This window comes from Campylobacter sp. MIT 97-5078 (assembly GCF_006864455.1).
GTDB lineage: Bacteria > Campylobacterota > Campylobacteria > Campylobacterales > Campylobacteraceae > Campylobacter_D.
The window spans coordinates 115,343-173,013 of the sequence record NZ_QHLK01000001.1 but is presented as its reverse complement, the minus strand read 5'-3'; the positions used below and the strand labels follow the sequence as shown (position 1 = coordinate 173,013).

General features: G+C 33.3%; 57 protein-coding genes, 2 tRNA genes and 1 pseudogene (2 of these 60 running past the window's edge). 28 read left to right on the top strand and 32 right to left on the bottom strand.

The genetic code is table 11. From position 1 onward, the window contains the following. A protein-coding gene (locus DMB91_RS00880; protein WP_034902650.1) for an adenylosuccinate lyase crosses the window boundary here: on the top strand, positions 1-586 show its 3' portion. It extends 221 nt beyond the left edge of the window; the window shows 586 of its 807 coding nt (coding positions 222-807); its start codon lies off the left edge, out of view; it ends in the stop codon at positions 584-586. 349 nt (positions 587-935) lie between these two features. Continuing rightward, complete coding sequence (locus DMB91_RS00875; RefSeq protein WP_034902653.1) at positions 936-2,000, top strand: CapA family protein; 1,065 nt, start codon at positions 936-938, stop codon at positions 1,998-2,000. Here DMB91_RS00875 and DMB91_RS00870 read toward each other — a convergent pair. The 4 genes from DMB91_RS00870 to groES form a co-directional block, all read right to left on the bottom strand. Then, a complete protein-coding gene (locus DMB91_RS00870; protein ID WP_052043132.1) occupies positions 1,997-3,268 on the bottom strand; it encodes an NAD(P)/FAD-dependent oxidoreductase in 1,272 nt (423 codons plus the stop codon). The genes DMB91_RS00875 and DMB91_RS00870 overlap by 4 nt on opposite strands. A gap of 277 nt (positions 3,269-3,545) precedes the next feature. Next, positions 3,546-4,709: a hypothetical protein gene (locus tag DMB91_RS00865; RefSeq protein ID WP_034902656.1), complete on the bottom strand. Its 1,164-nt coding sequence runs from the start codon at positions 4,707-4,709 to the stop codon at positions 3,546-3,548. 230 nt (positions 4,710-4,939) lie between these two features. Continuing rightward, the gene (groL, locus tag DMB91_RS00860; protein WP_034902659.1) at positions 4,940-6,577 is read right to left on the bottom strand and encodes a chaperonin GroEL; all 1,638 of its coding nucleotides are present in this window, start codon (positions 6,575-6,577) and stop codon (positions 4,940-4,942) included. Between the two features lie 22 nt (positions 6,578-6,599). Next, the gene (groES, locus tag DMB91_RS00855) at positions 6,600-6,860 is read right to left on the bottom strand and encodes a co-chaperone GroES (RefSeq protein WP_034902662.1); all 261 of its coding nucleotides are present in this window, start codon (positions 6,858-6,860) and stop codon (positions 6,600-6,602) included. A 175-nt stretch (positions 6,861-7,035) separates the two neighbouring features. Here groES and DMB91_RS00850 point away from each other — a divergent pair, with 175 nt between their 5' ends. The 3 genes from DMB91_RS00850 (at position 7,036) to corA (ending at position 10,623) form a co-directional block, all read left to right on the top strand. After that, entirely contained in the window at positions 7,036-9,354 is a 2,319-nt protein-coding gene (locus tag DMB91_RS00850; RefSeq protein ID WP_034902664.1) for a hypothetical protein, read from the top strand. A gap of 98 nt (positions 9,355-9,452) precedes the next feature. Beyond that, complete coding sequence (locus DMB91_RS00845; RefSeq protein ID WP_034902667.1) at positions 9,453-9,656, top strand: hypothetical protein; 204 nt, start codon at positions 9,453-9,455, stop codon at positions 9,654-9,656. A gap of 1 nt (position 9,657) precedes the next feature. Next, entirely contained in the window at positions 9,658-10,623 is a 966-nt protein-coding gene (corA, locus tag DMB91_RS00840) for a magnesium/cobalt transporter CorA (protein WP_034902670.1), read from the top strand. Between the two features lie 51 nt (positions 10,624-10,674). On the opposite strand, the gene DMB91_RS00835 is transcribed toward corA, so the two are convergent. After that, positions 10,675-11,844 (bottom strand): peptidoglycan DD-metalloendopeptidase family protein, encoded by a 1,170-nt coding sequence (locus DMB91_RS00835; RefSeq protein ID WP_034902673.1) that lies wholly within the window; start codon positions 11,842-11,844, stop codon positions 10,675-10,677. A gap of 124 nt (positions 11,845-11,968) precedes the next feature. Between DMB91_RS00835 and DMB91_RS00830 the strand changes: the two genes are divergently transcribed. The 3 genes from DMB91_RS00830 to DMB91_RS00820 are packed head-to-tail and all read left to right on the top strand — an operon-like array spanning position 11,969 to position 14,918. Next, positions 11,969-12,691 (top strand): plasminogen-binding N-terminal domain-containing protein, encoded by a 723-nt coding sequence (locus tag DMB91_RS00830; protein ID WP_185900246.1) that lies wholly within the window; start codon positions 11,969-11,971, stop codon positions 12,689-12,691. Continuing rightward, complete coding sequence (locus DMB91_RS00825; protein ID WP_052043134.1) at positions 12,651-14,063, top strand: FAD-linked oxidase C-terminal domain-containing protein; 1,413 nt, start codon at positions 12,651-12,653, stop codon at positions 14,061-14,063. The genes DMB91_RS00830 and DMB91_RS00825 overlap by 41 nt, the downstream gene beginning before the upstream one ends. Positions 14,064-14,072: 9 nt before the next feature. After that, the gene (locus DMB91_RS00820; RefSeq protein WP_081946888.1) at positions 14,073-14,918 is read left to right on the top strand and encodes a YihY/virulence factor BrkB family protein; all 846 of its coding nucleotides are present in this window, start codon (positions 14,073-14,075) and stop codon (positions 14,916-14,918) included. Between the two features lie 149 nt (positions 14,919-15,067). Here DMB91_RS00820 and flgG read toward each other — a convergent pair whose 3' ends face one another. Together flgG and DMB91_RS00810 are read right to left on the bottom strand one after the other, a co-directional pair. Further along, entirely contained in the window at positions 15,068-15,859 is a 792-nt protein-coding gene (gene flgG / locus DMB91_RS00815) for a flagellar basal-body rod protein FlgG (RefSeq protein ID WP_034902675.1), read from the bottom strand. A 30-nt stretch (positions 15,860-15,889) separates the two neighbouring features. Beyond that, positions 15,890-16,702, bottom strand: a complete 813-nt coding sequence (locus tag DMB91_RS00810; RefSeq protein WP_034902678.1) for a flagellar hook-basal body protein — start codon at positions 16,700-16,702, stop codon at positions 15,890-15,892. 216 nt (positions 16,703-16,918) lie between these two features. On the opposite strand from DMB91_RS00810, the gene rpoD reads away from it, so the two are divergent. The 5 genes from rpoD (at position 16,919) to DMB91_RS00785 (ending at position 22,332) form a co-directional block, all read left to right on the top strand. Then, positions 16,919-18,811: an RNA polymerase sigma factor RpoD gene (gene rpoD, locus DMB91_RS00805; protein ID WP_034902681.1), complete on the top strand. Its 1,893-nt coding sequence runs from the start codon at positions 16,919-16,921 to the stop codon at positions 18,809-18,811. 132 nt (positions 18,812-18,943) lie between these two features. Further along, on the top strand, positions 18,944-20,131 hold the full coding sequence (locus DMB91_RS00800) for a M48 family metallopeptidase (protein ID WP_034902684.1): 1,188 nt from the start codon (positions 18,944-18,946) through the stop codon (positions 20,129-20,131). Continuing rightward, positions 20,128-20,931: a HemK/PrmC family methyltransferase gene (locus DMB91_RS00795; protein WP_034902686.1), complete on the top strand. Its 804-nt coding sequence runs from the start codon at positions 20,128-20,130 to the stop codon at positions 20,929-20,931. Before DMB91_RS00800 ends, DMB91_RS00795 begins: the two co-directional genes overlap by 4 nt. Positions 20,932-21,057: 126 nt before the next feature. Continuing rightward, complete coding sequence (locus DMB91_RS00790; RefSeq protein WP_034902689.1) at positions 21,058-21,546, top strand: hypothetical protein; 489 nt, start codon at positions 21,058-21,060, stop codon at positions 21,544-21,546. 33 nt (positions 21,547-21,579) lie between these two features. Beyond that, on the top strand, positions 21,580-22,332 hold the full coding sequence (locus DMB91_RS00785; protein ID WP_034902692.1) for a flagellin: 753 nt from the start codon (positions 21,580-21,582) through the stop codon (positions 22,330-22,332). Between the two features lie 57 nt (positions 22,333-22,389). Here DMB91_RS00785 and DMB91_RS00780 read toward each other — a convergent pair whose 3' ends face one another. From DMB91_RS00780 to tgt, 6 genes are all read right to left on the bottom strand, one after another. Continuing rightward, positions 22,390-23,025: a YggS family pyridoxal phosphate-dependent enzyme gene (locus DMB91_RS00780; protein WP_034902695.1), complete on the bottom strand. Its 636-nt coding sequence runs from the start codon at positions 23,023-23,025 to the stop codon at positions 22,390-22,392. 162 nt (positions 23,026-23,187) lie between these two features. Continuing rightward, entirely contained in the window at positions 23,188-23,421 is a 234-nt protein-coding gene (locus tag DMB91_RS00775) for a hypothetical protein (RefSeq protein ID WP_034902701.1), read from the bottom strand. Between the two features lie 16 nt (positions 23,422-23,437). Continuing rightward, positions 23,438-24,091 carry a helix-turn-helix domain-containing protein gene (locus DMB91_RS00770; protein WP_231549651.1) on the bottom strand — a complete coding sequence of 218 codons (654 nt, stop codon included), beginning with the start codon at positions 24,089-24,091 and terminating at the stop codon, positions 23,438-23,440. 45 nt (positions 24,092-24,136) lie between these two features. Further along, the gene (locus DMB91_RS00765) at positions 24,137-24,736 is read right to left on the bottom strand and encodes a hypothetical protein (protein ID WP_034902704.1); all 600 of its coding nucleotides are present in this window, start codon (positions 24,734-24,736) and stop codon (positions 24,137-24,139) included. A gap of 951 nt (positions 24,737-25,687) precedes the next feature. Next, a tRNA-Arg gene (locus tag DMB91_RS00750) sits at positions 25,688-25,764 on the bottom strand. A gap of 222 nt (positions 25,765-25,986) precedes the next feature. Next, the gene (tgt, locus tag DMB91_RS00745; protein WP_143116758.1) at positions 25,987-27,111 is read right to left on the bottom strand and encodes a tRNA guanosine(34) transglycosylase Tgt; all 1,125 of its coding nucleotides are present in this window, start codon (positions 27,109-27,111) and stop codon (positions 25,987-25,989) included. A 35-nt stretch (positions 27,112-27,146) separates the two neighbouring features. On the opposite strand from tgt, the gene DMB91_RS00740 reads away from it, so the two are divergent. From DMB91_RS00740 to mog, 5 genes are read left to right on the top strand one after another with little or no spacing between them, the layout of a single operon-like run. Beyond that, on the top strand, positions 27,147-28,544 hold the full coding sequence (locus DMB91_RS00740; RefSeq protein ID WP_034906692.1) for a COG3400 family protein: 1,398 nt from the start codon (positions 27,147-27,149) through the stop codon (positions 28,542-28,544). A gap of 34 nt (positions 28,545-28,578) precedes the next feature. Then, on the top strand, positions 28,579-29,646 hold the full coding sequence (gene aroB / locus DMB91_RS00735) for a 3-dehydroquinate synthase (RefSeq protein WP_034906694.1): 1,068 nt from the start codon (positions 28,579-28,581) through the stop codon (positions 29,644-29,646). Continuing rightward, positions 29,643-30,896: a tRNA (N(6)-L-threonylcarbamoyladenosine(37)-C(2))-methylthiotransferase MtaB gene (gene mtaB / locus DMB91_RS00730; RefSeq protein WP_034906696.1), complete on the top strand. Its 1,254-nt coding sequence runs from the start codon at positions 29,643-29,645 to the stop codon at positions 30,894-30,896. The genes aroB and mtaB overlap by 4 nt, the downstream gene beginning before the upstream one ends. 2 nt (positions 30,897-30,898) lie before the next feature. Continuing rightward, entirely contained in the window at positions 30,899-32,512 is a 1,614-nt protein-coding gene (locus DMB91_RS00725) for an AAA family ATPase (protein WP_034906698.1), read from the top strand. 11 nt (positions 32,513-32,523) lie between these two features. Beyond that, complete coding sequence (gene mog / locus DMB91_RS00720) at positions 32,524-33,054, top strand: molybdopterin adenylyltransferase (RefSeq protein WP_034906700.1); 531 nt, start codon at positions 32,524-32,526, stop codon at positions 33,052-33,054. A gap of 94 nt (positions 33,055-33,148) precedes the next feature. On the opposite strand, the gene DMB91_RS00715 is transcribed toward mog, so the two are convergent. The 9 genes from DMB91_RS00715 to mobB all read right to left on the bottom strand — a co-directional run bounded on the left by DMB91_RS00715 (position 33,149) and on the right by mobB (position 40,753). After that, positions 33,149-33,571, bottom strand: coding sequence for a PepSY-like domain-containing protein (locus DMB91_RS00715; protein WP_034906701.1), 423 nt, complete (start codon positions 33,569-33,571; stop codon positions 33,149-33,151). Positions 33,572-33,675: 104 nt separating this feature from the next. Then, positions 33,676-33,750, bottom strand: a tRNA-Gly gene (locus tag DMB91_RS00710). A 34-nt stretch (positions 33,751-33,784) separates the two neighbouring features. After that, a complete protein-coding gene (locus DMB91_RS00705; protein ID WP_034903823.1) occupies positions 33,785-34,963 on the bottom strand; it encodes a molybdopterin molybdotransferase MoeA in 1,179 nt (392 codons plus the stop codon). After that, a complete protein-coding gene (gene murA, locus DMB91_RS00700; protein ID WP_034903825.1) occupies positions 34,960-36,216 on the bottom strand; it encodes a UDP-N-acetylglucosamine 1-carboxyvinyltransferase in 1,257 nt (418 codons plus the stop codon). Before murA ends, DMB91_RS00705 begins: the two co-directional genes overlap by 4 nt. 73 nt (positions 36,217-36,289) lie before the next feature. Then, positions 36,290-37,231 carry a hypothetical protein gene (locus DMB91_RS00695; RefSeq protein ID WP_034903828.1) on the bottom strand — a complete coding sequence of 314 codons (942 nt, stop codon included), beginning with the start codon at positions 37,229-37,231 and terminating at the stop codon, positions 36,290-36,292. Then, on the bottom strand, positions 37,231-39,117 hold the full coding sequence (metG, locus tag DMB91_RS00690; protein WP_034903830.1) for a methionine--tRNA ligase: 1,887 nt from the start codon (positions 39,115-39,117) through the stop codon (positions 37,231-37,233). Before metG ends, DMB91_RS00695 begins: the two co-directional genes overlap by 1 nt. 101 nt (positions 39,118-39,218) lie before the next feature. Continuing rightward, on the bottom strand, positions 39,219-39,422 hold the full coding sequence (locus DMB91_RS00685) for a hypothetical protein (protein WP_034903831.1): 204 nt from the start codon (positions 39,420-39,422) through the stop codon (positions 39,219-39,221). Then, positions 39,422-40,264 carry a class 1 fructose-bisphosphatase gene (locus tag DMB91_RS00680; protein ID WP_034903832.1) on the bottom strand — a complete coding sequence of 281 codons (843 nt, stop codon included), beginning with the start codon at positions 40,262-40,264 and terminating at the stop codon, positions 39,422-39,424. The genes DMB91_RS00685 and DMB91_RS00680 overlap by 1 nt, the downstream gene beginning before the upstream one ends. 3 nt (positions 40,265-40,267) lie before the next feature. Next, complete coding sequence (gene mobB / locus DMB91_RS00675; protein ID WP_034903841.1) at positions 40,268-40,753, bottom strand: molybdopterin-guanine dinucleotide biosynthesis protein B; 486 nt, start codon at positions 40,751-40,753, stop codon at positions 40,268-40,270. A 92-nt stretch (positions 40,754-40,845) separates the two neighbouring features. Here mobB and DMB91_RS00670 point away from each other — a divergent pair, with 92 nt between their 5' ends. Beyond that, the gene (locus DMB91_RS00670) at positions 40,846-41,325 is read left to right on the top strand and encodes a hypothetical protein (protein WP_052043171.1); all 480 of its coding nucleotides are present in this window, start codon (positions 40,846-40,848) and stop codon (positions 41,323-41,325) included. On the opposite strand, the gene DMB91_RS00665 is transcribed toward DMB91_RS00670, so the two are convergent. From DMB91_RS00665 to DMB91_RS09220, 4 genes and pseudogenes are all read right to left on the bottom strand, one after another. Continuing rightward, on the bottom strand, positions 41,225-42,844 hold the full coding sequence (locus DMB91_RS00665; protein ID WP_034903843.1) for a lytic transglycosylase domain-containing protein: 1,620 nt from the start codon (positions 42,842-42,844) through the stop codon (positions 41,225-41,227). The two genes, DMB91_RS00670 and DMB91_RS00665, sit on opposite strands and share 101 nt — an antisense overlap. Further along, entirely contained in the window at positions 42,841-43,122 is a 282-nt protein-coding gene (locus DMB91_RS00660) for a YggT family protein (protein WP_034904218.1), read from the bottom strand. Before DMB91_RS00660 ends, DMB91_RS00665 begins: the two co-directional genes overlap by 4 nt. Position 43,123: 1 nt before the next feature. Next, positions 43,124-44,470, bottom strand: coding sequence for a glutamate--tRNA ligase (gene gltX, locus DMB91_RS00655; protein WP_034903845.1), 1,347 nt, complete (start codon positions 44,468-44,470; stop codon positions 43,124-43,126). Positions 44,471-44,636: 166 nt separating this feature from the next. Continuing rightward, positions 44,637-44,803 (bottom strand): annotated as a pseudogene (locus tag DMB91_RS09220) (type I restriction-modification system subunit M N-terminal domain-containing protein); the annotation flags it as partial. Positions 44,804-44,915: 112 nt separating this feature from the next. On the opposite strand from DMB91_RS09220, the gene DMB91_RS00645 reads away from it, so the two are divergent. Together DMB91_RS00645 and DMB91_RS00640 are read left to right on the top strand one after the other, a co-directional pair. Then, positions 44,916-46,106 (top strand): metallophosphoesterase, encoded by a 1,191-nt coding sequence (locus DMB91_RS00645; protein WP_034903848.1) that lies wholly within the window; start codon positions 44,916-44,918, stop codon positions 46,104-46,106. An 11-nt stretch (positions 46,107-46,117) separates the two neighbouring features. Then, positions 46,118-46,915 carry a phosphatidylserine decarboxylase gene (locus DMB91_RS00640; protein ID WP_034903856.1) on the top strand — a complete coding sequence of 266 codons (798 nt, stop codon included), beginning with the start codon at positions 46,118-46,120 and terminating at the stop codon, positions 46,913-46,915. A 178-nt stretch (positions 46,916-47,093) separates the two neighbouring features. Here DMB91_RS00640 and tpx read toward each other — a convergent pair whose 3' ends face one another. Continuing rightward, positions 47,094-47,627: a thiol peroxidase gene (gene tpx, locus DMB91_RS00635; protein WP_034903858.1), complete on the bottom strand. Its 534-nt coding sequence runs from the start codon at positions 47,625-47,627 to the stop codon at positions 47,094-47,096. Between the two features lie 179 nt (positions 47,628-47,806). Between tpx and DMB91_RS00630 the strand changes: the two genes are divergently transcribed. From DMB91_RS00630 to DMB91_RS00620, 3 genes are read left to right on the top strand one after another with little or no spacing between them, the layout of a single operon-like run. Next, positions 47,807-48,487, top strand: a complete 681-nt coding sequence (locus DMB91_RS00630; protein ID WP_034903866.1) for an AzlC family ABC transporter permease — start codon at positions 47,807-47,809, stop codon at positions 48,485-48,487. Then, entirely contained in the window at positions 48,480-48,785 is a 306-nt protein-coding gene (locus DMB91_RS00625; RefSeq protein WP_034903867.1) for an AzlD domain-containing protein, read from the top strand. Before DMB91_RS00630 ends, DMB91_RS00625 begins: the two co-directional genes overlap by 8 nt. After that, positions 48,785-49,396, top strand: coding sequence for a LysE family translocator (locus DMB91_RS00620; RefSeq protein WP_034903868.1), 612 nt, complete (start codon positions 48,785-48,787; stop codon positions 49,394-49,396). Before DMB91_RS00625 ends, DMB91_RS00620 begins: the two co-directional genes overlap by 1 nt. Here DMB91_RS00620 and DMB91_RS00615 read toward each other — a convergent pair. Together DMB91_RS00615 and DMB91_RS00610 are read right to left on the bottom strand one after the other, a co-directional pair. Then, on the bottom strand, positions 49,382-50,398 hold the full coding sequence (locus DMB91_RS00615; protein WP_034903869.1) for a sensor histidine kinase: 1,017 nt from the start codon (positions 50,396-50,398) through the stop codon (positions 49,382-49,384). The genes DMB91_RS00620 and DMB91_RS00615 overlap by 15 nt on opposite strands. Next, complete coding sequence (locus DMB91_RS00610; protein WP_034903871.1) at positions 50,398-51,213, bottom strand: DUF234 domain-containing protein; 816 nt, start codon at positions 51,211-51,213, stop codon at positions 50,398-50,400. Before DMB91_RS00610 ends, DMB91_RS00615 begins: the two co-directional genes overlap by 1 nt. 101 nt (positions 51,214-51,314) lie before the next feature. Here DMB91_RS00610 and DMB91_RS00605 point away from each other — a divergent pair, with 101 nt between their 5' ends. After that, positions 51,315-52,580, top strand: a complete 1,266-nt coding sequence (locus DMB91_RS00605; RefSeq protein ID WP_034903873.1) for an aminotransferase class V-fold PLP-dependent enzyme — start codon at positions 51,315-51,317, stop codon at positions 52,578-52,580. Positions 52,581-52,652: 72 nt separating this feature from the next. On the opposite strand, the gene DMB91_RS00600 is transcribed toward DMB91_RS00605, so the two are convergent. Beyond that, positions 52,653-53,069 (bottom strand): PepSY-like domain-containing protein, encoded by a 417-nt coding sequence (locus DMB91_RS00600; protein ID WP_052043172.1) that lies wholly within the window; start codon positions 53,067-53,069, stop codon positions 52,653-52,655. A 109-nt stretch (positions 53,070-53,178) separates the two neighbouring features. On the opposite strand from DMB91_RS00600, the gene DMB91_RS00595 reads away from it, so the two are divergent. Beyond that, the gene (locus DMB91_RS00595; protein ID WP_034903877.1) at positions 53,179-53,694 is read left to right on the top strand and encodes a rhomboid family intramembrane serine protease; all 516 of its coding nucleotides are present in this window, start codon (positions 53,179-53,181) and stop codon (positions 53,692-53,694) included. Between the two features lie 16 nt (positions 53,695-53,710). After that, entirely contained in the window at positions 53,711-54,199 is a 489-nt protein-coding gene (locus tag DMB91_RS00590; protein WP_034903882.1) for a SixA phosphatase family protein, read from the top strand. A 148-nt stretch (positions 54,200-54,347) separates the two neighbouring features. On the opposite strand, the gene DMB91_RS00585 is transcribed toward DMB91_RS00590, so the two are convergent. Further along, complete coding sequence (locus DMB91_RS00585) at positions 54,348-54,926, bottom strand: outer membrane beta-barrel protein (RefSeq protein WP_052043173.1); 579 nt, start codon at positions 54,924-54,926, stop codon at positions 54,348-54,350. A gap of 702 nt (positions 54,927-55,628) precedes the next feature. On the opposite strand from DMB91_RS00585, the gene DMB91_RS00580 reads away from it, so the two are divergent. Next, positions 55,629-56,690, top strand: coding sequence for a tyrosine-type recombinase/integrase (locus tag DMB91_RS00580; protein ID WP_034903884.1), 1,062 nt, complete (start codon positions 55,629-55,631; stop codon positions 56,688-56,690). Positions 56,691-56,717: 27 nt separating this feature from the next. Here DMB91_RS00580 and DMB91_RS00575 read toward each other — a convergent pair whose 3' ends face one another. Further along, on the bottom strand, positions 56,718-57,671 hold the 3' portion of the coding sequence (locus DMB91_RS00575) for a D-serine ammonia-lyase (protein ID WP_052043174.1). It continues 312 nt past the right edge of the window; the window shows 954 of its 1,266 coding nt (coding positions 313-1,266); its start codon lies off the right edge, out of view; its stop codon occupies positions 56,718-56,720.

Genomic DNA, 57,671 nt, shown 5'->3' with positions numbered 1-57,671 from the left:
TTTAAGCGAGGCATATCATAAAACCTTTAAGCTTAATTTTAAGCAAGAAAATACACTTAAACCGGTGATTTTTGTAAAAATTGAGTTTATGCCCACTGGTTTTGCTTTAAAATTAAGCTCGAATGAAAAGCTTTTTATCTCTTATATAAAGCAGTATTTTAAGGTTCATGAATGCGAATACAAAGAAGAAATTCAACTTATAATCATCTCTTATAAAGATAAAAACACGCTTACTTTGTTTGAAGAGTTTGCAAGCACAAACGAGCATTTAAAATACTGCATTAGCTTTGATGTTAATGAAGAAGAGTATGAAAATTTCAAACGCAGCGTGCAAAAAAAAGAAAACAATAAATGGAAATTTAACGCTCTTGCAAAGCTTTTTAGCTCATATTTTCAGGTGCTTGAATGCTCTCCAGAAAATGATTTAAACCAAATCAGACGAAAGTATCTTGTACTTGCAAAGCTTTATCATCCAGATTTTTATCATGGCAAGGGCATGAGTGAGATTGCACAAGCAAGAGTTCAGTTTGAGAAAATTCAAATTGCTTATGACAATCTTAAAGCCCTTTATAAAAATAATGCCTAAAGGGCTTTAAATTCCTATAAATTCAAAGTTTTGATAGAATTTTAGCTATTTTTTACACATATACACAAAAAAGCTTAAAAAAATATAAATAAATTTCTTAAATTTTTCAAACTTAAAGCTCTATTTTTCAATACTTTAAAGATAAAATCACATTGTGAAATAGCTGTGAATAAAATTAAAAAAATAACAAGCTTAAATTGTGAAATGATTATAAATAAAAATTAAACAAATTAGCTTTAAAGCTAGAAAAATCATATTATAAAGCCTTTTAGCTTTCGTTGTAATATTTTTATTCGTTTATCCGTATATTATGTTACAATGTAGAGAATTTAATTCCTTAGGAAATAAAGTGAAAATTGTTTGCCTTTTGTGTGTCTTTGTTTTGTGTGTAAGTGCTGATAAGAGTTTAAGCATTATTATGGCAGGTGATGCCTTGCTTCATTCACGCGTGTATAAAGATGCTGCTTTTAAGGATAAAAACTCAAGCACGGGCTTAAGTTATGATTTTTCAAAGACTTTGGCTTATCTAAAGCCTATCATAGCGGACTATGATCTTGCTTTTTATAACCAAGAAAGCATACTTGCAGGCAAAGAATTTGGTTTAAGTTCTTATCCAAATTTTAACGCACCACAAGAATTTGGCACACAAATGCTACAGCTAGGATTTAATCTTGTAAGTCTTGCAAACAATCATACCCTAGACAGAGGAGAAGCAGCTGTGCTCGCTTCTTTGAAATTTTGGCAGGCACAAAAAGACGTTTTAAGTGCTGGAAGTTCTTTTTCTTTTGCGGATCAAAAACGTTTAAGGATTAAAGAGATAAATGGCATTAAAGTAGGGCTATTAGCTTATACTTATGGCGTAAATGGGCATTTTTTGTCTCAAGAAAAAGCATATTTGGTTGATATTTTTGATAAAAAACGAGCCAAAGAAGATATTAAACGTTTGAAAAAGGAAGCTGATCTTATCCTTGTTTCAATGCATTGGGGTGTAGAATATGCCTTTGAGCCAAATGAGGAACAAAAAAAGTTGGCTTCATTTTTAGCCAAACAGGGTGTGCATATCATTATAGGGAATCATTCGCATTTTATTTCGCCTATCGAGTTTATAGATGATACTTTAGTGATTTATTCACTTGGCAATTTTATCTCTTCACAAATTGGCTTAAATCGCCGTGTAGGTTCACTTGTAGGTGTAAAGCTTAGCCTTGATGAAAAGGGTAGGGTAAGGTTTGAAGATGTTGGCTTTGAGCTTATTTTCACTTATCATGATGAAAATTTTAAAAATTTCAAGCTGTATCCATTTTCGCTTTTAGATAACTCTGTGCTTGCAAATCATAAGCAAATTAGACTTGAATTTGAAAAGATTATTCAAAGCAAAGATAAGAGCATTAAAGCAGGCTTGCCAAAGTTTTAATTACTGCTTCGGTAGCGGAATTGTCCTTTTTTAAACACCATAGGAAAGCCTCCTAAAGAAAAAAGCCAGCGATTTTCTATGGTATTTTTCATAAAAGCAGCAATTTCTCCAGATACATTCTTGCCATACACTATACCAACGCCATCGGTATGCCCTATAGAACACACTGTGCCCCTGTGCTTGAAAGAAAAACTTTCTGTGAAGCTTTTGCCTTTGAGTTTTTGGCTAAGCATACGAGCTACAAAGTCTCCCATTTGTGCTGAAAGTTGGGCTGTTGGTGCGTGAATAGCGTCTTTTGTTGTAGGATATGCACTATCTCCTACAACAAAAATTTCAGGATAATCAAAACAACGAAGTTGTCTATCAACTTCTATCCTACCTTTTCTATTTGGTATGCTTGATTTTTCTATGATATCACTTCCCTTTACCCCAGCTCCCCAAAGAATGGTATTTGCTTTGATAAATTCATCTTTGCCATTTCTTTCTATGATAACGCCATTTTTGCAAACTTCTTTGACATTGCCTTTTGTGATAAGTTTTACACCCATATTTTCAAGCTTTTTGACAGCTTTTTGGCTCAGCTTTGTATCAAAAACAGGTAAAATTCGATCGCTTCTTCCTATACAAGTGATTTTAGGTATTTTTTTATCAATGCCACAAATAAGGCATAACTCTTCGATCTGCGAAGCAAGTTCAGCTGCAAATTCAATGCTTGTAAAACCAGTTCCGCAAACAATAATGCTAAGATCGTCAGGATTTTTGCTATGTACATAATCTTTGAATTTATTTTCTATGTGTTGAGAAAGCTTTAGGGCTCTATTTAGCGAGGATAGTTTAAAGCTATATTCTTTCACGCCTTTTATACCAAAGCTATCTGGTTTAAAACCAAGTGCAATGACTAAAACATCATAATCGTATCTGCCTCCATTTCCATACACACAGCGTTCATTTGGGCTAAGATTGATGATTTTATCTTTGATAAAACGCACTTTTTTTGGATCTAAAATTTTGCGGTAATAAATTCTTGCCTTTCGTGGCGAAAGCGTGCCTATGGCAACTTTATGTAAGAGTGTAGTTTGGTAATGATAATCGTGCTTGCTGATCAAAGTGATTTCAGGCGTATTATTTGATGAAAAAGAAACGAGTTTTTGAAGCCCAAGTGCAGCTTTTAAGCCTCCGTAGCCTCCTCCTATGATAAGAATTTTTGGGTTTTGAGGGAGTTTGAATTCTTCTAAATCTTTAAGTTGGCAACTTGTGGCTTTTTGCATTCATTTTCCTTTGTGTTGAGTGTAAATTTTGCTTATTTGATTATAGCTTATTTTTAAAAATATTATTCTATTTTAAATACTTTTATACACCTAAATGTTAAGTTTTTAAACACAAATAAGCTTTATTTTGACTTTATCAAAGAGCTATGTTTGAAAAATGTAATTTTTTTAGGGTAAGGTATCAAAACTTATTTTTAAGCTATCCTTGCTCTTGCATAGAGTTTTGCAGAACAAGGATTAAAGCTTTTATGGCTCTAATTTGTAGAGTTAATATTGGCTAAGCTTTTAGTTCGCTTTGATTTGAGCTTGCTAAGCTGTCTTGTTTAAGATCAGCATTTGCTAGGCTTTGATTATACAAGGTTTGAGCCATATCAAATACGACAGAACTTAAAGAAGCAAAGCTTGAGCTTGAAAGTGATGAATTTGTAAAATACTGACTTATTTTCATAAAATTATTTTCGAAAAAATTTGCAAATTTCTTTGTTTTATCTTCGTTTGAGTTTTTATCTTCTACATTTGAGTTTTGCTCGTTTATACTTTCATTTTTGTTTTCAAATAAGCCTTCTAAATTTTCAGAGATAAAATTACGAGCAAAAATATCAAAATTATTAAATCTAGTATTCATATACTCTTGCAAAGATAAAAAATCGTTTTTGTTTAGATCAAAAAGCTTAACGACTAAAGCACTTATCCAAGTAATTTGCTCGACAATCGTTGTTGTCGTCATAAGAGTGAAGCTTGAGTCAAGCTCGCTTTCATCAAGATGAGAACTAAAGTCTTTATCTTTTTGTATAAGCTCATCAAGACTAGTATTTGTTTGGTTCTTTTCATTTGCTTTGTCTAAAGCTTTGCTCCAACCACTTACAAATTTTTCAGCTTCAGCATTTAAGACATATACCCCATCTTTTCTTCTATAGACACTTTCTTCTCCAAATTGTTCTTTAAGGGCATTTAGACTTTCTTTGCTGAGAGCTTTTTGGCTAAATTCCAAACTTGAACTATCTCTAAAAAAGACAGGTTCTAATCCTAAAGCATTGTTTTGTTCTAAAAGTCTTTCATCAGCTTTTAAAGCATTGGCTATGGCTTCAAATTGCTCTTTTTCTATACTATTGAATTCAACCTTATAGGTATTTTGGAACAGATTAGTTTGAGTTTGAGAAAGTAGGGTTGAAGTAGTTATGCTTGTGCGTTCAGTTTCAATACCATTTATTACATTTAAAAACGCTCCTTGTTTGCTACAAACTATTGTAAAATCTCCTAGCCCAAAGTTTATATTTTCATTTATGCTTAAATTTTCGTTAAGCACACTAGAAAGACTTGCGTTTTTTACACAATCACTAAAGCTTGTATTACCAGTCGTTTGTAGGCTTTTTTGCATACGAGCAAGCAGGCTTTCATACCCAAAAAGAGCGTTTGTATCATTTGAAAAAATACTACTCATTTAGAAATCCTTTTTTTTGAATTTCCCTCAATCTATACTTCATTTTGCGAAAAGCAATTTTCATTCCAAAACAAACAAAAATTGACTTTTTTATTTAAAAAAATTGATTTTTTGATGACAAAAGATAAGAAACGATGAAAAAATAAGGTGGTTTTTAGAATTTGAAGAAGCTAGAAATCCACTTTGTCTTGCAAAGAGTGCAAGACAAAGTTTGACAAAAGAAGGGCGACTTACATCATACCACCCATTCCTCCCATACCACCCATACCGCTCATATCAGGCATAGCTGGTTTTTCTTCTTTTATTTCGCTAATTGTTGCTTCTGTGGTTAAAAGCATTGAAGCTACACTTACAGCGTTAAGCAAGGCTATTCTTTCTACTTTTACTGGATCGATGATACCAGCTTTTAGCATATCAACATATTCGCCCTTTGCAGCGTCAAAACCAAGGTGTTCTTCTGTGCTGCTTTCAACTGAATTAACAACCACACCTGCATCAAAGCCAGCATTTTCAGCGATTTGTTTTAAAGGTGCTCTTAAGGCTCTTTCAACTATGGCTGCACCTATGGCTTCATCGCCTTTTAGATTAAGTTTAATCTTAGCTTTTGCTTTGATTAATGCAGCCCCACCACCTATTACTATACCTTCTTCAACAGCAGCTTTAGTAGCACTTAAGGCATCATCAACCCTATCTTTTTTCTCTTTCATTTCAGTTTCAGTTGCAGCACCAACCTTGATAAGAGCAACCCCACCGCTTAATTTAGCAAGTCTTTCTTGGAGTTTTTCTCTATCATAATCGCTTGTAGTTTCTGCAATTTGAGCTTTGATTTGATTTACTCTAGCATCTATATTTTTCTTTTCGCCAGCTCCATTGACTATAGTGGTATTGTCTTTGTCGATGATTACGCTTGAAGCTTGTCCTAAGTCTTGCAAACTAGCGCTTTCCAAGGTTCTACCAAGCTCTTCAGCGATAACTTCGCCTCCTGTTAAGATAGCGATATCTTCAAGCATAGCCTTGCGTCTATCGCCAAAGCCAGGAGCTTTTACAGCTGAAATATTAAGCACGCCTCTAAGTTTATTAACAACCAAAGTTGCTAAAGCTTCTCCTTCTATGTCCTCAGCAATAATTAAAAGAGGTTTGCCTGTTTTTTGAATTTGCTCTAGGATAGGAAGCAAGTCTTTTAAGCTGGTGATTTTTTTATCAAAAAGTAAGATATATGGACTTTGAAGTTCAACAGTCATTTTATCTGCATTAGTGATAAAATAAGGGCTTAAATAACCTCTGTCAAATTGCATACCCTCAACCACATTAAGCTCATCATTGATTGATTTTGCTTCTTCAACGGTGATAACACCGTCTTTGCCTACTTTTTCCATAGCATCAGCGATTAATTCACCGATTTTTTCATCTGAATTTGCTGAAATAGTAGCGACTTGAGCGATTTCTTTTTTATCTTTAACTTCTCTTGAAAGCTTTTTAAGTTCAGCTACTATAGCTTCGCAAGCCTTATCCATACCTCTTTTTACTTCTATAGGATTAGCTCCTGCAGTGATATTTCTTAAGCCTTCTTTAAAGATAGCATGAGCTAAAATTGTAGCTGTTGTGGTGCCATCGCCTGCTTGATCAGCTGTTTTGCTTGCTACTTCTCTAACTAAAGCAGCACCCATATTTTCAAGACTATCTTTAAGCTCAACTTCCTTAGCTACGCTTACACCATCTTTTGTAATACTTGGAGCACCAAAGCTCTTTTGGATCAAAACATTGCGTCCTCTTGGTCCCATAGTTACTTTAACAGCATCGTTGAGTTTTTTTACGCCCTCATAGAGCTTGTTTCTTGCTTCATCTGAAAAAAATATTTCTTTTGCCATTTTTTATCCTTTTTCTAAAAATTTATTTTACTATACCTAAAACATCATCGATGTTAAGCACAAGGTATTCTTCTGTGCCAAGTTTTACTTCTGTGCCCCCATATTTAGCAAAAAGCACTTTATCGCCAGTTTTAACATCGCTAAGCTCTTGACTTACTGCGATAATTTCTCCCATTAAAGGTTTTTCTTTGGCATTATCTGGTATAATTATACCAGAAGCTGTTGTATTGGTTTCTTCCACGCGTTTAACAAGGACGCGTTTGCCTAAAGGTTGAAAATTCATTGTGTAATCCTTTCTCTTTGTAAATTGTTGCTATTTTTTAGCACTCTTTATATTTGAGTGCTGTGATTATACGATAAAAAATGAATTTTGTCAATACCTTATATAAAAAAAATCAATAAGCTTTAGTTTAATTGACTAAAGTTTATTTATAAAAAACTTTTAAGGATGGGATAAAATGAAAAAAGTTCTCTATATTATAGGGGTTGTGTTGGCTGTGATTCTCATAGCTTTGTATGTGATTTTATTTACCTCTTTTGGAAATAAAATCGTTGCCTCTTATGCTGAGGATAAGATTAAAACCTTGAGTGGTTTAGATGCTAATTTATCTACATTTAAACTGCGTTTTTCAAGTCTTGATGTTGCTCTTGATATAGCAAATATGGCTCAATTAAAGGTAGAGGGTAATCTTAGTCTTTTTAGCTTAGGCTTTGATTTAGACTATCTTTTAAGTCTTGATAAAAACTATGCTCAAAAAATGAACTTGAATTTAAAAGATAATCTTAATTTCGGTGGCAAGATAGCAGGCAAGGCAAGTGATTTTAATGTTAGCGGAAATGGGGCTTTATTTGGCTCAAATGTGGCTTTAAATGCACACTTGCTTGACTATTCTCCTTTAGAATTAAAATTGAGTGCAAATGGTATTAAGATAGAAGAGCTTTTAAGCTTGTTTTCAAAACCAAATTATGTCAAAGGGAATATCAATATAAACGCTGATATAGCAGCAAAAGATTTAAAACCTGATGGCAATGCCTTCATAAATCTTGCTACAAACTCTATCAACTATGATTTACTTCAAAGAGATTTTAATCTTTCCTTACCGCAGTCAAATTTAAGCTCAAACATCACTATCTTTATAAAAGATCAAGATATTAACGCAAAAAGCGAGACTTTAACTTCTTATATGAGCTTGAAAACTGATGAAACGCATTTTAACCTCGCAAATAGTGTTTTAGATACGGATTATACTCTTTTAGTGCCTGATTTAAGCAAACTTGAAAAGCTCATAGGCTCAAAAGCAAGCGGGAATTTAAATCTTGGTGGCAATGCAAGCATTGATCTTAATTCACCAAGTTTGCTTCAAGAGCTTCAAGCCAAACTCGTAGGAAAAGGCATCAAGTTTGCAAATTTAAATCTTAGCCTTCTTCATCTTAATGCTAACGCTAAAGGCGAAGGATCAAAGATTAATTACAATGCAACTTTAAAATCAAACCTAGCTAATGTATCAAAATTACAAGGTTTTTATGATATGAAAACGCAAGAATTAAGCCTAGATACTGAAGCAAAAATTGATGATTTAAATGAGTTTAAAAGCATAGCTGGACAAAACTTGCAAGGTAGTGTAAGCTTAAGTGCGAGTGCGAATTTACTCGGCTCTGTCATTAAAAGCTTAAAAGCTGATGCAAATGTAGCTGGAGGCACTATTAACGCAAGCTCAAATGGCAAAAGTCTTGATCTAAGCATAAATAAGCTTGATCTAAGCAAAGTTCTAGCCATAGTAGCTCAGCCAAGTTACGTAAATGCAAACTTAGATGCAAAGGCTCATTTAAGCTCTCTTGATTTTACAAAGTTAGATGGTTCATATGAGGCAAAAAGTAGTGGAACTTTTGGGGCAAAAGCTTTAAGTGCTATGCTTGGTAAAGCTTTTCCTGCAAATACTCAATTTAATCTTGATTTAAAAGGTGATATTAAAGATAGTGTAGCTGGCTTTGATCTCGTTTTTAAGAGTGATTTAGCTAATTTAGAAAGTTTTAAAGGCTCTTTTGATCTTAATAAAATGCTCTTAAACTCAAGTTTTAAACTCAATGCCTATGATTTTTCAAAACTAGGCTTTTTAGCAGAGAGAAAATTGAGTGGAAAGGCTGTATTTACTGGGAATTTAGACTTTGATAAAAGCATAAAAGCAAATATTAACAGCGAAAACCTCTATCAAGGAAAGCTCAATGCTAGCCTTATAAACAATGCTTTTAAAGCGAATATAGCTAGTGTTGATTTTTCTAGCTTGATGAAGGGACTTGATTTGCCTGATTATTATGAAGGAAAAGCAAGTGTTGATGTGGATTATAATCTTGCAAGTTCAAGCGGAAACGCAAATGCAAATTTAAACAATGGTAAATTAAAAAATGTAGGCTTAGTAAAGACTATAGCAACGCTAACTAAAAGCGATTTGACAAAGGATTCGTTCAGTGAAGCAAAGCTAGATGCAAAACTTAGTGCAAACCAAATTGGCTTAAATCTCAATATGAAATCGCCTCGTGTAAGCATAGCCATTAATAATGGCACAATCAATTCCAAAACAAGCACTTTAAACCTCCCCCTTACCCTAAGTGTAGATAAAGCAAGCTTTAAAGGCACGATCAAAGGCACAAGCGATAAACCAAGCATAAATATAGATTTAGGAAGCGTGCTTAAATCAGCAGCTGATAAATTTATCGATGATAAGGTTAAAGAAAAAGGTGCAAAAGAACTTAACAAGCTTTTGGATAAATTATTTTAGCCATAAATCAAGCCTAGCACAAACTAGGCTTGTATAAATTTAAAACTAAAATAAGCCTTAATGAGTTAAAATAAATGATATAAAAAAGGTGAAAGCAAATGAAAACGTATTGTAATAAAAAATTTATATTACTCTTTTGCAAATGCTTTTTTGTTGTGCTTATTATCAATCAATTTTGTATCCACAGAGCCTTTGCGGGCGAGTTAGTAAGAGCTGTCTTAATAAGCTTGCCCCATGTCATTTTGATTGCTTTTTTAGCTGCTCTTTATATCGATAAAGAAAAAAAAGCCAAAGGAGAGTAAGGTGTTAAGTATTTACACAAAAACAAACAATAAACTTGTCCAAAAGCTTCGTTTTGATATGCAAACAAATGTTTTGCCTGAAAATATCTTGTGGCTTGATTTGTTGCATCCGAGTGCTGAGGAAATTAATTTTGTCTCAAAATTATATAATCTTGAAATTCCAACTCAAGAAGAGCGAGAAGAGATCGAACTAAGTGCGAGATATTGGGAAGATAACACCAGCATTACGATTAATACTCACTTTCTTATCCGCACGAGTATGGACGAGCTTTCTTTAACAAATGAAACTCTAACCTTTTTGCTCTCTCAAAATATCTTATTTACTTTAAGATATAAAGAATTTGCGATTTTTGAAGAGATTGAAGCAAGAATTTTAGCAAGTCCAAAGAATTTTGAAGATGGCTTTGATGTTATTGATAAGATGTTTGAAGTGCGTGTAGAAAAGGACGCTGATATTTTAGAATGGATAGACAGAGAAGCAAGAAAGCTAAGGATAGAAGTATTAGAGCGAAAAAATGAGCTTGTGTATGATAGGATTTTAAAATCCATCTCAAATTTGCAAGAGTTGAATATGCGTGTGAGAGATTCGCTTTTTGATAAAAGAAGGGCAATGACTTCTTTGATAAAAAGCGATAAGATTGATAAGGACATTAAGCAAAATTTAACCATAGTGCTTAAAGACTTAAATTCACTTGTAGAATTTGATGTTTCTCAGCTGAATATTCTTGATAATATCCAAACTATCTTTGCTAATCAAATCAATATAGAACAAAACAAAACGATCAAACTTTTCACGGTTGCAACGGTGGCAATGATGCCAGCAACACTTATAGGCACGATTTATGGTATGAATTTTAAATTTATGCCGGAATTAAACTGGACTTTTGGCTATCCTATAGTGGTAACTTTAATGGTAGCTTCTGTGATTTTGCCTGTTGTATTCTTTAAAAAGAAAGGTTGGATTTGATCAGGTAATAAAACGGGCAAGGCAATTTTAGCAAAAAGAGGGTGATTTTTGCTAAAACTCGACATATCGTTCAAATCTTGGTGGTTCTTTTGGTGGATTGGTGCCGTTGCTGTCAATAAAGCTTTGAAGCTCTTTTTCATACTTAAGTATCACATTTTGAAAATCTTGCTTATCCTTGCCCTTGAGTTCTGATTTGGTGATTTTTACAATTGAGAGTGGATTAATGGCTTGGTTATTAAGATATAAACCAAAGTGTAAATGAGGTCCTGTGCTCATTCCTGTTGAGCCTACATAAGCGATAGTTTGTCCTTGAGAGATTTTTTGCCCTTTTTTGATGGCTGCAAAACGGCTTAAATGTGCATAAAGAGTGCTGTATCCTGAGCTGTGCTGAATTTGAACGGTTTTGCCATAGCCTCCTTTTGTTCCTACAAAGCTTACCACTCCAGCTCCAGCACTTCTTACCGGCGTGCCAGTAGGTGCTGCATAATCAACCCCTAAGTGTGCTCTATACCGCTTTAAGATAGGATGATACCTCGCTCTTGTAAAATAAGAACTTATCCTTATTGCATTAACTGGAGAAGTCAATAAAAAAGATTCCATTTCCTTGCCATTGCTATCATAAAAGCTATCTTTATAAAAATATACCTTTCTTGCTTTTTTATTTACTTCAACGCTCGCCATTTTGATGAGTATATCGCCAAAACGCTCGCCCATTCTTTCTTTTCGCTCATAGATTAAAACAACTTCATCGCCTTTTTGCATAGCCTTAAAATCAATGCTGCCGCCAAAAGCATTTCGCATAGCACGAGCAAGTGGCGTTGAGCCTGTAGCTTGCTCGACATCTTGATAGGCTGAATTTTGCACATTAAGTCGTAAAATTCGTGTTTGAGTTTCATAAGAGATAGGCGAATAAGTCAGTGTGTATTCGCCTTGCAAGTTTTTATAGATGTGAAGTTGTAAATCAGAGCCATTGATCGGTATTAAAATTTGCTCGATTGTGTTTGTATTGTTATCCCAAAGGATTTGAAACCTTTCGCCTTCTTTGATCTCTGAAGCAAGCTCTCTATCTTGAGGATCTAAATTCCAATACAAAGAAAGAGGGAGATTATTGTTTTCTAAAAAAGTTAAAAAGAATTCATTTTTTGCCCATTCTCTTTCTTCTATACTTGAAACAGCAAAAACTTGCAAGCAAAAAATACACAGCACAAGTAGTTTTTTCATCAAATCAAACCTTCATTCATACTTTATTTTCAAAATAAGAAAAAGTATTTTACTTTATTTTTCTTACAATTTTGTAAGAAAAAAAGAATATAATAAAACTTTGTTAAAAAATAAGGAGAAAAGTTTGTTTAAAAAAATCCTTTTGTGTTGTTTTTTTATACATATATCTTTATATGCTTTTGATTTTGCTCCTTTGCATTCAAATATCGCTAAGATCGAGGATAATTTCATTTATATTAATGATAATGAAAAAATTATTTTAAATGCAAACGCAGTGATAATCAAGCATTTTAAAAGTGTAAAATCTATCATCGCAAGGGCAAGTGTTGTCGAAAAAAGAGAAGGTTTAGCCAAACTTAAACTTGAAGCCTTTACAAATTTAGAGCAAAAGGCTTTGCCTGTGCTTGATGTCGTGCCTGAGGTTGGCGATGAAGTAATTGTTAATTTTTTATATGATAGAGCTTTGCTTATAGCCCCAGATGAGGAAAATTACACACATATTACACAGAGTTTAAGAAATTTTTATTTTATCCATCCTGATGTTTTTGGTGCGATGATGATTAAGGATTTTAGGCTTAGTCCTAAACAAGAAAATTTTCAAGCTTTTTGTTCAAGTAATGCACTTGGCTTAGTGATTTTTGCTCTTGAAAACGAGCTTGCTTTTGTGGATTGTGCGAGTTTTACTTTGTTGTTTAAGCAAGACTTTGCTACACATTCTTTAGCTCCTCAAAAGCCTTTTTATTCAAGGGTAAGTAATTACAAAAAAAACTTTTTTAATTTCTTTGAAAGAGAAGTAAGGGATTATTATGAATATTACACCACACTCACAAATTCCTCTAGCAAGTGAGCATAAGGCTTTTTTTGAAAAGCTTTTAGGCACTGAAAATGCGTATTTTGACGAGATGCATAAAAGAGCGTATAGCTATGATGCTACAAGAAAGCACTATTTACCTGATGGCGTGCTTTTTCCAAGAAATGAAGCTGATATTAGTGAAATTTTAAAATATTGCAATAAGCATAAAATTATCATTATCCCAAGAGGAGCAGGTTCTGGCTTTACTGGCGGGGCTTTAGCAGCAAGCGGTGGTGTGATCTTAAGCTTTGAAAAACATATGAATAAAATTTTAGAAATTGATCTTGAAAATTTAGTGGCTGTAGTGCAACCGGGTGTGATTAACTCAAATCTTCAAAAAGAACTTGCTAAGCTTAATCTTTTTTATCCACCTGATCCTGCAAGTATGGATTTTTCAAGCATAGGTGGCAATGTCAGTGAAAATGCAGGAGGCATGAGAGCTGCAAAATACGGCATTACAAAAGATTATGTTATGGCTTTAAGAGCTGTTTTGCCAAATGGAGATATTATAAGGGCTGGAAAAAGGACGATTAAAGATGTGGCTGGATACAATGTCGCTGGGATTTTAATCGCAAGCGAGGGTTCTTTGGCTGTGATTAGTGAGATCACTTTAAAACTTTTGGCTTTACCAAAATTCAAACAAACTGCAATGGGTGTTTTTGATAGTGTGAAATCAGCAATGAATGCCGTATATCAAACGCTAGCTCAAGGTGTAAGCCCTGTAAGTATGGAGTTTTTGGATAACTTAAGCATAAGAGCTGTTGAGATGAAATTTAACAAAGGCTTACCAAAAGAAGCTGGAGCTATCTTAATCGCCGATGTTGATGGCAATGTTAAAGAAAGCGTAGAAGCTGATCTAGCCGTGCTTAAGGATATGTTTTTTAAGGCAGGGGCAAGTGAGTTTAAGATCGCAAAAGATGAGGCTGAAGCAGCTGATATTTGGTTCGCAAGGAGGAATTGCTCGCAAAGTATCAATGTTTATGGCACATTAAAGCTTAATGAAGATATTACTGTGCCTCGTTCAAAACTACCAGAACTTTTAGAAGGCATAGCCAAAATTTCTCAAAAATATGAGCTAAAAGTGCCTTGTTTTGGACATACAGGCGATGGTAATGTGCATACTAATGTTATGGTTGAGGATAAAAACGACGCAAAGCAGGTTGAAAGAGGATATGAGGCAATCACAGAAATTTTTAAACTTGCAATAAAACTTGGTGGAACCTTAAGTGGCGAGCATGGCATAGGCTTGTCAAAAGCATCTTTTATGAAGCTTGCTTTTTCTGAAGTTGAAATGAATCTTTTTAAAACTATCAAAAAAGCCTTTGATCCAAACAATATCTTAAATCCTTTTAAAATGGGCTTATAAAGGCTAATTATGCTTAAAAAATTTTGGCGTTTTGTGTTGATTTTTAGGGATAAAGAAATTTTTAATTTTTCTGCAGCTTTAAGCTTTTATACCGTGCTTTCTTTGATCCCACTTTTATTTGTGTGTTTTTCTGTTTTTACCCAAATTCCAAGTTTTAAGGCATATTATGAAAGGATTAAAACCTTGATTTTTACCTTTTTAATCCCAGCTCAGCAAGAGCTTATCGCTACTCATCTTGATACCTTTTTAAAAAATAGCGTCAATTTAGGTATAGTTGGGCTTATCGCAATGGCGATTACTTCGCTTATGTTTTTTTCAAATTATGATTTTGTGGTTAATCGTGTCACAAAAAATGAGCCAAAAACTTTGTGGCAAAGCATTAGCTCGTATTGGACTCTTATCACACTCACGCCTTTGGGCTTGGGATTAAGTTTTTATATTTCAAGTTATATACAAAAGACTTTAGATGATTTTAAGGTGGGCTTAAACTTCTTTGAAATTTTGCCTTTTCTCATCATCTGGGGCTTATTTTTTGTCTCTTTTTCAAGCTCTATTGCTAAAGGCACGCTTAAAATGCTCGCTTTAACTTCTTTTGCAAGTGCAGCCATTTGGTATATTAGCAAAAATCTTTTTGTGTATTATGTGGTGTATAATAAAACTTATACTAATATCTATGGTTCTTTTTCAACCCTACTTTTTTTCTTTGTGTGGATTTATGTTTCGTGGGTTATTTATCTTTTTGGACTTAAGTGTTATCATTGTTTTGGAGAATTAAGACAAGAAAAAGCTTTACCGCCAAAAGTAAGCAAAACCACAGCTAAAAGATCACGCACCAGCACTAAAACAGCTTCTTAAATGCGGAAGAAATCTAGCTTGAAAAAGCAAAGAGCAAAAAATAAAGTAGAAAATAGCTTGCAAGAAGTTTATTTAAATTTAACTTTGCAAGCTTTAATAGTATATCTTAAAGCAAGCAAAGATTTAAATTCTTTTACTTGCTTTTGTTATTATCGTTTGAGTTGATTGACGATAGAAAGCATTTCATCACTTGTTGTGATCGCTTTTGAGCCAGCTTCATAAGCCCTTTGTCCAGTAATGAGATCAGTCATTTCCTCGACAAGTTGGACATTGCTTGATTCAACAAAGCCATGTCTGATTGTGCCAAAGCCATTTTGTCCTGCTATACCAGTAACTGGAGCACCGCTTGAACCTGTTTCAAGAAAGAGATTATCGCCAAGTGCGTGAAGTCCGGCTGGATTGATGAAATTCACAAGTTCGATTTGTCCGATTTGTGTTTCTTCAGTTTCGCCAGCAAGCATTACAGAAACCGTGCCATCTTGTGCCACACTCACATTTGTTGCTCCTTCTGGAACTGTCATTTGAGGCATGAGAAAATACCCATCAGCATTGACGATATTTCCTTCGCTATCTCTTGTGAATTGTCCGTTTCTTGTGTAAGCTGTTGTGCCATCTGGAAGCTGAATTTGAAAAAAGCCGTTGCCTTGAATAGCTACATCAAAATTATCCGTGCTTGTAGATTTGTAGCTTCCTGGTGAGAATATCTTTGTAACAGCACTTGGACGCACTCCAAGCCCCACTTCTATACCAGAAGGCGAAAGTGTGGTAGCTGAAGTTGAAGTGCCGGCGTATTTCATTACTTGATACATAAGATCAGAAAATTCAGCTCTTGATTTTTTAAATCCGACTGTATTAACATTGGCAATATTGTTTGAGGTAACATCAATTTGAGTTTGTTGTGCTATCATTCCTGTAGCCGCGGTGTGAAGTGATCGTAACATTTTGTTTTATCCTTTCTTTAATTTATTTTACTACTGAACGCTTGCAAGTTTATTAATAGCGTCTTGATTAAGATCGTCCATATGAGAAGTCATTACTTTTTGATACATCTCAACCATTCTGTTAGCTTCGATAAGTCCTGTCATTTCAAGCACAGCATTGACATTTGAACCTTGAGTAAAGCCTTGTTTGACTGAATTTGATTGCTCCAAGTCTCTAATACGCGTGAGATCATTTATCTTGTAGGTATTATCTCCATCTTTTTCTAAGGCTCTTACATCATCAACTTGAGCGATAAAAAGTCTTGCTATATTATTTTGATCAGCTTCTATGTTACCATTGGTATCAACGCTAAGATATGTTGAGTTTGGTGGAATTTGTATACTATCAAAATCCGGATTGTTAAAATAATTGCTACTAAGCACTTTATAACCTTGTTTATTGACTAAATTGCCTTCATCATCAAGTTGAAAATTGCCGTCTTTTGTAAGGCGAATTTCTCCGTTATTGGTTTTAACAAGATAAAAGGTATCTTCTCTTGTCATCGCCAAATCCAAAGGATTGGTAGTGCTTTTTAAAGAACCTGTGCTAAAGTCTGTGTAAGTTTGGCTTACTTGTGGGACTCTATCTATAGTCGAGTTTAAAAAACGAGCCGCATCATAGGTGTGATTGTCGATTGGTAGTTCATCTTGCACTTCTCTAAACACTCTTTTAAAATCAGCGATCACAATATCATCTTTTTTATAACCACTGGTATTGATATTTGCAAGATTATTACTAATCACATCAAGTCGGTTAAACTGGGTAACCATACCGCCTGTGGCTTGATAATATCCATTTTGCATAGTTTTGCCTTCATTTCAATCAAATTTTTTAAAGCTTAAAGCAAAGAGTGTTCCAACTTTTGTAAAAGTTGTAAACTTAAAGCTTTTGATAGCTTTTTTGAGAAACAAATCAAAAAAATAGGAAAACAAAAAATAAGATGTTATTTAGTTAAAATTAAACAAACTAAGCTATAATAACAAATTCAAAACTGCTTCTAAAAAAGGGAAAGTCAAAACATGTCAAACGCAGCAAAAACTGAAAAAGAACTCGAAAATTATCTCAAACACACTAGTTACGCAACTTATGAAAAATTAGTTAAATTTATGCCAAAACAACCAGGTATTAATACTGCTAAAAAAATCCTAGCTTTATGTAAAAAATATAAAGTCAGTATTTATTCATCAGCAGAGATTGCTAAGATGAAAAATATAGCCGAAGCAAAACAAAGAGAAGAAGAAAAACAAAAGCTTCAAGGCGTGGGTTTGGAAAATGACTTTGATTTGGCTAATGAAAGTGAGCTTTTAGAATGGAGTCGTTCTGATTCGCCTGTGCGTATGTATTTACGCGAGATGGGGCAGATTGATTTGCTTAACAAAGATGAAGAAGTTGAAATTTCAAAAAAAATAGAGCTTGGAGAAGATATTATTATCGATGCTTTTTGTTCTGTGCCTTATTTGATAGATTTTATACTTGATTATAAAGAACCTTTAATCAACAGAGAAAGACGTGTTAAAGAGCTTTTCAAAAGCTTTGATGATGAAGAAAAAGATGATGAAAAACCCGAAGAATTAGAAGAACTTGAGGAGCTTGAAGAAGAATTTGATGAGGAAAATGAAGAGCAAAATATAGAAAAGCTTAAAAAACTTAAAAAAATCGTTACTAAAAAAGAAGATGAACGCACTTTAAAAGTGATAGAGAAATTCAAAGCTCTTGAAAAAGCCAAAAAAGAGTGGCTTAAAACAGCTCAAAATTTCAAAGAAGTCGAAGGAAATGAGCTTTTAAACAAGCTTAGCATAGCTTTTAAGAAAAATATTTTAAAAGAAAAACTTATGGATTTAGGACCAACTTCTAAGCTTATTAGTGAGATCGTAAAGTCCATAGAAACAGCTCTTAAAAGCGATGAGGAATTTGATAAAGAGCTTAAACGTTTAGAATACCGCTTACCTATGTTTTCAGATGAGCTTAAAAATACGCACGCAAATATCTTGAAAAATATCACCAAACTTGGTAAAGAAGAAATTTCAGAAATGGTGCTTGAAACGACTATGGTAAGCACTTATATGGAAATTAAAAAGCTTTTTCAAACCAAAGAAGCGAGTAAAAAAAGCTTTGATCTTGAAAAAGAACAACTCAAAGAAATTTTAGAGCAGATCAAAAGAGGAAAAACGATCTCAGATGAAGCCAAAGGCAGAATGGCAAAGTCAAATTTACGCCTTGTTGTGAGCATAGCTAAACGTTATACAAATAGAGGTTTGCCTTTTTTAGATCTCATTCAAGAAGGCAATATAGGACTTATGAAAGCTGTGGATAAATTTGAGTATAAAAGAGGCTACAAATTTTCAACTTATGCGACTTGGTGGATTCGCCAAGCTATATCGCGTGCAATTGCAGATCAAGCTCGCACTATTCGGATTCCTATTCATATGATAGAAACCATCAATCAAATCAACAAAATTGTGCGTGAATATCTGCAAAAAGAGGGCAAAGAACCTGATGTAAGCTTTATTGCCAAGGAAGTGAATTTAAGCGTGGATAAGGTAAAACAAGTCATAAAAATTACCAAAGAACCAATCAGCCTTGAAGCGCCTATTGGTAATGAAGATGATGGTAAATTTGGGGATTTTGTAGAAGATAGAGCTTCGCTTTCACCTATGGATCATATACTTAAAAATGACTTAAAAGAGCAAATTGATGAAGTTTTAGATCAGCTCAATGACAGAGAAAGAGCAGTGATTAAAATGCGTTTTGGGCTTATGGATGATGAAAGTGATAGAACGCTTGAAGAGATTGGAAAAGAGCTTAATGTAACACGAGAAAGGGTGCGTCAGATCGAAAGTTCAGCTATTAAAAAGCTTAAACACCCAAAAGTAGGTAGAAAACTTAAAAATTACATAGAAGGCTGGAAATAAAGCAAGCTTAAATTTGAACTTGCTTTAAAGATATAGAAAACAGATTATAAAATATTACGTAGTATTTTTGGATTATTTTACAAATTTGCTATTTGATCGTAGTTCTTGTTTTTTAAATGAAAGGAAATATAAATGATTTTAGCTTTAATTTTATGCATTTATACCTTAGCCTTTGTAGGCATTTCTTATACTCAAATTCGCTTTTTAAAGCAAGAAAAAGATAAACAAGCCATCATTTTAGATGAAAAAACTTACAAAGAGGCTGCACAAATTGGCATTGAAAATGAAAAATTTAAGATTTTTTCTCACATTTATACTTTAATCTTATATCTTTTTTGGCTTTTTTTTGGCTTTTTTTGGCTTAAAAATGTTTTAATTAGTCAAAATTCGGTGCTTGAAAATACTTTGTTTTTGCTGGCATTTTTATTTATAAATACACTTGCAAGCCTCCCTTTAAGCGTATATGAGGATTTTGTAAAAAACAAAAAACAAGGTTTTTCAAATATGAACGCTACACTTTTCATCAAAGATACACTCAAAAACTTTATTTTGCTTGCTGTTTTTGGCTTTTTGCTTTTGTATGCTTTGGTATTTTGTTATGAGTTTTTGGGGCAGTTTTGGTGGGTGTGGGCTTTTGCACTTTCTTTTGTGGTGATTTTATTTATCAACTTGCTTTATCCAACTCTTATCGCTCCTTTGTTTAACAAAATGACTCCGCTTGAGGATAGCTCGCTACTTGCTAAAATAGACACACTTATGCAAAAATGTGGTTTTAGTGCAAAAGGTGTATTTGTGATGGATGCAAGCAAGAGAGATAAGAGGCTTAATGCTTATTTTGGAGGGCTTTTTAAGAGTAAAAGAGTGGTGCTTTTTGATACGCTTTTAAAGGCTTTAAATGAAAACCAGCTTTTAGCTGTTTTAGGACATGAGCTTGGACATTTTGTGCATAAAGACTTGGTTAAAGGCTTGTTTAGCTCGGCTTTAATGTTCTTTGTTTTATTTTTTGTTTTTGCACATTTGCCTGAGTTTTTTTATATTCAAAGTGATTTGCAAGGTGTAAATGCTGGCGTTTTTGCTTTGTTTATCATTTTTAGTGAGGTTTTTTCACTCATTTTTTCGCCTTTGGTGAATTTATTAAGCCGAAAAAATGAATTTAATGCTGATAAACATGGAGCTTTAATGACTTCTAAGGAAGATATGAAAAATGCTTTATTTGCGCTTGCTAAGGAAAACAAAGCCTTTGTAAAGACAAGTAAAATTTATGAATTTTTTCATCTTTCTCACCCAAGTATAGACAAACGCATAAAAGCCCTATCTTGAAGCTTAAAACTGCTCTAAATCTTGCCAAAAAAAACTTAAAGACACACAAAGAAGAAGCCCTTTTTATACTTTGTGAGTATTTGCAAAAAGATAGGGCGTTTGTGGTTTTAAATGCAGACTTTGACTTTGATGAAAAGCCTTATTTTAAGCTTATAGAGCGTTTTTCTAAGGGTGAACCTTTTGAGTATATTTTTGAAAAAGCTCAGTTTTATGGACTTGAGTTTAAGGTGCAAAAAGGCGTTTTGGTCCCTCGTTTTGATACTGAAATTTTACTTGGGCTTGCTTTAAAAGAACTTAGTCAAAAAAAATATACAAATATCTTAGAAATAGGCTTTGGAAGCGGGATTTTAAGTATAATTTTAGCCTTAAAATTAGGACTTAAAATCAAAGCTTGTGATATTAGCAAGCTTGCCTTAAAACTTGCTAAAGAAAATGCCTTAAGACACGAAGTAGAGCATTTGATAGATTTTAAGCTTTGTGATTTTAGAAACTTTGAAGGCGAAGTTGATTTTATCATCTCAAATCCACCTTATATTCAAAATGATTACAAGCTTGATATTTGGGTGCAAAATGAGCCTAAGGAAGCTTTATTTGGTGGAGTGAAAGGCTATGAATTTCTTGAAGAGCTTATTGTTTTTGCCAGAAAAAATAAGGCAAAAGCTTTGGCTTGTGAGTTTGGATACGATCAAAAAGAAATTTTACATAAAATTTTACATAAAAATGGCTTTAAGGCTGAATTTTTCAAGGATTTTGCTGGTTTTGATCGTGCGTTTTTAGCCCATGTAGTTGAGACTATATAGATAAACTCATACCTTTCCTTAAAATTTTAAAATTCAACAAACAAAAAACAAAAATTATTATTAAACTAATATTCTTTCTGCTATAATCCTTTAAAAAATAAAAATTATTTTTTAAAGGACAAAAAAATGAAGGCGATTAATCTTTTGCTACTTGGTTCTATCATCGGTATAGGGCTTTTTCTTGGCATAGCTGTGGCTGTGAGTGTATTTTATCCACCTACAGGCTTAGGAGGCGAAGCGATTACAGATGTATTTGGTAGCGGGCTGATTATGGGACAGATTTTTTTAAAATTTGGTTATGTACTCATTAGCATAGCCCTTATAAACACCATTTATGAGATATTTTTTGCAGAACCTAGTTTAAAAATTATAAAAATTTTGCTTGCCGTTGCGATCTTGGCACTATCTTTGCTTTTTGTGTTTTATTATACTTTGCCAATGCTTGAAACTCAAAGCTTGATTATAGAAGGAAAAGCAGGTTTAGAAGCTTTAGCAAGCGAGGAATTTAAAACCAAACACACGCAAAGTGAATGGCTTGTAAAAATTATCTTGATTTTGCAAGTAGCTTTATTCTTTTTAAGTTACAAGTCAGCAAAAGTAGGGTATAATCGATAAATTTACCTAAAAACAAGGTTGAAGGGGGATAATATGACGATCAATAACAATCCAGCGAGCTTACAGCAAAACAACTATCTTAACAATGCTCAAAAAGCCTCTGAAAAAGCATTGGGTAACATAGCAGCTATTCGTGCGATCAGTGGTATAGATACGGCTGATTTGGCTATAGCTGATTCTTTAAGATCGCAAGCTAGCACTATAGATCAAGGCGTTGCAAATGCTTATGATGCTGTAGGTGTTTTGCAGATTGCTGATGCGAGTTTAAGCCAGATCACAAAAACAACTGATGAACTTAGTCAGCTTGCTGTGCAAAGAAATAGTGCCGTGCTTAATGATCAGCAAAAAAATATGCTCGATGTTAGAGCTACAGAGCTTATTTCTTCGATTAATGATGCTTTTAATAATGCTCAATTTAATGGAAAAAATGTATTTCAAACTATGGATTTTGTGGTGGGAAGCGGGGTTGAAACAACAAATTTAAATCCTCTTAGCACAGGAAATCTTAGCCTCACAGATCAAAGTAGTATAGATTCGTTCAGTCAGCAAGTTGCTTCTTTGCGTGCAGATATCGGTGCTGGCATTAATGCTATCACTTCAAATATCAGTGCAAGTGTAGAAAATAGTATCAATACAAAAGCCGCTGAAGGAAATTTACTCAATGACGATTTGGCGAAAAATATTACTGATTTTAATGCAGAGTTTTTGAAAACTAATTCAGCTTCATTTATGATGGCTCATCAAAATGATATACTTCAAAGCAAAGTAGCTAGTCTTTTGCAATAAACATTTTAGATTTTCTTACTTGTAAAAGCTAAGAGAATCTTTTTTATTTTTAAATTCTTATACAGCTTTTAAAGCTTTAAATAATACACTTCCCAAACGTAGCATATTCGAGCCACATTTAATGGCGAGTTCAAAGTCATTACTCATACCCATAGAGCAAATTTTTGCTCCGTATTTTTGTAGGGCTTCATAGATTTTATAAGTTGCTTCAAAGCTTTTGATGATTTCTTTTTGATTGTCTGTGTTTGCTCCTATGCTCATCACTCCACAAAGCTTTATTTTAGGGCATTCATCTTGAATTTGAAGGTATTCATCAATGGCTTTTTGAAGCTCAAGCCCACTTTTGCTGTTTTCATTAGCACTATTAATTTCAAGTAAGGTTTCAAGCTCATAATCTAGTCTTTGATTTACGGCTTTAGCAAGTTTTAGGCTATTGCAAGATTGCCATAAAATAGGGCATTGTTTAAGCAAAAGATTGATTTTATTGCTTTGTAATGTGCCGATAAAATGCCATTTAATAGCTAAATTTTCTTTTAAAACCTCTTTTTTGCTGGCTAGGGCTTGAACTTGATTTTCTCCAAATTCACAAAAACTAAGTTTAAAAAGTTCATTTATAAGTTCAGCGGAGCCGTATTTGCTCGCTACGATTATGCGTGTGTTTTGTGCTTTTTTAAGGATTTGTTCTAAATTCATAAGTGTTCTTTATTTTTAAGATAGCTTTAAAAGTGGCGCGCCCAAGAGGATTGTGATTTATGATTAAAATATCCAAAAAACATACTTTAATACATACTTTTAAAAAAGCAATATTCGTTAAATTTTTAAGCAGAAATCCCAACTGCTTTAGTAGGTGGTAATTCATTTTATTGGCTTAACTCCTGAGAGAATTTTAGCTATTTCTTCAATAGAGAATGATACAAGATGAGTTATATTCATTGATTCTATTTTTTTATTTTTTGTCAATCTATCTAAAGTTTGCAAAGATACACCAAGAATTTCGGCACATTCTTTTCTACTGAAAGTCATTTTTTTATATTCATTAAACAAAAAACCTCTCATTTCAACATGACTGTCTTTTATTATGCTACTCATTTTTTCCCTCCTTAATTTATGTCAAACCATCAGTTTTTTGAAAATCAAGAATAGCTTCCCTTGACATATAGAATCCTTTGCCTAATTTCACACCTTTTAGAATTCCTCTTACAATCCATAAGCAAACTATTATGTGAGTTACAGAGTGCATTTTTGCAACTTCATCAACAGAATAATAAGCAGCTTGTTCTTTAAAACTTCCATCTTCTTTAGAAGGATCTTTTGAAATTTCTGCTAAAAAGCTTTTGAATTCAAGATTGGTATTACAAAAATATCGAATAGTTTTTAAAATAGCAGTTGCATAAAAACTTCTAATATCTTCTTTTAAATCTTCCACAAAAGAAAATAAATCTATAGCTCTTAAGCTTTCTAATCGCTCTTTATATTTTTTTTGAACCTCTAACTCCACATAAGCAAGAGAGCGCATGGTTTTGACTTCTACATTTTTTAAATGTTTGAATTTTACTTCAGCTTCTTTTCTCATAGAAGAGTTATAAGATAGATATAAAATTTTAAAATCTTTTCTCGCTCCGTGAAATTGCACTAGAGTTGAAGTTTTTCTTGTGCCTGGATAAGCATTCACTATTAATATATCATCAATATTAAAATCAACCACAGCTTGTTGCTCTTGAGTGAGAAAACTTTTAGTTTGCAAACAAGAAATTGACACTATCATTTCCTTTATATTCATTTGAAACACTTAACAATATTTGTTTTAATCTATTAAAATTCCTTTATTACTTAATTCCCCATGAAAATCTTTTCTTTTATCAAGATCATTTGTGGTTACAATGGTAAATCCCGCTCGTTGAATTTTCATAAGTTTTTCTTTTGAGATGTTCATGCTATAAAATAATTTTTTAAAATGTTCAGATGTCATTTTCACCGCTCTAACATGATGAAAAAATGGATTACCATTTTTTTTATTTTTATTATATTGCATAGTGTTATTAAACACTATGTCTTTGCTATAGCTAGTGTCTTGAAAATCATCTTCTTTGATACGCTTTCTCATCTCATTGTAAAATGAAGTTAGTTTGTTATCCTCATCTTTAATAAGATTAAGTATAGGATCTGGAATTTTGTCCAAATATTGGTTTTTTTCATCAAAATTATCCACATTAAAAGAAGTAATATAGTAGGATTTATTCGCTACTAATATTATAAAAGCTGAAGGATAATTTTTATCATAGCCATCAAAATATAAATTCACTTTTACACCATTATATGGATAGTAAAGCTTAATACAATTTCCAACTTTTTTATAATTATTATATTTTTCTAATAAAATACCTAAAATAATAGTATCACTCATTTACACTCCTCTTTTATCTGTAATAAATTTAAACTAAGTATAGTTATTCTATAATAATTTCGATTATTTAGATGAGATAATCAACGAGTTTGATTATCCCGTTAATTAATCCTAAAATAAGAACTAAAAACTTAATGATCTTACTCATGATGCCCCTTCCTATAACCGAAAGAGTAGCCATACTTAATACATTTTAATTATAGCATTTTTAAATGAATAATTTATTTTAGCCTCTTATTAAGTATTTGTATGATAGAATGATTGCAGAATATATTCTATACTTGGGATAGTTTTAGCTACTTGATTAATTGTTTATATGATAAAATAGACTTATCTCAAAAGCCTATTTTATCAATGTTTTTCTTATTTTTTTGAGTAAAAATATAATATAGTTCAAGCATATCATTTTCTCATCTTTTGTTTTTTTAAGTCTTTCAAAAAAGATTTGCACCTCATTAAAACTAGAAAAAACATTATTTTTCCTGTCTGTGTAAGATTTAAATCTTATGTTTGCATAAACTCTCTCAACTATATACTCCTCAAAAAGAGCAACAACAATCTCTATGCTATAATAACGAACATTTCCTTTTTCAGTTATTCTGTGCAATAACACATTGTTCATAAAAAACCTAATTAAAAATTATTTATTTTATTCAAAAAGTCATTTTTGAACATTTTTTTCTATGGCAAGTTTAATCATTTGATTAATTTTCTCATTTTCTTTATTTGCATTAGAAATTTCATCTTTATAGCTAGGAATCATCATTTCTATCATTTTTAATGTTTTTTCATCAAATAAAACTCTTTTTGGGATTAAATTCTCATTTTTTAATCTTTCCACGCTAAAAAGTATATGTTATTTTTAAATTTTAAAATTTAATATATACTATAACATTATACTTTTAAAATTGTCAAAATTGATTATTTAAGATTACTTGATATAAGAAGTAATGGTGCGCCCAAGAGGATTCGAACCTCTGACCTTTTGAACCGCAATCAAATGCTCTATCCAGCTGAGCTATGGGCGCAGAATAAAAGATTAAGATTATAGCACAAAAAGCTTAAATTCAGCCTAATTTTTATGAAAAACAAGCCTTATGTCTCGTGAAAATTATATTTTTAGAAAGCTTAAAATGGGTTCGTTGAAAAAATGATGAAGTTTTCATATTTCATTTTATGTTAGAAAAAGATTGTTAAAATTATTTTGCAAAAAGTTTTTAAACTCTTAATCATAAACATTGATTTTCCACCTATATGCTAGTTCTTTGAGCGTAAAATTCTCTTTTGAATTCGCTAAATTTATCCTTAAGTATAGCCTCTCTTGCATTTTTTACAAGTTCTAGGTAAAAATGCAGATTATGCAAACTTGCCAGTCTAAAAAAAGTCAGTTCTTTTGTTCTAAAAAGATGATTTAAATAGGCTCTGCTAAAATGCACGCAAGTATAACAAGAACATTGTTTGTCTATAGGCTCATAATCACTTATGAACTCGGCTTTTTTGATATTAAGCTTACCAAAGCTTGTAAAAATCGTGCCGTTTCTTGCATTTCGTGTTGGCATTACACAATCAAACATATCCACACCTCGTTCTATATTTTCTATTAAATCCTCAGGCGTGCCAACTCCCATTAAATATCTTGGGCAATGCTCGTTCATAAAGCTCATCATAGCTTCAACCGTATCATACATAGCTTGATTTTCTTCTCCCACACTAAGCCCACCTATAGCCAAACCATCAAATTCAAGTTCGCAAAGTGCCTCAGTGCAAATTTTTCTTGCTTCAAAATCAGTGCCTCCTTGGATAATGCCAAAGATATTATTTGTTTGTGCCTTGCCTTTTGCTTTTTGAGCTAGATGATATTCAATGGCTTCTTTAGCCCATTTTATCGTTCTTTGCACGGATAAGTCTATACGTTCTTTACTTGCAGGTAAAGCCACTAAATCATCTAAGATCATCATAATATCAGAATTTAAATCATACTGCGTATCAAGCACACTTTGAGGGCTGAAAAAATGCAAACTTCCATCTATATGGCTTTTAAATCTAATCCCCATTTCATCAGGCTTTGAATTCTTGCTCAAAGAAAAGGCTTGAAAACCGCCACTATCGGTTAAAAAAGAGCGATCAAAGCCAGTAAAACCATGCAAGCCGCCAAATTCTTTTATTAGCTTTGAACCCGGACGCAAATAAAGATGATAAGTGTTTGCAAGTATGATTTTAGCATCAAGTGTATTTTTAAGATCAAGAGCGTCAAGACTTTTAACTACTGCTTGTGTGCCTACAGGCATAAAAATGGGTGTTTCAAAACTTGAATGAGCGGTTTTGATCTCGCATACTCTTGCGTTTTGAGATTTATGCTTTATTTTAAATTCCATTTGCTATAATATCCTTTTTTTGTTTTGGAGTATGTATGGACAAAATTTTATTTATCGTTGATGGAAGTTTAGCAAAATATTTCTTAGAAAGGCTTTGTTTGCAAAAAGCTTTGAATTTTTTTTATACGATTTTATACTATAATGACGAAACGATCAGTGTTATCACAAGGGGCGAAAATATAGACTTTGTAAAATTTGATCCTACAAGTTCAAGCAAGCTTAATAAGCTTTTGCTGAATAATTTCTCTCAAATTTTTGTTTTTTTACAAGATGAATTTGACACAAAAAACACTTACGAAAATATCAGAGCCTTTAGCAAAGAACAAAATATTGTTTTAATGGACTTTTGGGGGTTGAGCGTAAGTGATGAGCATTGCGATTTGATTGATTTAAGAGCGATTTTAAGCAATTACTTGTTAGGATTTTTGCCCGATGTTGCCCTAATCGCCCAAAATATAGGGCTTAGCACAGGTGAGATTATGGAGGTAAAAATTCCAGCCGATAGTATTTTTGCATATAGACATGTAGGTTCTATAGGGCAGAAAAGGTGGAGGATTGCCTTGTTATATAGGAATTCAAAATTTATTTTTGTCAATTCTTCAACCATGCTTATGCCAAATGATTCTATACTCATCGTTGGCGATCCTAGTGTTTTGCAAGGCGTATATCACAATATCAAGCGGGGAAGAGGGCAGTTTCCAAGCCCTTTTGGTAGCAATATCCTTGCCTTAATGGATATGAGAGATAAAAGTGAAGCCGAGCTTGAAAATTTCTTAAAAATAGCCTTGTTTTTTCATTCAAAAACAAATTCAAAAAAGCTTATTATCCGCGTGATCAACCCTCGTTTAAATGAAATTTATGAACGGCTCAAGCACAATGACAAGAACAATGTTAGTATAGAACTTGATTACAAAAATACTGATTTTAAGTCTATTTCAGCACTTTTAGAGGGTAATGATATAGGCGTGATTATTACTGATTTGCTTCATTTTGAAAGAAAGAAAAAGCAGTTTTTTGAGCTTAAAATTCCTATCCTTAAAATAGGAGAAAGAAACTTTGAAGAGCTAAGAGAGGCTGTGATTTTGAACTCAAATGAAGCCGAACTTGAAACTCAAGCAAACGTGATGATTGATCTAAGTAAGCAACTTGGGCTTTCAGTAAAGCTGTATCACTACAAACCAAATGATGATTCAAAACAAGTTGTAGAACACTTTCAAAGTCTTTCAAAGCTTTATAACAAGGAGATTAAGATCATCAATGATACCAGCAAAAATCCTCTTTTAGAGCTTAGTTTAAACAATGATATTTTGCAGTTTGTGAGCTTTAAAAAAGAGCTAACAAGCTCTCGTTTAAGCACACTTTTAAGCACGGACTTTAATGTTTTATACGCAAAAATGAACAAAAATTATCAACTTTTTATACCAATTAGTTAAATTTGGTTAAAATTTATTCAAAAAAGGCAAAATGGTGAATATAAAAGTAAATTTAGAAAAAAACTCTTATGAAGTCAGTGTAAATGAGCTTAAAAAGCTTGAATTTAAGGGCAAAGTTGCTGTGGTGAGTAATGCAAAAATAGCCGGGCTTCATTTACAGAGCTTGCTTTCAAGGCTTAAGGCTGATGAAGTCTTTATCATTACGCTAAAAGATGGGGAGCAGTATAAGAATTTACAAAGTATAGAAGAGCTTTTAAATCAACTTTTCATTTCCAAACTTGATCGAAAAAGCACGCTCATCGCATTTGGCGGAGGTGTGATTAGCGATATAGTGGGCTTTGGGGCAAGCATTTATCAAAGAGGCATAGACTTTATTAATATTCCTACCACGCTTTTAGCTATGGTTGATGCAGCTGTTGGAGGAAAAACAGGGGTAAATAATGCCTTTGGGAAAAATCTCATTGGTTCATTTTATCAGCCTCGTGCTGTGTATTGTGAGAGTGAGTTTTTAAAAACACTGCCTCAAAGAGAACTTAGTGCTGGAATGGCTGAGTTTATTAAAATGGCGATTACTTTTGATGAGAAAAAACTTGAATTTATAGAAAAGCTTGATGAAAATGCCTTTTTTGATAAAAGCTTAGATGATGTAATTTATGCTCAAATCATCTTTGAAAGTGTAAAATTAAAAGCTGATATAGTCTCAAAAGATGAAAAAGAAAACGATCTAAGAATGCTCTTAAACTATGGACATACCTTTGCTCATGTTATAGAAAATCAAACACAATATAAGACTTTTTTACACGGCGAAGCTGTAGCTATAGGCATAAATATGGCAAATCAGCTTGCTTTAAAGCTTGGTTTTTTAAGTGAAGTAGAATGCAAAAAGGTAGAAAAACTTTTGCATAAATTTAAGCTTCCAACATATTATAAGATAAAAGATAGTAATGAGTTTTATGAGGCTTTTTTTCTTGATAAAAAAAGCTTAAATGCAAAGCTTCATTTTATCCTGCCACAAGGTTTGGGTAGGGCTGTGATTAAAAATGATATCAAAAAAGAGCTGATTTTAGAAGTTTTAACTGATTTTACAAAGGGTAGGGCTTGAGAGAAAAGGTATTTTTCAAAACCTTTGGTTGTAGAACAAATATCTATGATACCGAGCTTTTAAAAAGCTATGTCAAAGACTATGAAATCACTCAAGATGAAAAGGAAGCTCAAATCATAGTGATAAACTCTTGCACTGTTACAAATGGGGCAGATAGTGGCACAAGAGCTTATATAAATAGCCTCAAACAAAGAGGTGTCAAGGTAGTGCTAACAGGTTGTGGAGCAGTAAGCAAGGGCAAAGAGCTTTTAGAAAACAAAAAAATCTTTGGTGTGCTTGGAGCTTCAAATAAAGCAAAGATTAATGAGTTTTTAGGTTTTAAACAAAGCTTTTTTGAACTTGGGGATTTAAATTTCATTGACAAAGATATCGTAACTCAATATGAAAATCACACTAAGGCTTTTGTAAAAATTCAAGAAGGTTGCGATTTTGCCTGTTCATATTGCATTATCCCTAGCGTACGTGGCAAATCAAGAAGTATTAGCGAAGAAGAAATTCTCAAACAAATTAAAATTCTAGCAAATAATGGCTATAACGAAGTCGTGCTAACTGGCACAAATATAGGCTCTTACGGCTTAAAACAAGGTTCAAGTTTAGGAAGATTGCTTCAAAAAATAGGGCAGGTTTCAGGCATAAAAAGGGTGCGTTTAGGCAGTTTAGAACCAGCTCAAATCGATGCAAGTTTTAAAGAAATTTTAGATGAAGCTTGGCTTGAGCGACATTTGCATATAGCCTTACAGCACACAAGCGAAAAAATGTTGCGTATCATGCGGCGTCGTTCGCATACTCAAAATGACTTAGAACTTTTTGAAATGCTTATAAATAAAGGTTTTGCCTTAGGAACGGATTTTATCGTGGCACACCCTGGCGAAGATGAGCTTGTATGGGAAGAGGCTTTGACAAATTTCAAAGCTTTTAAACTCACACATATTCACGCCTTTATCTTTAGTCCAAGAGCAAATACACATTCAGCAAGTCTTAACGAAAAGCCAGTAAATGGTAGCATAGCCAAAGATAGGCTTAATGTGCTTAAAGATATAGTAAAGCATAATAATCTTGAGTTTAGAAAAAACAATAAAAAAAGGCTTGAAGTGCTTGTAGAAAGTCAGAAAGAAGGTGTTTTTGAAGGCTATGATCAATTTTATAATAAAGTTAAAATTCACAGCCCAAAAGACTTGAGTAAAACTTGGCTCATACTTGATGAATATGAGTGCAAAACCGAGCATAATGAAGCCAGTTTAGGAGGCTAGATTTGAATAAAAATAAAAAAATCATTATTTTTTCCTTTGCGTTGTTGTGTGTGCTTGTTGGCATTATTTATTTTAAAAATGAGCCAAAATATATTGATAAAAGACTTTATGAAAGCTTTTTACAAGAAAATCTTATCACAAAAGCTGTTATCAGTGATAAAGAGATTATTATCAAGGCAAATAATGATAATTACGCCATTATTAAAGATGGCATTGATCTTGATGAGCTTTTGCAAAAAGTGCCTGTTGAAGTAAGACAAGAAAATACAGCATTTTTTTTAAGTTTCATAATAATCACTCTTATAGTTATGTTTGTTTCAGCCTTTTATTTTTCACGCAAAAAGCAAATACAAAGATTTCCCATCTCGCCTCCAAGTGAATCGCAGAGCAATCCTATCTTAGAAAGTGCAAACTCTGGTATAAAACCGGTAATCTCTCATATTAAATTTGATGATGTGGCTGGGGTTGATGAGGAAAAAAGCGAGCTTAGCGAAATCGTGGATTTTCTTAAAAATCCGCAAAAATACAAAGAATTTGGCATAAAAATGCCAAAAGGTGTTTTGATGATAGGACCTCCAGGAGTTGGTAAAACTTTGATCGCAAAAGCTGTAGCTGGGGAAGCTGGAGTGCCATTTTTTTATCAAAGCGGTTCAAGCTTTGTTGAAATTTATGTAGGTATGGGAGCAAAGCGAGTTAGAGAGCTTTTTAACAAAGCTAAAATGATGGCTCCAAGTATTATTTTCATAGATGAAATAGACGCTGTTGGCAAAGCAAGAGGCGAGGTAAGCAATGTTGAGCGAGATAGCACCTTAAATCAGCTCTTAACCCAAATGGACGGCTTTGAGGATAATAGCGGCGTTATCGTTATTGCAGCGACAAATAAAATCGAGCTTATGGATCCAGCCTTGCTTCGCTCAGGTCGTTTTGATAGACGAATTTTTCTTTCTTTACCGGACTTTAAAGATAGGCTTAAAATCCTTGAAATTTATATGAAAGACAAAAAAAATAATGTCGAGCTAAAAAATATCGCCAAAGCAAGCGTAGGCTTTAGCGGGGCAGGGCTTGAAACCCTTGTGAATGAAGCAGCGATTAATGCCTTAAGAAGAGGCTCGAATTTGGTTGAGGAAAGTGATTTTTTTGCTGTTTTAAACAAGGTCTTAGTGGGAAAAAAGAAAATCTTAAGCTTTGATGAAAACGAGAAAAAGATACAAGCAACTTATCAAGCTGCAAAGGCTTTAAGTGCGTATTATTTTGACGTAGGTTTTGAAAAAATCACACTCATTGAAGATCGTTTTAAAGAATATGAAAAGCAAATCAGATCAAAATCAGAGCTTTTAAATAAGATTAAAGTGCATTTAGCAGGATCGTGTGCCATGAAGCTTATTTATAATGAAAGTTACACTAACTCACAGCATGATTTTCTTAAGGTAAAAGAGCTTGTTGGCTTTATGCTTAGTTTTGATATGGCTGATGAAAAAACCTTAAGCGATCAAAAGCAAGAGGTGCAAAACTACCTTGAGCCTATGAAAGATAAGATTTTAGAGCTTGCAAATGTGCTTTTGGAATTTGAAAAGCTTGAAAGCGAAGATGTTGCAAATGTGATGAGAGTGCATTAAGGAGCTTGATAATGGATAATATAAAGATAGGAATTTTAAGCTTAAGCGATAGGGCAAGTGCTGGAATTTATGAAGATAAAGCTACCCCAAAGGTAAAAGAAGTGCTTCAAAGCTATATCAAAAATGAATGTGAGTTTATATGCGAGCTTATCGCTGATGAGTTTGAACTTATCAAAGAAAAATTGCTTTTTTTAAGCAAAGAAGCAAAATGCGATCTTATCATTACTTGCGGGGGAACTGGACCTGCTTTAAGAGATGTAACCCCAGAAGCTACTGAAGCAGTGTGTGAAAAAATGTTACCAGGTTTTGGTGAGCTTATGCGTCAAGCAAGTTTAAAATTTGTGCCAACAGCGATTTTGTCGCGTCAAAGTGCAGGTATAATCCAAAACTCACTCATCATTAATCTACCGGGCAATCCAAAGGCTATTACTGAATGCTTAGAGCCTATTTTTCCAGCTGTGCCTTATTGTTTAGACTTAATAGGAGCTCAATTTATACACACAAATGAAGCCATTATCAAGGCTTTTCGTCCTAAAAAATAAGCCCTTGCATTAAATTTTACTATTTAATATATGCGGATATAAGTGAATTTAAAGTTTAAAGCACCAAAGGTTTAAATCCTTTGGTGTGAGTTTTTTAGTCGTCAAATTTCTGTCCAAGCACATTACCATTCATATCAGTATAAACTTCCATCATATTGTTAAATTTGAACTTAAAGCCTCCTATCTTGCGATCTACATCGATAATCGCCGCATTTGGTTGAGCTGCTTTTACTTTAGAAACTATAGCTTGTCCTAAAAAGCCTGTTGGAATGGCTTTGTATTTGCCATCAACGCTTGTCCATTGTCCGTTGATATTAAAGTCAATCTCAGTGCCGTCATTTAAGGTTACATCAAAAGAGTCAAGATCTCTTTTTACGAGCATGATTTGAGCAGTTGGAAAATTCTGCTTGATAAAGCCTTGAGCGTTTGCTGGAAGCGTATTTGGAGCAACCACCATATCAGCTAGCAAAAAACTAGCACCACAAGTTAAACTTGCTAAGATTAGTTTAAGTTTCATTTTTTCTCCTTTAAAAAGTTATGCTGTAATTCTAGCCTTATTTTGTGAATTCAAAGTGAAAGCTTTGTGAAGTATGTGTGAAATGAAGCAAAAAAATAAAAAAATGGAGCGGGAAACGAGATTCGAACTCGCGACCCCAACCTTGGCAAGGTTGTGCTCTACCCCTGAGCTATTCCCGCATTTTTAAGAACTAAGATTATATAAAATTCAAGTTTAAAAGTCAAGAATTTTAAAAATTTTTACCTTTTGATTTTGTGTTAGGCTCGAGCTTTCAAGCTCACTGATAAGCAAATATTCACTCTCAAGCAAAACCTTAAGCATATTTGAGCCAAAGTTTTTAGCATAAGGTGTAAAAACGCCGTTTTTAAGCTTGCCAAAGATGAAGTTATTGCGTCCGCTTTTTAGCTCTATATCTTTACTTAAAAGGACTTCATAGCTTTTATCCTGTAAAATTGTGCCAAAAAGTAAAGCAAAAAGTTTTGGCACGATCAAACGCGTAGCTAAAAAGCATGAAAGAGGATTGCCCGGTAAGACAAGAACTAGTTTATCATCTTTTTGAAAAAGCTTGCTTGGTTTAATAAATTTAGCCTTTATACCCTCAAAAATAGGCATAAAGCCAAGCTCTTTTAAAGCTTTTTGCATAAAATCAGCTTCACCAACACTAGCTGCACCACTTGTTATAAGCAAATCATAATTGCAATTTGCTAAAGCCTTTTTTACCTCATTTAGTTCATCTTTGATGATACCAAGATAAGAAATTTCAATACTTGGCTGTGTAAGCTGGGCAGTAATACTTGTAGCATTTGCGTCATAAACGCTGTTTTCATCAGCTTCTTGACAAGGCTCTTTTAGCTCATTTCCACTTGAAAATACGCCCACTTGAAGCTTTTTATACACTTTAAGTTCGCTTATGCCTTGACTTGCAAGCACAGCTAAATGAGCGTTTGTTAAAAGTGTGCCTTTTTGAAACAAAGGTTCGTTTTGTTGGTATTCCTCGCCTTTAAAACGCACTGCATTAAGACGTTTTGGTGGGTTTTTGATGATGAGCCTGCCTTTTTGTATGCACTCATTTTCTATCATCAAAATCGTATCAGCATTTTTAGGTAATTTTGCTCCTGTCATGATTTTATAACACTCACAAGGCTTAAGCTCATATTCAGCCTTATCTCCGGCAAAAATCGTGCCTTTTATGTGTAGGGGTTTGTCTTTATCATCATAATTAAAAGCATAACCATCAAGGGCTGAATTTGTAAAACGTGGAGTATCAATCTTGGCTTTTATATCTTCAAAAAGCACTCTTTCTTTTGCCTTGAAAAGCTCTACACACTCAAAGTTAGAAAGCTCTTTTATATGATTTTCTAAAAGCTTTAAAGTAGCAAAAAGATCATTCATTCTTCTAGCCTTTTGATATTTGCTCCAAGGGCTTTGAATTTTTCCTCAAGCCTCTCATAACCACGATCTAAATGATAAATTCTATGCACGCGACTCACGCCTTTTGCTGCAAGGGCTGCTAAAATCAGAGCCGAGCTTGCCCTTAAATCAGTTGCCATCAAATCAGCTCCATTAAGCTCCTTACCTCCATTAATCGTAGCAATATGCCCGTTTAACCTTATATCAGCTCCCATTCTTAAAAGCTCACTTGCGTGCATAAAGCGGTTTTCAAATAGCCTTTCATCGATAATGCTTGTGCCATTTGCCTTAAGTGCTAAAGCCATAAATTGTGCTTGCATATCAGTTGGAAAGCCCGGATATTCGCTTGTGATGATCTCAACAGGCTTAATTTCTTTAGCTGGAAGTATGGTGATTGTATCATTTTGCACTTCTATATCAAAGCCCATTTGTTTGAGTTTATCTAAAACCGCACTTAAATGACTCGCATTTGCTTTACAAATTGTAATTTTTGAATTTGTTATCGCCGCAGCACATAGGTAAGTTCCTGCTTCTATCCTATCTGGTATAACATTAAATTCTTGAAATTCTAAAAGCTCGCCATCACTTCCTACTATCTCAAGCTCATCACTTCCTATGCCTTTTATATTAAGTCCAGCATTTGTTAAAACCTCACAAAGTTGCACCACTTCAGGCTCTTTAGCGACATTAATAAGTCTTGTTTTACCCTTTGCTAAAGCTGCTGCCATAATGATGTTTTCACTGCCTGTAACTGTGATCTTATCAAAGATAATTTCAGCTCCTTTAAGCTCGCCACTTGCCATAACATAACCTTGCTTTATGCTGATATTTGCACCCATTTTTTCAAGGGCTTGCAAATGCAAATCAATAGGACGTTGTCCTATGGCACAACCTCCGGGCAAACTTACTTCGCACTGATTAAAGCGAGCAAGTAAGGGTCCAAGTGTGAGTATAGAAGCACGCATTTTTCGCACTATATCATATAAAGCTTTAGTTTTATGGAGTTTGTTTGTATTAATCCTTGCACTGTGATTTTTAAGCTCATATTCAGCCCCTAAATTCTCAAGCAGAACAAAAAGTGTTTTGATATCAGCAACTTCTGGGATATTATGAATAAGCACTTCATTTTTGGCTAAAATGCTTGAGACGATAAGGGGCAGGGCGGCATTTTTTGCACCGCTGATTTCTACACTTCCACTTAGATAATCACAGGCTTGAATTTGAAGATATTGCATTGTTTTCCTTTTGTAATAATAAAAATTTTAGCATATTTTTAAGACAAATTGCTTAAATTTAAACTTTCTTTACTTAAAATAAGCTTGGTTGAATGTCTGAACTTTGGCTAAAAAAGCTTATAAATTCTTCTTGGTTTTCAAAAATCAAGCAGTATCTAAAATCTTTGTATGCTTTTAAATCCTCTAAGCTTGAGTAAGAAAAATCACAAAAAAGAGTATTTTTAGCTGCTGTCTTAAAGCCTTTAATTTTGCTTAAATTTCTTGCCAAAAAATCAAAATGCAGCTCGTTTTTAGCAAGCAAAAAAGCTCTTGAGCTTGAGCCAAATTCGCACATTTCATTGTTTTTATTGATAAAATAAACTTGCAAAAAATCAAGCTTTTTTTCCTTTATACGAAGTGTGAGCTTACGCTCTAAGATAAAATTTACAAAACTTGCAAAAAAAGGCACATACACAAAAGGCAAAGCAAGGTTTTTAAAATACATTTGCCTACAAATAAGACTTGTAGAAAACAAGCTTGAATGCTCCAAAAGTGCAAATTCACATGCCTCAAGCTTATTAAAATGCGTACAAATTCGAAGTAAATACAACTCCTTGTCGCAAAAAAAGAGTGTTTTTTTCTTTGCATTTATAAGTTTTGAAAAGTCCAAAAATATCTCGCCACTTAAATACTCAAGATAAAAAGCCTCGCAAAAATCAAGTGCTAAAGCTTCGCAAAACACGAACTCAAGCTCTTTTTCCTCACACATAAAACGTATAAGTTTTAAGATGGCTTGGCTTAAGTCCTTACAGTAAAGATAAAAAACCTCCTTATCTTTAGGCAAAAGCTTTTTTTCGCTAATGATGACAAAAGCACCTTTTTGCACGGCTTCATTGATAGCCTCTTCATCATTTGAGAAAAACGCAAAGCCGTGTTTGAGTTCATTTAAGCTTATAGCAAAGCCACCTACACTTGAAGTAGAGCCTTCATTAAGCATTTGAGTCTGTAAAAGCTCGTTTAAATTTGAAATATTCATTAGCTAACTATAGAACCATTTTCTACAAGTTGTTCTGGGCTTATAAGCACGAGTTTATCTCCGCTTTTTGCTGAAAGTATCATACCATCGCTTTCATGCCCAAAAATTTTGGCTTTTTTAAGATTGCTCAAGAGGCATACTTGCTTGCCAATGAGGCTTTGAGGCTCATAATACTTAGCTATGCCAGATAGAACTTGCCTTAACTCTCCATTTTCAAGCTCAAGTATAAATTTTAAAAGCTTTTCACTACCTTCTATATTTTGGCAGTCTTTAACAAGGGCTATTTTGATCTCAATTTTTGCAAAATCATCGATTTTTATTTTTTGAATTTTTTGCTCTTGAGTTGGCTCTTGCACAACAGGCTTTAAGCGAACTTCTTCTATTTTAGTAAATAAAGGCTCACAAGACTTGCTTTGAAAAGAAAGCAATTGATCATCTAAGATAAGTTTTTGATAATTTTCACTTGTTATTTTAAAACCTAAGGTAAGGGCTATTTTTTCGCAGCTTTGTGGTAAAGCGGGGCTTAAAAGCACGCTTACCCTTGCAAGTATGTTCGCACATAAAGCAACTAGAGCATTTGCTTTTTTTGTATCGCCACTTTTGATTAAATTCCAAGGTTCGTATTTGCTTATACTTGAGTTTGCAAGGCTTAAAGCCTTAAAAAGCTCTTCTAAATACCTGCTTGTTTGCACGTTTTCTAAGAAAGCTATGGCATTGAAGAGGTATTCTTTAACTTGTGTAAGCTCACTTGTGAAAAATTCTTTTATATCCTTGCTTTGAATGCTTGAATTTGAGTATTTTGCACTCATGCCTACTATACGACTTAAAAGATTGCCAAGTTCGTTACAAAGTTCTGAATTGACGCGGTTTATAAAGGCTACTTCGTTAAAATCCCCATCATTTCCAAAAGGTATTTCTCTCAATAAAAAATACCGCATAGGCTCTATGCCATAAGCATCTTTTAGCTCTTTTGGTTTGATGACATTGCCTTTGCTTTTGCTCATCTTTTCCCCATCCCTTGTCCACCAACCATGAGCACCTATATAGCGAGGTAAAGGCAGATCAGCACTCATTAAAAAAGCAATCCAATACACAGCATGAAAACGCAATATATCCTTGCCCACAAGATGGATATGAGCTGGAAAAAACTTTGCGTTTTTGCCGTTTTCAAGATAATCAAGACTAGAAAGATAGATAAAAAGCGCATCAAGCCATACATAAATGATATGTTTTTCATCATTCATCTCTTTTGGCAAGGTTATGCCCCAATCAAAGCTTGTCCTTGTGATAGAAAGATCCTTTAACCCACCTTGCACGAAATTGGCAAGTTCATTTTTTTTGTTTTTAGGTAAGATGGGATCAGCTTCCTCATACCATTTTAAGATGGTTGTTTCATACTTTGAGAGGCGAAAAAAATAGCTTTCTTCTTTCACAAGTTGAGTGTTTTTACCACAATCTGGGCAAGTATTGTTGACAAGAAGTTGGCTTTGAGTAAAAAAACTCTCACAAGAAACACAATAATGCCCCTCATAAGTGCCCTTATAAATATCACCCTTTTCAAACATCTTCATAAACATAGTTTGCACGCATTTTATATGTCTTTCATCTGTGGTGCGTGCGTATATATCATAAGTGATATTAAACTCATCCCAAAGCTCTTTAAATTCAGCACTAATTTTATCAGCATAAGTCTTTGGGTTTGAATTTCTTTGTTTAGCGGCTTGTTCTATCTTTTGTCCGTGCTCATCAGTACCTGTTAAAAAAAGCGTTTGCTCGCCTTGCAAGCGGTAAAATCTTGCCAAGGTATCAGCGATGATGGTAGTATAAGTATGCCCTAAATGAGGCACATCATTAACATAATAAATAGGAGTAGTGATATAACGCATTTATTTTCCTTTAGTGTTTCATAAGCTTTTTTTATCAAGCGGACTTGTTTTGAATGTAAAATTATAGTAAATTTAAGCTTTGATAAAGCATAAAGCAAGGTTTAAAAATCAAAGCCACCTTCATTTTTGCCCTTTGACATAGAATTATATACAGCTAAAACATAGTTTTTTCGTATCTGACATTCAAAAAGCTCTTGACAATCAAAGCAAGATCGCATATTTTTTTCTTGCTGACAGCTTTGCAAAATCTGTTTTTTTTCCTCAAGTTCAAGTTCAAAAAAATCCTTTTCTATCACTTCGCTCATTATTCCACCTTAAAGTTTAAAAGTTTATCAATCTCATAGCTTGAGCCAAAAAAGCAAGGTGTAGTAGAGTGAGGCTCGCTAAATTCAAGCTCAAGCAGGCTTTTGTTTGTGCCATTGCTTGTTTTACCACCTGCTTTTTCGCATATATAAGCAAAAGGAAAAACCTCAAAAAAGGCTCTAAGCTTTCCATTTGGCGCATCACTTGTTGCTGGATAGCTAAAAAGCCCTCCACCCTTGCATAAAATTTGGTGTATATCACTAACCATAGCCCCACTATATCTTAAGCGGTATCCCTCATCAAAAAGACTTTTAATAAAACTTGTATGAGTTTTGCTCCAATTTTTTTGTGTGCCACCTGTGGCATTAATCTTGCCTTTTTCACTCAATTTTAAGTCTTTGATATACTCAAATTCATTGAGGTGATTAAGGCGATAAAGTTTAGGTATATCAGTGCAAATGATGAGCTCAAGTCTAGCTGAATATATACTATAAATAGCCATTTTAAGATGTTTTGCACTCATTTTTTGCTCATAAATTCCAAAGATAGATCCAACCGCAAAATTCACATCAAGCAAAGATGAGCCATCAAGTGGATCATACGCTACTATATACTTAGCTTTTGAGTTTAGCTCAAGAGCTTCTGGTTTTTCTTCACTTACAAGGGCTTTGATACTTTTGCATTGACTTAAAATTTCAGTGATGATCATATCACTTTTAACATCAAGTTTGAGCTGGGTATCTCCTGTTGCATTATGTGTGCTTTGATAGCCTGTATCTGGGAATTTAAGCTCATTTGCTATATTTAAAATAGCTTTTTGTATATGAGAAACAATCTCTTGCATTTTCTATCCTTTAAATTCATAAGCATTTTGCAAGATAAAGCTTGCAATGCCTTTTATATCATCAAGTTCAAGCCAAGGTAGTTTGCTATTTTTGGGTTTTTCATAGCTTGCTATAGCACTGCAAACACCAAAATAACCCTCATCAAGCTCATTTTTAAAAACACCTATCCTAGGGTAGGGCAGGGTTTTTAGCCCCTCAATCAAAAATAGATCAAAATTCCCAGCCAGCCTCAAACATTCTTCAACACTTCTTGGCTCATGTGAAAAAAAAGTCGTTCTTGTAGGACTTAGCACGAAAACTTCAGCTTTGTTTTCAAAAAAACTAAAACTATCTTTGCCCTTTGTATCAAAGCAAGCCTTATCACTTGGATCATGTTTTAGCACAAAAACCTTTAAATTTTGAGCGATAAAATGCTTTACAAGTTTGTTAATTAAAGTTGTTTTGCCCGAATTTGAAGGACCGCTAAAAGCCATAACTTGTTTTTTCACAATTTTCCTTAAAAAATTTAAAAATTATAACTTTTTAAAGCAAAAAATAGAGTTAAAAAAGTTAAAATATCATTAAAAATTTGGGAATTTTTATGATGAAAATATTGCTTTTTTGTGCTGTGCTTCTTTTCTTAAGCTGTTCTAAACCTTTAAGTATCACTGATGAATTAAGGGCTCAAGGATTGATTCACACTCAAAAACAAAGAGTAGTTCAAAATGAGCATAATTTTATTTTTTTGCTAACTTATCTTAATCCTATTTTAGATGAGCCAAGTAAAGATGAGCTTTTTTTGCTTAGTATTACGCCTAAAACAGATGAAATTTCAGATATTACAATTAGCCTTGATCAAGAACAAGGCGAGCTTAGCCTTCTTAAAGAAGATGATGAGCTTTTAAAATATGTATTTACAAATGAATACTCAAGTTATTACAAACTCAGCTTTAAAGAAAAAAATACTTCTGTGCTTAAGCTTAATTTGTGTGTGAAAGATCAGTGTTTTGAACTAAACTTTCAAAAATACTCGAAATCTTTATATTATCGTTCAGTAGATGTAGATACGCAATATAATTAGCCAACACCTTTTTCGCATAAATTCTGCTTTCTTGATACGGCACAAGTTCCATTGATAAAAAAGGCTCAAATTTACCTTTTTTAAACATATCATCTCGTGCAAGCATTTTATTTGTAAAGCCTATACCGCCATTATACGCATAAGCGATAAAAACAGGTGATTTAAGCCTTTCTTCAAGATAATTTAAATGATGATTGGCAAAAAAATACGCCGTTTTTGGATCAAACATATCATCTTGATCAAAATCTTTAAGTTTGAGTTCTTTTTGTGCGATATGATTTGCCACAAAAGGCATAAATTGCATCATTCCAAGTGCATAAGAAGTTGAAACAGCAGTAGGGATAAAACGACTTTCTTGTCTAGCAATAGCTAAAATAAGGGCTTGACGCTTAGTATCATAATCCTTAATAAACTCATAATAAGGCATGATGAAATAATTATTTTTAAACTTGAACTGCCTTTCAAGTATATACGCATAGATAGGCAGGGTATGCTTTGAGTTAAACTCATTCGCAAGAACTTCAAGTTCTTTTGGGCTTGCTTTTTGAATTTTTTTTGCTGTGCTTTGCCATAAAAAAGGATCTTTCATATTAAAATTTGATTTTTTGTCTTTTGCTTCAAGAAAGGTGATAGGAAGCAAAGGTTCACGCATCAGCTCTTTGGCATAAAGACTATAGATATTTAGACTTTGACTTTTTGCTAGACTTTGTAAATGTTCTTTTTTTGCACCAATTTTCCATATCCAAAATAAAGCATTGTCTTTATCAGCGACTTTATCAAAGCTTTCATAGGCTTTTTGAAAAAAAGCAAGAGCTTTTTTCTCATCATTAAAAAGTAAGGCATTTACACCTAGATAAAAAGCCACGTCTTCACTCACTATATTCGGATCGATTTTCACAAAAAAAGAGCGAAGTTTTGGGGCTTGTTTTTTGATGATTAAATCTTGGGCGAATTTTGCAAAACCTTTTTGCTTAGCAAGCTCGTTTAAAAAGCTCACATTAACATTGTCTAAATCGCTTGCTTTTAAAAAAATAAAGGTGCGTATAAAATCTTTGCTGTTTTGATTGTTTGCAAGAAAAGTTAAGATATTTGTATCATTAAAGGCTAAAAGCAGGGTGCTTAAATTGCTACCTTTGTAATTATATGCAAGGTTTTGACGCGTATTTGTATCAAGATTTGAGATAAAAGCAAGCGAACTAAGCCTAAATTTTTGACAAGTTGCGTTTGCTTCTGTGATCGTTTTTGTGGTGTAATTATAACATTTTACATATTTTGGATCAACATAATCTTTAGGCGGTGGCACAAGCTTTTCTAAGTCTTTTTTAATCTTTCCAGCATAGCGAAAAATTTGATTATGCAAGCTATTTGCTTCTTTTTTTGAAATTTTGTTTTCCTCAAGCAAGCGGTGCAGGTAATAATCTTTAGCTAAAGAATTCTCCTTTGTTTTTAAAGTTTGCAGATCATAAACCGCCCCAAATGCTACAACACAAGCAAAAACTAAAGCTAAAACTATCCTCATAAAGCCAGCCTTGAGATATTGCCTATCAAGATATTGATAAATTGAAGAATGATAATGATGATTAAAGGAGCAAGATCGATAGCTCCTATTCGCGTAGGGATAATTCGCACAAGGCGGTAAGCTGGGGCTGAAAGTTTGTAAAGAATTTGCACGATTGGATTATAAGGATCAGGATTTACCCAAGAGATAAGGGCTGTGATGATAATCACCCACATATAAGCATTAATGAGTATTTGAATCACGCCAATTACTGAGAGCAAAAAAGAATTTCCCAACATATCAATCATATTTTTCTCCTAAAATTTCTTTCATCAAAGGCTTTAAAAGAGGATAAAGCTCGCTTAAATCAGGACCATGCAAAGAGCTAGTTAGCAAAAGCCTCAAAGGTGCAAAAAAAGCCTTGCCCTTTAGCTTACTTTTAGTCAAAAGCTCGTTTTTAAAGCCCTCATAATCTAAATTTGAAAATTCAAGCTGGGTTAAAATTTCTTTTAAAAGCACGATTTGTTTTTCATATTCTTTATACTCAACTGAATGTTTATCTAGCTTAAAAATGCCTTGTAGCTTTTCTTTAAGCTCATTTATAGTGCTTGCTTCTTGAGTATAAAACTTAGCTAATTTTGCAAAATCAGCCTTTAAATTTAAGCTTAAACCTAGCTCATCAAAACTTAAAAACTCTGCTAAAGTCTCATCATCAAGTTTTTTGATATGTTCTCTATTGATTTGTAAAAGCTTTTTAAGGTCAAAGCGAGCAGGGGCTTTGCTGATTTTTTTAAGATCAAAAAATTCTAAGGCTTCTTTGAGGGTAAAAATTTCTTGTGGGGTTTTATTGCCAAGCAAAAGCAAATAATTTGCAATGCTAACAGGTAAAATTCCAAGCTCTAAAAGCCATTTTACACTAGAATGTGCCTCTCTTTTACTCATCTTTTGCCCTTCTTCATTTAAAATGATAGGCAAATGTGCATAAAGCATAGGCTTATCATAGCCTAAACTAGCTCTAATATGCTCTTGTTTAGGCGTGTTTGAAGTGTGATCTTCCCCTCTTATAATACAAGTAACACCCTCCATCATATCATCAACCGCACAAGCAAAATTATAAGTTGGGGTTTTATCAGCTCTCATAATCACAAAGCTGTCTATATTTTCAGGTTCAAAATGAAGTTTTCCCTTAATCAAGTCCGCAAATTCCATAGCTTTGATAGGTTTTTTAAGGCGGATAACAAAGGGCTTTTCATTATCCAAAACCTCGCTATCACTAAGTTTTTCACAAGTGCCATCATAGCGGTAGGGTTTGCCCTCAGCCTTAGCCTTTTCTTTTTTTGCCTCAAGCTCTTCAGCCGTGCAAAAGCAGGCAAAGGCTTTTTTTTCACTCACTAGCTTTAAAGCCATTTGGCGGTGGAATTTCAAGTTTTCACTTTGCATATAAAAATGCTGCCAACTCACACCAAAAAGCTTCAAAAGCTCCTTAATCTCTTCATCTTTGCCAGCGATATTTCTAGCTGTATCAGTATCTTCTATACGCAAAATAAAGCCACTTTTATCCTGCAAAGAACAAAGATAATTAATGAGTGCTGCTCTTAAATTACCTATGTGCATATCCCCGGTAGGCGAGGGTGCAAATCTATACATTGAAATTTTCTCATTTTCTTTATAAATTTAAAGCCTAAATTATAACTTGAAAAGATTAATAAAAGCTAAGTCAAAGCTTGTGCGATAAGTTCTGCTTGCTTTATCGCATTTTCTGCAGTGATTTTGATAATATCTGATGGATAGCCAAAATTTATCTTTCCTTTTCCTCCTCACCCTCGCTTACTAGCTCATCATAAAGCTTTAAAAAGCTATCGCTGATAAACTTTAAAAATACTAAGCCTAAAACAATGTGCTTATATTCAGCTGCGTCTATGTTCTTGCAAGCTTATCAGCTGCGGTAAAAAGTGTAGTTTCTAGCGATTTTTGAGGCTTTGAGTTGCCATAATATGCCTTTGAGTGAAAATTTTATACGATTATACAACTTTTATCAAAATTTAAAAGCATTTTTTGTAAGTATTTAACAAAAAAAGCTAGAATTACGCCTATGTTTTTTATAATTTCTTGTATTTTCGTGTTAATTTTTGGCTTAGCTAATGTTTTTATTTATAAACGTTTGTTTATGAAAATTCCTTTTTTGCAAGCTCATAGGCTTTGGATTTTAGGCTTTGTGCTTGTGATTTTTGTGATGGAATTTGTTTTTTTAATGTTTAGGGCAGATGATCGCTTCAATAGCATTATATACAACGTTTTAGCTCATTCTTTTGCTTTTACTTATTTTTTCTTTTTTGTTACGCTTTTTGCTGAAATTGTAGCTTTTTTTATATGCTTTTGGGTAAAAAGAACAAGCAAACTTCCCTTAAACCCACAAAGACGTTCTTTTATCAAGCTCATTTTTAATTTTTCCTTGCTTATCTTTGGCGTAGGGCTTATGCTTAGAGGCTGGGGCAATGCTATGAATGTGCCTGCAGTAAAGCAAGTTAATCTAAGCTTAAAGGGCTTGAAAAATGACTTAAGACTTGTAATGATTAGCGATGTGCATTTGGGTAAAAACCTGCACGATGTCTTTTTAGGGGAACTTGTGGCAAAGATTAATAGCTTAAAGCCTGATATTGTAGTGATAGTTGGCGATCTAATCGATACAAAGCCTAAGGAGTTAGAGCATTACATACACAAGCTTAATGATTTACAAAGCAAACTAGGGACTTTTTATGTGCTTGGCAATCACGAGTATTACAGAGGGCTTGATGAAGTTTTAAATGTGCTAAGAACGAGGACGAATTTAAAGATTTTAATCAATGAAAATGTGGATTTAGGCGAGTTTAATCTCGCTGGGCTTGCTGATCTTGCCGGATTTTACTTTGCAAATGATGAAAAAGGCGTGGGATTAAGTGGCTTAGGGCTTAGATCGGCTACGAATTTTGCTCCTGATATAAAAGCTACAACGCGAAATTTAAGCCCAAACAAGCCAAGTATTTTACTTTCTCATCAGCCAAAAAGTGTCAATGTGCTTGATGTGAGTGGTTTTGATCTTGTTTTAAGCGGACATACGCACGCTGGGCAGGTTTTTCCTTTTGGGGCTTTAGTGCTTGCACAACAAGGCTTTTTATATGGGCTTTATGAATTAAACCAAAAGACTAGGCTTTATGTAAGTAGCGGGGCTGGGTTTTGGGGACCTGCAATTCGCTTTTTAGCTCCAAGTGAGATTGTTTTAATGCAAATAAAGGCCGAAGCTTAGAGGAGGGGATTTTGGATAAATTTATATCGCGAGTTTTTGGGACAATTGCTGGCTTTGAGTTTTTTAGCTTTTTGCAAAATTTTATTAATCAAGCTTATGTGAATTATTTTAAAATAGACTTAAGTGAATTTCAAGATATAAAAGAATACAAAAGTCTCACCGCCCTTTTTACAAGAGCCTTACAAAAGCCAAGAGTCTTAGAAGATGACTTTATCTCTCCTTGTGATGGTAAAGTTTTAGAATGTGGCAAAAGTTTTGTAGGCGAGGGAACAAATCTAGCCTTTAGCGTGAAAGGTTTTACTTATGATATTGATGAGCTTTTACAAAATGCCTATGAAAAAAAAGAGCTCGAAAAAGGCGTAAGTTATGCAAATATCTACCTTTCTCCACGTGATTATCACCGCTATCACGCCCCTTGTGATCTGCAAATTCTAAGTGCAACTTATACCAGTGGCAAACTTTTAAGTGTGAGTGAAAAAAATGTTAAAAAATATGCAAATTTATATGCAAAAAATGAAAGAGTAGTTTTAAAATGTCTTACAGCTGAAAAAAACTTGCTTTGGCTTGTTTTTATTGGGGCTTTAAATGTAGGTAAAATGTGCTTTGAATTTGATAAAAGCATACAAACAAACGCTACAAACGCTCATAATTTTACACACACTTATGAGAATTTAGAATTTAAAAAAGGCGAGGAGCTAGGACATTTTGAACTTGGTTCAACCATACTTATCTTAGCTTCAAAGCTTGAATTTCAAGAAAATTTAAGCCAAAAAAGTGTGAAATTTGGACAAAATATAGCTAAAGCTTAATAATATCATCATTACAAAGCAAAACATCAAAGACGAATTATCTCGCTAAGATTAAAAAGAAAATTAAAAACTAATGAAAAAGTGTGCTTTGTGTATTAAGAGGAACTAAATGTCAAGAATTATCTAAAAGCGTAGAAATCGCCTTGAAAGCTTTTGAGGCTTTTAAGGCGAGAAAAGCTTAGTGTGAGCAAGAGCAGCTACAACTACAACCGCCATTTTCGCTGAAGAATTTTTCAAGATCTTCTATATTTGGTAGTTCTGTAACCTCAGGAACAATTTGTTTATACACGATCTTGCCGTCTTTAATCACGAAAATCGCACGAGCAAGCAAGCCTTCTAAAGCTCCATCGCTAAGTAAAACGCCGTATTTTTCGCCAAATTCTTTAGACACAAAATCGCTTGCAACGATTATATTGTCTATGTTTTCTGTGCTACAAAACCTTCCCATAGCAAAAGGTAAATCTTGGCTTACTACGATCACTTCGGCATTTGGATTTTGAGCAACTCTTTTGTTAAATTCTCTTGCTTCAGTTGCACACACTGGTGTATCAAGGCTTGGCACACTTAAAACAATTTGGATTTTAGCAGATTTTCCCACTTCAACTATGCCTAAATCTTTGCTTTTAAGCTTAACAACAGGTGCGTTATCGCCAACGCTTACCCCACTTCCTTTAAGGTGCATTTGGTTTCCCTTAAAAGTTACTGAATTCATTGTTTTTCCTTTTTAGATTTTATATTTGCTTATTTTTAAGCTAGTCTCATTATAACATTAAAGTCTTAATTTAAAATATTAATCACTTAAAATAAGTCTTTTTTAATATATTATGAGTGTAAAAGTGCATCTTAAAATATATAAAAATTTGTTATAATCTATTTTTTAAAAGGATAAGCTTGAATGTAAAAATTTGCTTAAAGCTGTGCTTGCCAGTAATTTTTAGTTATATACCGCTTGGAATGAGTTTTGGAATACTTGCTTCTAGCAATGATTTTTCTATGCTTGAAGTGATTTGTATCTCTTTTTTTGTATATTCTGGTTCGGCTGAGTTTTTACTCATTACTTTTATTACGGCTAAGCAAGGTTTGCTTAGTATTTTTGTTACGCTTTTCTTGCTTGGATTTCGGCATTTTTTTTATACCTTAAGCTTGCTTGAGCGACTGAAAGGCTTAAATTTCTTAAGACATTATGTGATCTTTACTCTTTCTGATGAAAGTTTTGCCCTTTTAAGCACTAATGAAAAGGGCTTTGAAAGCGTGCAAGATAAAAACAAAAAAAGCTTATATTATGCTTTACTTTGCTTTATCAATCAAGCCTCTTGGGTGCTTGGCGGAATTTTAGGCGTGCTCGTGCAAAAGATGATGAAATTTGATTACAAAGGCATTGAGTTTTGCTTAATCGCTCTGTTTATCGTGCTTAGTTACGATGCGTTTAAACTCAATCCAAACAAAAAAGTTTTCATTTTAGCTGCTATGATAGGAATTTGTGGCTTTTTGTTTATCGCAAAAGCTTATATGCTCTTTATTTGCCTTACTTTTGCTTTGATTTTGCTTGTTTTAGGAAAAAGATATGTTTGATAGTTTTTATTTAGAAGCTGTTTTTGTAGGTTTTTTAGCGACTTATCTTGGGCGAGTTTTACCCTTTTTGCTCTTTAAATACAAGCAAAACTCAAACACTTTAGGTTTTATCCAAAAAAATATGCCACTTGTGATTATGGTTATTTTAGTGTTTTATTGTCTTTTTTCTTTTGAGCTTGATTTTGTGTTGTTTTTTTCTTGTGTTTTAGTTTTAATGCTTGAAATTTGCTTTAAAAATGCCCTTTTAAGTATAATCTTAGGGACTATTTTTTATATGATCGCTTCAAGGCTTATGTGATGGATTATACCCTTTTTGTGCTTTCTTTTGTTTCAGTTTCTTTTCTTCCCGGGCTTTGTATGAATTTAGCTCTTTCTTTAGGACTTAGCATTGGCTTTAAAAAGACTTTGTGGATGATGGCTGGGGAGCTTTTTGGGCTTTTGCTTGTAGTAGTGCTTTGCGGACTTGGGGCGAGTTTTGTTTTGCAATTTAAGCTTGTTTTTATGGTGCTTAAACTTTTTGGAAGTTTGTTTTTGCTTTATACAGCTTACACACTTTTTCATCAAAAACTCGAGTTTAAAAAAGGTGAATTTAAATTTAAAGATAAAAGCACGCTTGCACTTCAAGGCTTTTTAGCAACTATTTCCAACCCAAAAGCGTGGATTTTTATGCTTGCCCTTTTACCACCTTTTTTGCAAAAGTCAAATTTGTTTGTGCTAAGTTCTATCATCATTTTTATAGAATTTATAGCACTTTGCACCTATGCCTTAGGTGGAGTGGCTTTTGGCTTGTTTTTAGGTAAGCATTTAAATAAACTAAGTAAATTTTCAGCCCTTTGTGTAGCATTTTTAGGCTGCTTTATGCTCTATGAGCTCTTTTTTGAACTTTACATTCATTTATCTCATACTTAAGCTAAAATAAAAGCATTTTGGATCTTTTTCAAAGCCTATTTTTCCATTATGAGCGTTAATGATTTGCTTGCAAAGGCTTAATCCTAAGCCATTTCCTTTAAGCTTTGTTGTTTTAAAGGCTTCAAATACAGCCTTTTCATCTTTTATACTTGCTCCATTATCAAAGACTTTGATGATGAGTTCGTCTTCTTTAAGTAAGCTTTTTATGCTTATTTTTCCATTTTGCGTTTCGCTTTCTTCTATGGCATCTATGGCGTTGTAGATTAAGTTTTGAAGCACAAGGTTGATTAAAGCTTTATCAGCATTGATTTTTAAATCCAAAAACTCAAAGCTAAAGTCAATCTCGGCATTAAAATTATAAGAATGAGCAATTTGTTCGCATTCGTCTTTAAGCTCCAAAAGATTAAAATCCCTTGAATTTATATGCACGCCCTTAGTAAAAAGTAGGGTAGAATTAACTATCCTTTCTACCCTTGAAGTGGCTTTTTGAATTTCAAGCACTATGTGTTTGTTTTTAAGCTCGGTTCTTGAAAAAAGCGTGCTTGCGAGTAAAGAAATAGAACCTATGGGATTTCTGATCTCATGAGCTAAATGTGCTGCCACACTCCCCATGCTTGCTAGCCTTTCATTTCGCTTTTCATCGCTTATATCAGTAGCTTGGATAATGAGCTTTCCTTCGTGGTTGATGTTTTTGATGATAAAAAAACGTCCTTCATACTCAAGCTCATAATTAGCCTTTAAGGTATCAATATGAGCTAACAAAGCTTCATTTTTTAAAGCTTGCTCGTTTTGCAAGATAATAGTTTTACCCTCAAGCACCCAAAGTGCAGTTGGCAAAACTTCGATAATCTCACTCATCATCTTTCTTAGACTCTCATAACTTGCTTGCAAGGCTTTGTATTCATTTTCTATAACATAGGTTTGCTCGATTAAAGACTTAAGCCCTTCTTGGAAATTTTCTTTCTCAGCAGAATCAAGGCTTTTTAAGATATTTTCATTCATCATTCTTCCTTTAAAAGTTCTTTAAAATCATTCAAATCAAATAAAAGCAAATCGCTTTCTTTGAGTTTTAAAAGCTCACTTGAAAAGCCAGATTTTGAAAAAAGCACATAAAAATTTGGCTTTATATCAAGGTTTAAAGCTTTGATTTTAAGCAGATTAAGCACATTTTTACAAACTTTTTTATTTTTGTATTTAACCTCGCCTACAAAGCACAAATTTACATCTTCATAATACAAATCAAGCTCCAAATCCCTATGCCAAAAGCTCGAAATTTCAGCCAAATCAAGCTTTTTTTGTAAAAATTCTTTACTTAAAAGCTCAAAACACAGACTTTGATAATGTTCAAAATCCTTTTTTATAAGCTCTAATACAAGCTCAAATTCAGCATTTAAGATAAGCTCCTCATAGGGCTTTAAAAAATAATAAAAAAATCTCACAAAATGACTACTAAACAAAATCTTATCTTGGATAGCATACCCTCTTAAGTGCTTTTTAAGCTTTTGCCCTTTTGGACTAAAAAAGCGTTCTTCTTTGCTTTTCTCAAAACTTATAAAACCAAGCTCTAAAAGCTCCTTTAAGGCAGCTGTAGCTTTAAAATGTCCGAGTTTTTTGTTGATAGAGTATTTTTTACGGCTGTTTTTTGCAAGTATTTTTAGGGCAAGCTCGCTTTTTTGACTGAGTTTAAAATTTAAAGCAACAGAAGCGTAATTTTGTAGATAGTTGAACTTAATATTTTCATACAAATCGCCCTTGTTTTCAAAATTATCAAAGCCATCAAACACGCTATATAAGTCAAAAAGTTCTTTCATACTCAAGCCCCTAAAAGACTTTGAAAATTGGTTAAATTCTATTTGCTACCCTTATTAAAATGATAAATTTATTGTATAATTCTAGCAAATTTTTGCTAAGGTTTGCTTTGGAAATACAGAATTTAAGAAAAGATATTATTTTAAAAAAGGGTGTGTATTATTTTGATTTTGCAGCTTCAGCTTTAGCTTTAAAAAGCGTGGAAGCTAGTCTTAAAAATATACTTTTAACTTACGCAAACACACATTCTGATAGTGCTTTGCATTCCTTTAAGACTCAAGATTTATACCAAAATGCAAGAAAAGAGATCAAAACTTGTTTGGGTTTAGATGATAGTTTTGCATTAATTGCTTGTGGATATGGATCAAGTGCTGCTATAAAGAAATTTCAAGAGCTTTTGGGCATTTATGCACCACCTCTTGTAAAAGACAAATATCTTTTCAATTTAGATCAAAAAACCCTGCCCCTTGTTATCATAGGACCTTATGAGCATCATTCAAATGAGCTAAGTTTTAGAGAAGGCTTGTGCGAATGTGTGCGTGTGCCTTTGAACGAAAAGGGCGAGTTTGATCTTGATTTTTTTAGTTCCGTTCTAGAAAAAAACAAAGAAAGAAAGATCATCATTAGTATTTCTTTAGCTTCTAATGTAACAGGAATTTTAAGTGATTATAAGGCTATAAGCAAGCTTGGACGCAAATATAAAGCCATTATCGCTTATGATGCTTCAGCCTTTGCGCCTTATCATCATATAGCGGCTAGCTTTTATGATGCTTTATTTATCAGCTCGCATAAATTTTTAGGTGGAGTTGGAGGATGCGGACTTTTAGTGATTAAAAAAAGCCTATGCGCTTCTAAACCTAGTTTTGCCGCTGGTGGAACTGTGGGTTATGTCTCAAGGAGCTCAGCTTCTTATCTTTGTGATATTGAGAGCTTAGAAGAGGGTGGTACACCGCCTATTTTAGGGCTTATTAAAGCAAGTCTCGCTTTTAAAGTAAAAGCAAATATAGGACTTGAAAAGATCATTTTAAAAGAGCAAAAACTTGTAAAAATGTTCTTCAAAGAACTTGAAAGCATAGAAAAAGCCATAATTTATGCAAAAGAGCTCAAAAATCGTTTAGCAATCTTTTCTTTTAATATCAAAGGCATTTCTCCTTTTGATCTAGCTTATCATCTAAGTAAAAAATACAGGATAGAAACAAGGGCAGGTTGTGCTTGTGCTGGACCTTATGGGCATGATTTGCTTGGCTTGAAAGATGATGCAAAATTTAGCACTAAACCGGGCTGGCTTAGAGTAAGCCTTCATTATACGCACGAACAAGAGGATTTGTGCTATTTTTTTAAGGCTTTAAAGGCGAGTATGAAGGAGCTAAATTAGATTTTTTACCTCTTAAGCTTTTAGATGAGAGTTTTTTATCAAGGCAAAGCGATCCACATTTTTGGTTCGCGCTCAATCATCAAATTCTTGACTTAAGATAGTTCCATTTGCGTCTATTTTAAGTTCAAGTCTATTAGAAAGTTTGATTTTGTAATAATTTATCTTTCTTTCAGCCTCGAGTAAAAATGTGTTTGGAAATTGATTTTGTATGATTGCGACGATATTTGCTGGCAGTATAGAAAAACTAATCGGTGTGAATTTGCTATCAATTTCTTTCCAATTTCCCATTATATCAAACTCAAGTTCAGTGCCATCAGTGAGATAAACTTCAAAAGAATTATCATCTCTTTGCACCATACCAACTTGTGCTTTAAAATTTGTGCTTAAAAATTGTTTGGTATTTTCAGGCAAAGAGTCTGGAGATATGATAAGATCAGCCTTTGCAAGCAAACAAATAAAGAAAAAAGCCAAAACAAACTTTTTAAACACTATAATATCCTTAATTTTTCTGTATTTTAGCTCAATTTTAATGAAGCCAGCGTGAATTTTGAATTATCTTAACATAGAAATGTTATAATTTGTTAAAAAGGCTTAAAAATTGTTTTGTGTTGTGCTTATCGCTTTAAATATCATAATTTATTTCCTTTTGCCAGATAATGAACTAAAAGCTGTTTTTGGCTTGAATTTAGCTTTTAAAGAAGGTTTTTATTGGCAGCTTTTAAGCTCTATGTTTTTGCACGCTAATCTTACACATTTAGCGTTGAATATGGTTACGCTTTATCAATTTGGCTTTGTTTTAGAACGCTATCTTGGAAGTCTTAGGTTTGCTCTTTTATACATACTTGGAGGACTTGCTTGCTCGTTTTTAAGCTTTTTGTATATTGACATATTTGAAACACATTTTGTAAATATTGTCGGTGCGAGTGGAGCAATTTGCGTTTTGATAGGGTATTACGCGTGCATTGATAGATCAAGTGCAAAAGGGCTTGTAGTAGCTATCTTACTCATTAGTTTTGCACCTTTACTTGTGGGCGTAAATATCGCTTGGTATGCTCATATATTTGGCTTTTTATGCGGATTTATCATCGCTAAAATGCGAGTTTTAAGGAAATAGTTAAGGAAGCGATCATATGAAAAAGATTTATTTTTTACGCCATGCTAAAGCTGAAGAAAGTGCAAAAGAGGGTGATTTTTACAGAAAACTAAGCAAAAAAGGTAAGAAAGATATACAGCTCATGCTTGAAAGACTTAAAAACTTTGAATTAAAATTAAATTGCATTATCTCAAGCCCAGCTACGAGGACAAGTCAGACGGCTAGAGAATTTGCACAAACTTTGGGCTGTGAGCTTGTTTTTGAGGAGCGTTTATACGAGGCTGAAGCTAAAGATATGATTAATCTTATCAAAACAATCGATGAAAACTACCAAGAAATAATGCTTGTGGGACACAACCCAGCCCTAAAAGAAAGCATTGAGCTTTTAAGCGAAATTCATCTCCCTTCTTTTGCGACTTGCTCTGTATTGTGCTTGGAATTGCCAAGTTTTAAGGAGTTAAAGCTACACCAATCAAGGCTTATATTCTTTGAAAACTCAAAGAATATAAAAGAAAGGCATTTGTAAATTTGCGTTTTTGTGATAATGAACTTATGAGTAGAGTATGATGATAGGGCAGGGGGCGATTAAACTTTGTTTTTAAAAGCTAATCTTTATTTAATAAAAAGGCTAGAAAGAATAACTAGCCTTTTTATTTTAGCAAATAGTGTTTAAACTAAAACGAAAAAGTGTAGCGAAGCCCTACTTGATAAGGTTGTTTTACCTTAGAGGTGATGCCATTAGCTGTAGCTTCTTGATTTAAAAGCCCAAAACGAGTGAAAAGCTCAAAGCCATGTACGTAATTATAAGTGGTTCTTAAACCAAGATTTAAAGCAACATCAAAGCCATCTGGTTTATCATTTCCCCTTCTTTTGTTTTTTACTTCATGGCTAACATAGCCCAAGCCTACACCGCCAAAAACGCCATATTCAAGATCGCCTTCTTGAGCAAAGTTGTAAAGCGCATCAGCATTAACATAAAGGTTCATTGTTTCAATTTGTGGATTGTTACTGCCTTTGGTATACTTAGTTCCCAAATCAAAGGTTCCATAATATCTCACACCAAAATCTGCATTAAAAAAATCTTTATAACCAGCGATAATACCATATCTAAAGCCAGTATGCGAGCCGCCTGAATTTGGTTTAGCTGCACCATAAGCAACATTTGCACCGACAAAAGCACCAGAATCTTCTGCAACAGCTGCACTTGCAAGCAAAGCTGAAGCCACCGCAACGCTTGTGAAAATCTTTTTCATTGTGTTTCCTTCAAAGTGTATTTCATTAAATTTAAGATTTAACGATTTTTAAAACATAATTTTAGCCAAAAAATATAAATATGCACTTAATAAAATTAAAAATCTTCATAAAATAATTTCACAAATGTCAAAAATACAAACACCAAAACAACACAAAAACATTATTTAAAGAAAAGATATGATTTTAAAGCTAATAAAATAGTAAAATAATATTATTTAAATATTAAAAATAATATATAACTATATATAAATAAACTTATAAATTATTAATTTAAAATAAACTTAATTAATATGTATAATTATATGTTATAAGGTAAAATTAGCTTTGTATTTTAATTTTGTATTGAAAACTATAATTTTCAAACTTTTTTATATTTTTTACATACCATACTCTATTTTTACTTTTAAACTACTATTATATAGTATATTAAACCATTTTACCTTTTGAAATTTATCTTTTTATCCATAGAATTTTAAGCATATGTTTGTGTTTATATATACCTACTTTTTTTAGAATAGAAAAAATAAAATTGCAAGGATAAGTATAACTCAATAAAAATTTATAATTTATTTTTATCATTTAATATAAATAATGATAAAAAAAGAGTTTAAAAATATTATTTTTATTTTTTAATTTTGCTTAAAGCTCTTTTTCATTAAAAATATCTTACAATACCCTTTTATTTTAAGGAAAACCAAACGATGAAATACCCACTTGACTGCGAAGAAGATTTTGAGCACTCCCTGCTCTTTTGGCTTGCAAGATATGTTAAATTTAAACTTAGTTCGCTTTCAAATAAAGAACTTAAAAACGCTCAAGCCTTGGCTATGGTAAATTTTGAACTTACAAAAAACGTGCATCATATAGAAGAACTTGATGCCTTGGTAAAAAAAGCTAGAAATGCTGGATTAACCGGTGTAAATACTTATTTTAATCCCCTTAAAAAGCTTTATGAACAGCTTTGTTTTTATAAGCTTTATTCGATGAAGCAAATTGATGAGGAACTAGTGATCGAAGTGCTTGCAAGTATTACAGGAGCTTTATCTGATGCGAGCAAGAAAAACTATCGCATTGCGATGATGAATTTTTTTGATTTTTTAGATAAACAAAACGAAGAAGAAGGCAAGGCTCATATTTATGATATAAGTCTTAAAAACTGGGCTGGTATAAGTAGCTTTAAGGGCAAATTACCCGAATACATGAGCGAAGAAGAGATTAAAAAATTTCTTGACGCGGTTGAAAATGCAGACTTTAAAGCCAATACCACGCGAAATAAACTCATCATTAAAACCATCATCTTTACAGGCATAAGAGTAAGTGAAGCTATCAATCTCAAACGCAAGGATATTAGTGAAGAAAATGATTTGTATATCATTCGAATTCGAGCTAAAGGCAACAAATACCGCGTTGTAATGATTAAAAAAGAGTTGATTGAAAAGCTTTTGCAAGACTTAGAGATTAATTATCTTAGTCAAGACGCCCTGCTCTTTAGCAACAAAAAAGGCACAGCCCTAACTCAAGCTTATGTAAGCCGTATAGTTGAGCAAATTCTTTTTAAAGCTGGTATTCGCAAACAAAAAAACGGGGCTCATATGTTGCGTCATACCTTTGCTACCTTGCTTTACAAAAAGCAAAAAGACTTAGTTTTAGTTCAAGAAGCCTTGGGACATGCCAGCCTTGATACTTCGAGAATTTACACACACTTTGATAGTGATAAGCTCAAACTTGCCGCACAGGTTGCAAAAGAACTTAGTCAAAAATAACAAGCTATTTTATAAAATGATTTTTGTTTATAAGTATTTTTTACCCTCTTCTATAAAAGCTTTCATTTCGTTTTCAGGAACCATATTTCCACCCGTTGCCCATATTAGATGAATGCCGTTAGGGTGGGTATTTTTAAGCTCGTTTGCAAAAACCAAAGCTTTAGCCCCAGCTAAGGCAGATGGTTCTAAATTTATATTTTCACTCTTATGCATTAGACTTAAAAATTTATACATATTTTCATCACTTACGCTTACACAACCATCAATGATTCTTTCAAGCACTTTTCCCACAAGTTTAGATGCCCTACCTACTGCTAAGCCATCGGCTGCAGTTTTATTATCTAAGCCTATATCACTTACACTAATATCAGCGTGTTTTTTCGTTAAAAGTCCTAAAAACATACAAGGACTATGAGTAGGTTCAGCAAAAAAGCATTTTACATCTTTACCAAATTCACTTTTTAAGCCATAAGCCACACCCCCAGGTCCTCCACCAACTCCACAAGGTAAATATACATATAAAGGGCATTCTTTGCTTATTGAAATATCCAAAGCTTGAAATTGTCCTTTTAATCTTTTTGCAGCTACACTATAACCTAAAAATAAATTTTTGGAATTTTCATCATCAATAAAATAGCAAAATTTATCATTAAGCGAACTTTTCCTACCCTCTTCTACTGCTTTGCCATAGTCACTTTCATAAGTAACCACTTCACATCCGTGAGCTTTGAGCATTTGCTTCTTCCATTCTTTAGCATCATTACTCATATGAACGCTTGCTTTAAAGCCTAACTTAGCACTCATTATCCCTATAGAAAGTCCTAAATTTCCAGTAGAACCTACAGCGATTTTATATTTGCTTAAAAAATCTTTAAAATTAACAATTTTAGAATAATCATCATCAATTTTCAAAAGTTTGTTTTCTAAAAGCAAATCTTCAGTATGTTTTAAAACCTCATAAATTCCACCTCTTGCTTTAAT

Excerpts from the sequence above, each read along its gene's own strand:
- DMB91_RS00845 (WP_034902667.1), top strand. The coding sequence starts at position 9,453 with ATGAAAACGTATTGTAATAAAAAATTTATATTACTCTTTTGCAAATGC.
- DMB91_RS00810 (WP_034902678.1), bottom strand. The coding sequence starts at position 16,702 with ATGCAAAATGGATATTATCAAGCCACAGGCGGTATGGTTACCCAGTTT.
- DMB91_RS00740 (WP_034906692.1), top strand. The coding sequence starts at position 27,147 with ATGGACAAAATTTTATTTATCGTTGATGGAAGTTTAGCAAAATATTTC.
- flgG (WP_034902675.1), bottom strand. The coding sequence starts at position 15,859 with ATGTTACGATCACTTCACACCGCGGCTACAGGAATGATAGCACAACAA.
- DMB91_RS00825 (WP_052043134.1), top strand. The coding sequence starts at position 12,651 with ATGAATATTACACCACACTCACAAATTCCTCTAGCAAGTGAGCATAAG.
- DMB91_RS00645 (WP_034903848.1), top strand. The coding sequence starts at position 44,916 with ATGTTTTTTATAATTTCTTGTATTTTCGTGTTAATTTTTGGCTTAGCT.
- tgt (WP_143116758.1), bottom strand. The coding sequence starts at position 27,111 with ATGGAATTTAAAATAAAGCATAAATCTCAAAACGCAAGAGTATGCGAG.
- gltX (WP_034903845.1), bottom strand. The coding sequence starts at position 44,470 with ATGTATAGATTTGCACCCTCGCCTACCGGGGATATGCACATAGGTAAT.
- groL (WP_034902659.1), bottom strand. The coding sequence starts at position 6,577 with ATGGCAAAAGAAATATTTTTTTCAGATGAAGCAAGAAACAAGCTCTAT.
- murA (WP_034903825.1), bottom strand. The coding sequence starts at position 36,216 with ATGCAATATCTTCAAATTCAAGCCTGTGATTATCTAAGTGGAAGTGTA.
- DMB91_RS00870 (WP_052043132.1), bottom strand. The coding sequence starts at position 3,268 with ATGCAAAAAGCCACAAGTTGCCAACTTAAAGATTTAGAAGAATTCAAA.
- DMB91_RS00695 (WP_034903828.1), bottom strand. The coding sequence starts at position 37,231 with ATGAATATTTCAAATTTAAACGAGCTTTTACAGACTCAAATGCTTAAT.
- DMB91_RS00865 (WP_034902656.1), bottom strand. The coding sequence starts at position 4,709 with ATGAGTAGTATTTTTTCAAATGATACAAACGCTCTTTTTGGGTATGAA.
- DMB91_RS00665 (WP_034903843.1), bottom strand. The coding sequence starts at position 42,844 with ATGAGGATAGTTTTAGCTTTAGTTTTTGCTTGTGTTGTAGCATTTGGG.
- DMB91_RS00775 (WP_034902701.1), bottom strand. The coding sequence starts at position 23,421 with ATGAGTAGCATAATAAAAGACAGTCATGTTGAAATGAGAGGTTTTTTG.
- DMB91_RS00580 (WP_034903884.1), top strand. The coding sequence starts at position 55,629 with ATGAAATACCCACTTGACTGCGAAGAAGATTTTGAGCACTCCCTGCTC.
- DMB91_RS00820 (WP_081946888.1), top strand. The coding sequence starts at position 14,073 with ATGCTTAAAAAATTTTGGCGTTTTGTGTTGATTTTTAGGGATAAAGAA.
- DMB91_RS00685 (WP_034903831.1), bottom strand. The coding sequence starts at position 39,422 with ATGAGCGAAGTGATAGAAAAGGATTTTTTTGAACTTGAACTTGAGGAA.
- DMB91_RS00670 (WP_052043171.1), top strand. The coding sequence starts at position 40,846 with ATGATGAAAATATTGCTTTTTTGTGCTGTGCTTCTTTTCTTAAGCTGT.
- rpoD (WP_034902681.1), top strand. The coding sequence starts at position 16,919 with ATGTCAAACGCAGCAAAAACTGAAAAAGAACTCGAAAATTATCTCAAA.
- DMB91_RS00780 (WP_034902695.1), bottom strand. The coding sequence starts at position 23,025 with ATGAATTTAGAACAAATCCTTAAAAAAGCACAAAACACACGCATAATC.
- DMB91_RS00620 (WP_034903868.1), top strand. The coding sequence starts at position 48,785 with ATGGATTATACCCTTTTTGTGCTTTCTTTTGTTTCAGTTTCTTTTCTT.
- metG (WP_034903830.1), bottom strand. The coding sequence starts at position 39,117 with ATGCGTTATATCACTACTCCTATTTATTATGTTAATGATGTGCCTCAT.
- DMB91_RS00765 (WP_034902704.1), bottom strand. The coding sequence starts at position 24,736 with ATGAGTGATACTATTATTTTAGGTATTTTATTAGAAAAATATAATAAT.
- DMB91_RS00625 (WP_034903867.1), top strand. The coding sequence starts at position 48,480 with ATGTTTGATAGTTTTTATTTAGAAGCTGTTTTTGTAGGTTTTTTAGCG.
- DMB91_RS00660 (WP_034904218.1), bottom strand. The coding sequence starts at position 43,122 with ATGTTGGGAAATTCTTTTTTGCTCTCAGTAATTGGCGTGATTCAAATA.
- DMB91_RS00680 (WP_034903832.1), bottom strand. The coding sequence starts at position 40,264 with ATGCAAGAGATTGTTTCTCATATACAAAAAGCTATTTTAAATATAGCA.
- DMB91_RS00850 (WP_034902664.1), top strand. The coding sequence starts at position 7,036 with ATGAAAAAAGTTCTCTATATTATAGGGGTTGTGTTGGCTGTGATTCTC.
- DMB91_RS00585 (WP_052043173.1), bottom strand. The coding sequence starts at position 54,926 with ATGAAAAAGATTTTCACAAGCGTTGCGGTGGCTTCAGCTTTGCTTGCA.
- DMB91_RS00800 (WP_034902684.1), top strand. The coding sequence starts at position 18,944 with ATGATTTTAGCTTTAATTTTATGCATTTATACCTTAGCCTTTGTAGGC.
- DMB91_RS00615 (WP_034903869.1), bottom strand. The coding sequence starts at position 50,398 with ATGAATGAAAATATCTTAAAAAGCCTTGATTCTGCTGAGAAAGAAAAT.
- groES (WP_034902662.1), bottom strand. The coding sequence starts at position 6,860 with ATGAATTTTCAACCTTTAGGCAAACGCGTCCTTGTTAAACGCGTGGAA.
- DMB91_RS00835 (WP_034902673.1), bottom strand. The coding sequence starts at position 11,844 with ATGAAAAAACTACTTGTGCTGTGTATTTTTTGCTTGCAAGTTTTTGCT.
- mog (WP_034906700.1), top strand. The coding sequence starts at position 32,524 with ATGGATAATATAAAGATAGGAATTTTAAGCTTAAGCGATAGGGCAAGT.
- DMB91_RS00790 (WP_034902689.1), top strand. The coding sequence starts at position 21,058 with ATGAAGGCGATTAATCTTTTGCTACTTGGTTCTATCATCGGTATAGGG.
- tpx (WP_034903858.1), bottom strand. The coding sequence starts at position 47,627 with ATGAATTCAGTAACTTTTAAGGGAAACCAAATGCACCTTAAAGGAAGT.
- DMB91_RS00785 (WP_034902692.1), top strand. The coding sequence starts at position 21,580 with ATGACGATCAATAACAATCCAGCGAGCTTACAGCAAAACAACTATCTT.
- DMB91_RS00590 (WP_034903882.1), top strand. The coding sequence starts at position 53,711 with ATGAAAAAGATTTATTTTTTACGCCATGCTAAAGCTGAAGAAAGTGCA.
- DMB91_RS00705 (WP_034903823.1), bottom strand. The coding sequence starts at position 34,963 with ATGAATGATCTTTTTGCTACTTTAAAGCTTTTAGAAAATCATATAAAA.
- DMB91_RS00715 (WP_034906701.1), bottom strand. The coding sequence starts at position 33,571 with ATGAAACTTAAACTAATCTTAGCAAGTTTAACTTGTGGTGCTAGTTTT.